This is a genomic window from Bradyrhizobium sp. BRP56 (assembly GCF_020194035.1).
Taxonomy (GTDB): domain Bacteria; phylum Pseudomonadota; class Alphaproteobacteria; order Rhizobiales; family Xanthobacteraceae; genus Bradyrhizobium; species Bradyrhizobium australafricanum.
Genome location: NZ_JADYVV010000057.1, coordinates 1 through 54,826, shown reverse-complemented (window position 1 = coordinate 54,826; position 54,826 = coordinate 1). Strand labels below are relative to the sequence as shown.

General features: G+C 65.6%; 60 protein-coding genes (1 of these 60 cut by a window edge). 30 read left to right on the top strand and 30 right to left on the bottom strand.

The features are described 5' to 3' along the window. A protein-coding gene (purL, locus tag I6F38_RS31855; protein ID WP_225163196.1) for a phosphoribosylformylglycinamidine synthase subunit PurL crosses the window boundary here: on the top strand, positions 1-1,615 show its 3' portion. The gene continues 617 nt to the left of window position 1, outside the view; the window shows 1,615 of its 2,232 coding nt (coding positions 618-2,232); its start codon lies beyond the left edge, outside the window; its stop codon occupies positions 1,613-1,615. 104 nt (positions 1,616-1,719) lie between these two features. Here the strand turns inward: purL and I6F38_RS31850 are convergent, their stop codons facing one another. After that, complete coding sequence (locus I6F38_RS31850; protein WP_016843463.1) at positions 1,720-1,980, bottom strand: GlsB/YeaQ/YmgE family stress response membrane protein; 261 nt, start codon at positions 1,978-1,980, stop codon at positions 1,720-1,722. A gap of 107 nt (positions 1,981-2,087) precedes the next feature. Beyond that, entirely contained in the window at positions 2,088-2,564 is a 477-nt protein-coding gene (soxR, locus tag I6F38_RS31845; RefSeq protein ID WP_057018397.1) for a redox-sensitive transcriptional activator SoxR, read from the bottom strand. Between the two features lie 164 nt (positions 2,565-2,728). Between soxR and I6F38_RS31840 the strand changes: the two genes are divergently transcribed. Continuing rightward, entirely contained in the window at positions 2,729-3,844 is a 1,116-nt protein-coding gene (locus I6F38_RS31840) for an efflux RND transporter periplasmic adaptor subunit (RefSeq protein ID WP_225163195.1), read from the top strand. 28 nt (positions 3,845-3,872) lie between these two features. After that, positions 3,873-6,953, top strand: coding sequence for an efflux RND transporter permease subunit (locus I6F38_RS31835; protein WP_225163194.1), 3,081 nt, complete (start codon positions 3,873-3,875; stop codon positions 6,951-6,953). 99 nt (positions 6,954-7,052) lie between these two features. On the opposite strand, the gene I6F38_RS31830 is transcribed toward I6F38_RS31835, so the two are convergent. After that, complete coding sequence (locus tag I6F38_RS31830) at positions 7,053-8,237, bottom strand: acyltransferase (protein ID WP_057018399.1); 1,185 nt, start codon at positions 8,235-8,237, stop codon at positions 7,053-7,055. Between the two features lie 187 nt (positions 8,238-8,424). Here I6F38_RS31830 and I6F38_RS31825 point away from each other — a divergent pair, with 187 nt between their 5' ends. Further along, positions 8,425-8,598, top strand: a complete 174-nt coding sequence (locus I6F38_RS31825) for a DUF1328 domain-containing protein (RefSeq protein WP_024582607.1) — start codon at positions 8,425-8,427, stop codon at positions 8,596-8,598. Positions 8,599-8,721: 123 nt separating this feature from the next. Here the strand turns inward: I6F38_RS31825 and I6F38_RS31820 are convergent, their stop codons facing one another. Further along, positions 8,722-9,081 (bottom strand): DUF427 domain-containing protein, encoded by a 360-nt coding sequence (locus tag I6F38_RS31820; RefSeq protein ID WP_225163193.1) that lies wholly within the window; start codon positions 9,079-9,081, stop codon positions 8,722-8,724. A 187-nt stretch (positions 9,082-9,268) separates the two neighbouring features. Between I6F38_RS31820 and I6F38_RS31815 the strand changes: the two genes are divergently transcribed. Together I6F38_RS31815 and I6F38_RS31810 are read left to right on the top strand one after the other, a co-directional pair. Then, complete coding sequence (locus I6F38_RS31815) at positions 9,269-9,505, top strand: BolA family transcriptional regulator (RefSeq protein ID WP_016843470.1); 237 nt, start codon at positions 9,269-9,271, stop codon at positions 9,503-9,505. 33 nt (positions 9,506-9,538) lie between these two features. Further along, positions 9,539-10,720 carry a low temperature requirement protein A gene (locus tag I6F38_RS31810; protein ID WP_225163192.1) on the top strand — a complete coding sequence of 394 codons (1,182 nt, stop codon included), beginning with the start codon at positions 9,539-9,541 and terminating at the stop codon, positions 10,718-10,720. Positions 10,721-10,729: 9 nt separating this feature from the next. On the opposite strand, the gene I6F38_RS31805 is transcribed toward I6F38_RS31810, so the two are convergent. From I6F38_RS31805 to egtB, 3 genes are read right to left on the bottom strand one after another with little or no spacing between them, the layout of a single operon-like run. Beyond that, positions 10,730-11,125, bottom strand: a complete 396-nt coding sequence (locus I6F38_RS31805; protein ID WP_225163191.1) for a DUF4345 domain-containing protein — start codon at positions 11,123-11,125, stop codon at positions 10,730-10,732. Between the two features lie 25 nt (positions 11,126-11,150). Further along, positions 11,151-12,119 (bottom strand): L-histidine N(alpha)-methyltransferase, encoded by a 969-nt coding sequence (gene egtD / locus I6F38_RS31800; RefSeq protein ID WP_225163190.1) that lies wholly within the window; start codon positions 12,117-12,119, stop codon positions 11,151-11,153. Between the two features lie 53 nt (positions 12,120-12,172). Next, positions 12,173-13,426, bottom strand: coding sequence for an ergothioneine biosynthesis protein EgtB (gene egtB, locus I6F38_RS31795; RefSeq protein ID WP_225163189.1), 1,254 nt, complete (start codon positions 13,424-13,426; stop codon positions 12,173-12,175). Positions 13,427-13,718: 292 nt separating this feature from the next. Here egtB and grxD point away from each other — a divergent pair, with 292 nt between their 5' ends. The 4 genes from grxD (at position 13,719) to I6F38_RS31775 (ending at position 17,298) form a co-directional block, all read left to right on the top strand. Beyond that, positions 13,719-14,051, top strand: coding sequence for a Grx4 family monothiol glutaredoxin (gene grxD / locus I6F38_RS31790; protein ID WP_016843475.1), 333 nt, complete (start codon positions 13,719-13,721; stop codon positions 14,049-14,051). Further along, a complete protein-coding gene (locus I6F38_RS31785; RefSeq protein WP_225163200.1) occupies positions 14,048-14,599 on the top strand; it encodes an O-acetyl-ADP-ribose deacetylase in 552 nt (183 codons plus the stop codon). The genes grxD and I6F38_RS31785 overlap by 4 nt, the downstream gene beginning before the upstream one ends. Positions 14,600-14,648: 49 nt before the next feature. Further along, a complete protein-coding gene (locus tag I6F38_RS31780; RefSeq protein ID WP_225163188.1) occupies positions 14,649-15,932 on the top strand; it encodes a serine hydrolase domain-containing protein in 1,284 nt (427 codons plus the stop codon). A gap of 103 nt (positions 15,933-16,035) precedes the next feature. Then, positions 16,036-17,298, top strand: coding sequence for a serine hydrolase domain-containing protein (locus I6F38_RS31775; protein ID WP_225163199.1), 1,263 nt, complete (start codon positions 16,036-16,038; stop codon positions 17,296-17,298). A gap of 136 nt (positions 17,299-17,434) precedes the next feature. Here I6F38_RS31775 and I6F38_RS31770 read toward each other — a convergent pair whose 3' ends face one another. From I6F38_RS31770 to murI, 8 genes are all read right to left on the bottom strand, one after another. Next, on the bottom strand, positions 17,435-18,502 hold the full coding sequence (locus I6F38_RS31770; protein WP_225163187.1) for a threonine aldolase family protein: 1,068 nt from the start codon (positions 18,500-18,502) through the stop codon (positions 17,435-17,437). Between the two features lie 39 nt (positions 18,503-18,541). Continuing rightward, complete coding sequence (locus tag I6F38_RS31765) at positions 18,542-18,820, bottom strand: type II toxin-antitoxin system RelE/ParE family toxin (RefSeq protein ID WP_346657148.1); 279 nt, start codon at positions 18,818-18,820, stop codon at positions 18,542-18,544. Beyond that, positions 18,817-19,044 (bottom strand): hypothetical protein, encoded by a 228-nt coding sequence (locus I6F38_RS31760; RefSeq protein ID WP_225163185.1) that lies wholly within the window; start codon positions 19,042-19,044, stop codon positions 18,817-18,819. The genes I6F38_RS31765 and I6F38_RS31760 overlap by 4 nt, the downstream gene beginning before the upstream one ends. A 119-nt stretch (positions 19,045-19,163) precedes the next feature. Next, positions 19,164-19,781, bottom strand: a complete 618-nt coding sequence (gene rpsD / locus I6F38_RS31755) for a 30S ribosomal protein S4 (protein WP_076828559.1) — start codon at positions 19,779-19,781, stop codon at positions 19,164-19,166. A gap of 270 nt (positions 19,782-20,051) precedes the next feature. Then, a complete protein-coding gene (locus I6F38_RS31750) occupies positions 20,052-20,837 on the bottom strand; it encodes an acyltransferase (protein ID WP_225163184.1) in 786 nt (261 codons plus the stop codon). A 119-nt stretch (positions 20,838-20,956) separates the two neighbouring features. After that, a complete protein-coding gene (locus tag I6F38_RS31745; protein ID WP_225163183.1) occupies positions 20,957-21,346 on the bottom strand; it encodes a cupin domain-containing protein in 390 nt (129 codons plus the stop codon). Between the two features lie 281 nt (positions 21,347-21,627). Continuing rightward, positions 21,628-22,404 (bottom strand): aldolase/citrate lyase family protein, encoded by a 777-nt coding sequence (locus tag I6F38_RS31740; protein ID WP_225163182.1) that lies wholly within the window; start codon positions 22,402-22,404, stop codon positions 21,628-21,630. Between the two features lie 59 nt (positions 22,405-22,463). Continuing rightward, complete coding sequence (gene murI, locus I6F38_RS31735) at positions 22,464-23,261, bottom strand: glutamate racemase (RefSeq protein ID WP_225163181.1); 798 nt, start codon at positions 23,259-23,261, stop codon at positions 22,464-22,466. A gap of 184 nt (positions 23,262-23,445) precedes the next feature. Between murI and I6F38_RS31730 the strand changes: the two genes are divergently transcribed. Continuing rightward, positions 23,446-24,003, top strand: coding sequence for a cytochrome b (locus tag I6F38_RS31730; RefSeq protein ID WP_225163180.1), 558 nt, complete (start codon positions 23,446-23,448; stop codon positions 24,001-24,003). Between the two features lie 20 nt (positions 24,004-24,023). Next, positions 24,024-25,058: an agmatine deiminase family protein gene (locus I6F38_RS31725; RefSeq protein ID WP_225163179.1), complete on the top strand. Its 1,035-nt coding sequence runs from the start codon at positions 24,024-24,026 to the stop codon at positions 25,056-25,058. Between the two features lie 53 nt (positions 25,059-25,111). On the opposite strand, the gene I6F38_RS31720 is transcribed toward I6F38_RS31725, so the two are convergent. From I6F38_RS31720 to I6F38_RS31710, 3 genes are all read right to left on the bottom strand, one after another. Further along, on the bottom strand, positions 25,112-26,284 hold the full coding sequence (locus tag I6F38_RS31720) for a M20 aminoacylase family protein (protein ID WP_076828489.1): 1,173 nt from the start codon (positions 26,282-26,284) through the stop codon (positions 25,112-25,114). 169 nt (positions 26,285-26,453) lie between these two features. Continuing rightward, positions 26,454-27,122: a response regulator transcription factor gene (locus tag I6F38_RS31715; RefSeq protein WP_225163178.1), complete on the bottom strand. Its 669-nt coding sequence runs from the start codon at positions 27,120-27,122 to the stop codon at positions 26,454-26,456. Between the two features lies 1 nt (position 27,123). Beyond that, positions 27,124-28,494 carry a histidine kinase gene (locus I6F38_RS31710; protein ID WP_028339907.1) on the bottom strand — a complete coding sequence of 457 codons (1,371 nt, stop codon included), beginning with the start codon at positions 28,492-28,494 and terminating at the stop codon, positions 27,124-27,126. Between the two features lie 244 nt (positions 28,495-28,738). On the opposite strand from I6F38_RS31710, the gene I6F38_RS31705 reads away from it, so the two are divergent. The 7 genes from I6F38_RS31705 to I6F38_RS31680 all read left to right on the top strand — a co-directional run bounded on the left by I6F38_RS31705 (position 28,739) and on the right by I6F38_RS31680 (position 34,471). After that, positions 28,739-29,521 carry a MotA/TolQ/ExbB proton channel family protein gene (locus I6F38_RS31705; protein ID WP_225163177.1) on the top strand — a complete coding sequence of 261 codons (783 nt, stop codon included), beginning with the start codon at positions 28,739-28,741 and terminating at the stop codon, positions 29,519-29,521. After that, a complete protein-coding gene (locus I6F38_RS31700) occupies positions 29,518-30,192 on the top strand; it encodes a hypothetical protein (RefSeq protein ID WP_026192978.1) in 675 nt (224 codons plus the stop codon). Before I6F38_RS31705 ends, I6F38_RS31700 begins: the two co-directional genes overlap by 4 nt. Continuing rightward, positions 30,185-30,793 (top strand): hypothetical protein, encoded by a 609-nt coding sequence (locus I6F38_RS31695; protein WP_168858972.1) that lies wholly within the window; start codon positions 30,185-30,187, stop codon positions 30,791-30,793. The genes I6F38_RS31700 and I6F38_RS31695 overlap by 8 nt, the downstream gene beginning before the upstream one ends. Before the next feature lie 621 nt (positions 30,794-31,414). Beyond that, the gene (locus I6F38_RS44095) at positions 31,415-31,549 is read left to right on the top strand and encodes a hypothetical protein (RefSeq protein WP_016843141.1); all 135 of its coding nucleotides are present in this window, start codon (positions 31,415-31,417) and stop codon (positions 31,547-31,549) included. Next, positions 31,546-32,139, top strand: a complete 594-nt coding sequence (locus tag I6F38_RS31690) for a TetR family transcriptional regulator (RefSeq protein WP_225163176.1) — start codon at positions 31,546-31,548, stop codon at positions 32,137-32,139. The genes I6F38_RS44095 and I6F38_RS31690 overlap by 4 nt, the downstream gene beginning before the upstream one ends. A gap of 107 nt (positions 32,140-32,246) precedes the next feature. After that, positions 32,247-32,987 carry a metallophosphoesterase family protein gene (locus tag I6F38_RS31685; RefSeq protein WP_225163175.1) on the top strand — a complete coding sequence of 247 codons (741 nt, stop codon included), beginning with the start codon at positions 32,247-32,249 and terminating at the stop codon, positions 32,985-32,987. Positions 32,988-32,992: 5 nt separating this feature from the next. After that, the gene (locus I6F38_RS31680; protein WP_225163174.1) at positions 32,993-34,471 is read left to right on the top strand and encodes a bifunctional serine/threonine-protein kinase/universal stress protein; all 1,479 of its coding nucleotides are present in this window, start codon (positions 32,993-32,995) and stop codon (positions 34,469-34,471) included. Positions 34,472-34,484: 13 nt separating this feature from the next. On the opposite strand, the gene rpe is transcribed toward I6F38_RS31680, so the two are convergent. Beyond that, the gene (gene rpe, locus I6F38_RS31675; protein ID WP_225163173.1) at positions 34,485-35,186 is read right to left on the bottom strand and encodes a ribulose-phosphate 3-epimerase; all 702 of its coding nucleotides are present in this window, start codon (positions 35,184-35,186) and stop codon (positions 34,485-34,487) included. Positions 35,187-35,438: 252 nt separating this feature from the next. Here rpe and I6F38_RS31670 point away from each other — a divergent pair, with 252 nt between their 5' ends. Then, positions 35,439-36,230, top strand: a complete 792-nt coding sequence (locus I6F38_RS31670) for an EF-hand domain-containing protein (RefSeq protein WP_225163172.1) — start codon at positions 35,439-35,441, stop codon at positions 36,228-36,230. A 136-nt stretch (positions 36,231-36,366) separates the two neighbouring features. On the opposite strand, the gene I6F38_RS31665 is transcribed toward I6F38_RS31670, so the two are convergent. From I6F38_RS31665 to I6F38_RS31640, 6 genes are all read right to left on the bottom strand, one after another. After that, entirely contained in the window at positions 36,367-37,362 is a 996-nt protein-coding gene (locus I6F38_RS31665; RefSeq protein ID WP_225163171.1) for a P1 family peptidase, read from the bottom strand. 177 nt (positions 37,363-37,539) lie between these two features. After that, positions 37,540-38,658, bottom strand: coding sequence for a branched-chain amino acid ABC transporter substrate-binding protein (locus I6F38_RS31660; protein WP_225163170.1), 1,119 nt, complete (start codon positions 38,656-38,658; stop codon positions 37,540-37,542). A gap of 166 nt (positions 38,659-38,824) precedes the next feature. Next, positions 38,825-39,574 (bottom strand): ABC transporter ATP-binding protein, encoded by a 750-nt coding sequence (locus I6F38_RS31655; RefSeq protein WP_018272406.1) that lies wholly within the window; start codon positions 39,572-39,574, stop codon positions 38,825-38,827. Further along, on the bottom strand, positions 39,571-40,404 hold the full coding sequence (locus I6F38_RS31650) for an ABC transporter ATP-binding protein (RefSeq protein WP_225163169.1): 834 nt from the start codon (positions 40,402-40,404) through the stop codon (positions 39,571-39,573). The genes I6F38_RS31655 and I6F38_RS31650 overlap by 4 nt, the downstream gene beginning before the upstream one ends. Continuing rightward, positions 40,401-41,726, bottom strand: a complete 1,326-nt coding sequence (gene livM / locus I6F38_RS31645) for a high-affinity branched-chain amino acid ABC transporter permease LivM (protein WP_092088592.1) — start codon at positions 41,724-41,726, stop codon at positions 40,401-40,403. Before livM ends, I6F38_RS31650 begins: the two co-directional genes overlap by 4 nt. A gap of 10 nt (positions 41,727-41,736) precedes the next feature. Next, positions 41,737-42,654: a branched-chain amino acid ABC transporter permease gene (locus tag I6F38_RS31640; RefSeq protein WP_028339921.1), complete on the bottom strand. Its 918-nt coding sequence runs from the start codon at positions 42,652-42,654 to the stop codon at positions 41,737-41,739. Between the two features lie 369 nt (positions 42,655-43,023). Here I6F38_RS31640 and I6F38_RS31635 point away from each other — a divergent pair, with 369 nt between their 5' ends. Beyond that, positions 43,024-43,170, top strand: coding sequence for a hypothetical protein (locus I6F38_RS31635; RefSeq protein ID WP_225163168.1), 147 nt, complete (start codon positions 43,024-43,026; stop codon positions 43,168-43,170). A gap of 93 nt (positions 43,171-43,263) precedes the next feature. On the opposite strand, the gene I6F38_RS31630 is transcribed toward I6F38_RS31635, so the two are convergent. Further along, complete coding sequence (locus tag I6F38_RS31630) at positions 43,264-44,022, bottom strand: hypothetical protein (protein ID WP_225163167.1); 759 nt, start codon at positions 44,020-44,022, stop codon at positions 43,264-43,266. Positions 44,023-44,032: 10 nt separating this feature from the next. Next, positions 44,033-44,212 carry a hypothetical protein gene (locus I6F38_RS31625; protein ID WP_225163166.1) on the bottom strand — a complete coding sequence of 60 codons (180 nt, stop codon included), beginning with the start codon at positions 44,210-44,212 and terminating at the stop codon, positions 44,033-44,035. Here I6F38_RS31625 and I6F38_RS31620 point away from each other — a divergent pair. Next, complete coding sequence (locus tag I6F38_RS31620) at positions 44,202-44,729, top strand: hypothetical protein (protein WP_225163165.1); 528 nt, start codon at positions 44,202-44,204, stop codon at positions 44,727-44,729. The two genes, I6F38_RS31625 and I6F38_RS31620, sit on opposite strands and share 11 nt — an antisense overlap. Here the strand turns inward: I6F38_RS31620 and I6F38_RS31615 are convergent. The 3 genes from I6F38_RS31615 to I6F38_RS31605 form a co-directional block, all read right to left on the bottom strand. Then, positions 44,709-45,101 (bottom strand): carboxymuconolactone decarboxylase family protein, encoded by a 393-nt coding sequence (locus I6F38_RS31615; RefSeq protein WP_016840410.1) that lies wholly within the window; start codon positions 45,099-45,101, stop codon positions 44,709-44,711. The two genes, I6F38_RS31620 and I6F38_RS31615, sit on opposite strands and share 21 nt — an antisense overlap. Before the next feature lie 203 nt (positions 45,102-45,304). Then, positions 45,305-46,087, bottom strand: coding sequence for a 3-oxoadipate enol-lactonase (gene pcaD / locus I6F38_RS31610; RefSeq protein WP_225163164.1), 783 nt, complete (start codon positions 46,085-46,087; stop codon positions 45,305-45,307). A gap of 83 nt (positions 46,088-46,170) precedes the next feature. Then, positions 46,171-47,526, bottom strand: coding sequence for a 3-carboxy-cis,cis-muconate cycloisomerase (locus I6F38_RS31605; RefSeq protein ID WP_225163163.1), 1,356 nt, complete (start codon positions 47,524-47,526; stop codon positions 46,171-46,173). 210 nt (positions 47,527-47,736) lie between these two features. Here I6F38_RS31605 and I6F38_RS31600 point away from each other — a divergent pair, with 210 nt between their 5' ends. From I6F38_RS31600 to I6F38_RS31565, 8 genes are all read left to right on the top strand, one after another. Next, positions 47,737-48,183, top strand: coding sequence for a carbon monoxide dehydrogenase subunit G (locus tag I6F38_RS31600; RefSeq protein ID WP_016840413.1), 447 nt, complete (start codon positions 47,737-47,739; stop codon positions 48,181-48,183). 155 nt (positions 48,184-48,338) lie between these two features. Next, positions 48,339-48,824: a (2Fe-2S)-binding protein gene (locus tag I6F38_RS31595; RefSeq protein ID WP_028336799.1), complete on the top strand. Its 486-nt coding sequence runs from the start codon at positions 48,339-48,341 to the stop codon at positions 48,822-48,824. Between the two features lie 36 nt (positions 48,825-48,860). Beyond that, positions 48,861-49,667, top strand: coding sequence for a xanthine dehydrogenase family protein subunit M (locus tag I6F38_RS31590; protein WP_050383296.1), 807 nt, complete (start codon positions 48,861-48,863; stop codon positions 49,665-49,667). Positions 49,668-49,715: 48 nt separating this feature from the next. Then, complete coding sequence (locus I6F38_RS31585; protein ID WP_092090104.1) at positions 49,716-50,621, top strand: MoxR family ATPase; 906 nt, start codon at positions 49,716-49,718, stop codon at positions 50,619-50,621. A 105-nt stretch (positions 50,622-50,726) separates the two neighbouring features. Next, the gene (locus tag I6F38_RS31580) at positions 50,727-51,929 is read left to right on the top strand and encodes a VWA domain-containing protein (RefSeq protein ID WP_225163162.1); all 1,203 of its coding nucleotides are present in this window, start codon (positions 50,727-50,729) and stop codon (positions 51,927-51,929) included. A 28-nt stretch (positions 51,930-51,957) separates the two neighbouring features. Further along, entirely contained in the window at positions 51,958-52,281 is a 324-nt protein-coding gene (locus I6F38_RS31575) for an XdhC family protein (protein ID WP_018272401.1), read from the top strand. A gap of 2 nt (positions 52,282-52,283) precedes the next feature. Further along, on the top strand, positions 52,284-52,985 hold the full coding sequence (locus tag I6F38_RS31570) for an XdhC family protein (protein ID WP_225163161.1): 702 nt from the start codon (positions 52,284-52,286) through the stop codon (positions 52,983-52,985). After that, entirely contained in the window at positions 52,982-54,586 is a 1,605-nt protein-coding gene (locus I6F38_RS31565; protein ID WP_225163160.1) for a molybdopterin-binding/glycosyltransferase family 2 protein, read from the top strand. The genes I6F38_RS31570 and I6F38_RS31565 overlap by 4 nt, the downstream gene beginning before the upstream one ends. Positions 54,587-54,826: the final 240 nt, after the last annotated feature.

The window sequence follows — 54,826 nt, the reverse complement described above, 5'->3', positions numbered from 1 at the left end:
CGGCGTGAACATGCCGATCGTCTATCTCGGCTCCAAGACCGGCCGCGACGGCATCCACGGCGCCTCGATGGCCTCGGCCGAATTCGACGACGCCTCCGAGGAGAAGCGCCCGACCGTGCAGGTCGGCGATCCCTTCGCCGAGAAGCTCTTGCTGGAAGCCTGCCTCGAGATCATGGAAAAGGGTTGCGTGATCGCGATCCAGGACATGGGCGCGGCGGGCCTGACCTGCTCGGCGGTCGAGATGGGCGCCAAGGGCGATCTCGGCGTCGAGCTCGACCTCTCCGCGGTGCCGACCCGCGAAACCGGCATGAGCGCCTACGAGATGATGCTCTCGGAGAGCCAGGAGCGCATGCTCATGGTGCTCAAGCCCGAGAAGGAGAAAGAGGCCGAGGCGATCTTCCGCAAATGGGGGCTCGATTTCGCCATCGTCGGCTACACCACGCCGACCAAGCGCTTCGTCGTCAAGCATGCTGGCGACGTGATGGCCGACCTGCCGATCAAGGAGCTCGGCGACGAAGCGCCGGTCTATGACCGTCCGCATGTCGCCTCGAATGCGCTGCCGGTGATCCGCGGGCAGGACGTCAAGCCGCCGCTCGGCATCGCGGATGCGCTGGAAAAGCTGATCGGCACGCCCGAGCTGTGCTCGAAGCGCTGGGTGTGGGAGCAGTACGACCACGTCATCCTCGGCAATACCATGCAGCGCCCCGGCGGCGATGCCGCGGTGGTTCGCGTCGAGGACGGACCGAAGGGCCTTGCGCTCACCGTCGACGTCACGCCGCGCTATTGCGAGGCCGATCCGTTCGAGGGCGGCAAGCAGGCGGTCGCGGAAGCCTGGCGCAACATCACCGCGGTCGGCGGCCGGCCGCTCGCGATCACCGACAATCTCAACTTCGGCAATCCTGAACGGCCTGAGATCATGGGTCAGTTCGTCGGCTGCCTGAAGGGCATTTCGGAGGCCTGCCGCACGCTGGATTTCCCGGTCGTGTCCGGCAACGTCTCGCTCTACAACGAGACCAACGGCCGCGGCATCCTGCCGACGCCCTCGATCGGCGGCGTCGGCCTGCTCGACGACTTCACCAAGTCCGCGACCCTGGCGTTCAAGGCGGCCGGCGAGGCGGTCCTTCTGGTTGGCGACACGCAGGGCTGGCTCGGCCAGTCGGTCTATCTGCGCGACGTCTGCGGCCGCGAGGAGGGCGCTCCGCCGCCGGTCGATCTCGCTGCCGAGAAGCGCAATGGCGACGTGGTGCGCGGCATGATCCACGCCGGCACCGCGACCGCGGTGCACGACGTCTCCGACGGCGGTCTTTTGATCGCGCTCGCCGAAATGGCGATCGCAAGCGGCATCGGCGCGCAACTCCTGGCCGCGCCGTCCTCGATCGTGCCGCATGCCTACTGGTACGGCGAGGATCAGGCCCGCTACATCGTCACCGTGCCGGCCGCCGACGCAGGCCTCGTGCTGGCCAAGATGAAGGGCGCCGGCGTGCCCTGCGCGCGCATCGGCACCACCGGCGGCGACGCGATTGCGGTGGCTGGGGAGTCGCCGGTTGCGGTCGAAAGCCTGTCGCGCGCCTTCGAGCACTGGCTGCCGAACTACATGCACGGCGCTGCCGCCTGATTCGAGCGAATCGGGCGCTGCGGCGCATAGCAAAGATCTCAATGGCGCGATGAACCCATCATCGCGCCATTTCTATTCCGAACGTGATCCCTTCGGATCATGTCTTATGTCGCGCCGCGGACCGCGCGCCAAGCAAAGATGATGATGCAGGCGCCGATGAAGCCGGCGACGAGATAGCTGAGCCAGCCTCCGCCGAGCGACACGCCGAGCAGACCCAACAGCCAGTTCGCCAGCGCGGCGCCGACAATGCCGAGGATGATATTCATGAAGATGCCGGTTCCGGACTTCATGAACATCTCGGCGAGCCAGCCCGCCAGTCCGCCGACGATGATGGCGGCGATCCATCCAACTTGAGGGTCGTTCATCTCAGGACTCCCTAGGGTCAAGCAGTCCGGCCAGCATACCTGAGAATCACCTGGCGGGATGTGACCAAAGGCAGGTTGTGCGCAACTTGTCGGCCGCGAAAATGCCGTCAGCCCCGCCGCTTGCGCCGCGCCCGGCGTTCGGCTGCGGTGATCAGGATGCGCGGGCCCGGTCCCTGGGCGCCGAGCTTGTCGTCGCAATTGCGCAGTGGGCAATCGGTCACCGACAGGCAGCCGCAACCGATACAGTTGAACAGCTTGTCGCGGAGGTCGGTGAGATCGTTGATGCGCTGCTCCAGCGTCTCGGTCCAGGCGCGCATCGCGCGCTCCCATTCGCGCACGGTCGGCGCGCGATCGAGCGGTATCGCGGCGAAGGTCTGCCTGATCTCTTCCAGCGGGATTCCGGCGCGCTGCGCGATCCTGATCACTGCGATCCGCCGCAGCACGCCGCGCATGTAGCGGCGCTGGTTGCCGCCGGTGCGCCGGCTCGCGATCAGTCCCTTGCTCTCGTAGAAGTGAAGGGTGGAGACGGCAAGTCCGCTGCGCCGCGCCACTTCGCCGACTGAAAGCTCCTGCGCAAGCGTCATTGACCAAGCAATCCCGGATCAGAGGTCCTGCATTGGAAGCTTTGCATTAGAAGCCTTGCAAGCTGCCAGCCTTGACCTCAACCATACTTGAGGTTCTATATCAGTTGCGGGCTTGCAGGGGCAAGCTTCCGGCCGACACGCCGGGGTTCGTTCTTGGAAGCGATATGCCGTCCGCATCATTGTCGTCGCGCCGCTGGCTCGGGCTTCGTGCCAAGCCGTTCGGCATCACCGTTCTGTTGCTCGTCTGTGCCGCGGCCGGCTTGTTTGCCTGGCGCGCAGGCGGATCCAGCGCCTCGGCCAAGGCCACCGCCGAAGCGCCGCCGACGCCGGTCGCGGCGATGGTGGTGCGGACGGAAACCTTGCCGCGGTCGATCGAGGCGATCGGCTCGCTGCAGGCGGTGCGGCAGGTGATTCTGGCGCCGGAGGTTGCCGGCCGCGTCACCGCGATCAATCTCGATGCCGGCACCGATGTCGCCGAGGGCGCGCCGCTGGTGCAGCTCTATGACGCCCCGCTGCGCGCGGCGCGCGCGGTCGCGGTCTCCAAGGGACGCTTTGCGCAGCTGCAGGAGAAGCGTTCGCAGGGCCTCGCGCCGTCCGGCTTCGTGACCCAGGAGACGCTGCAGCAGCGGCAGGAAGATCTGAAGCAGGCCGACGCCTCGCTCGACCAGCTCGATGCGCAGATCGCGCAGATGGCGATCCGGGCGCCGTTTGCAGGCCAGATCGGTCTGCGCAAGGTCAATCTCGGCCAATACGTCAATGCCGGCGATGCGCTCGCGACGCTGACCGCGCTCGACCAGCTCTATGCCAATTTCACCGTTCCGCAGCAGCGCCTGTCAAATCTGAAGGTGGGAGGCGCGGTGACGATCCGTACCGACGCTTTCCCCGATCGGGTGTTCGAGGCAAAGATCAACGCCATCGAGCCGCAGGTCGCCGAGGACACCCGCAATGTCCTCGTGCAAGCCCTGTTTTCCAATCCCGACCGGCTGCTGCGGCCGGGCCTCTTCGTGATGGTGAACGTCGTGCTGCCGCCGCAGCCGGACGCCATCGTGGTGCCGGTCACCGCGATCCAGACCAGCGCATCCGGCGAGAGCGTGCTGGTCGTGCGCGACAACAAGGCGGTCGGCGTCGCCGTGAAGACCGGGCAACGGATCGGCGAGCGTGTCGTGGTGGAGCAGGGGCTTGCGCCCGGCGATCACATCGTCACCGCGGGCCAGCTCCGCGTCATGCCCGGCGCGGCTGTCCAGACGACCATGGCGGAGACGCCGGAGAAGGGACGCTAGCTTCGCGAGCAGCGCCCGAGGAATCATCATGCATTTCACCGACATCTTCATCCGCCGGCCGATTCTGGCGACGGTCGTCAGCCTGCTGATCCTGTTGATCGGCACCGCGGCGATGGTCTCGCTGCCGGTGCGGCAATATCCCAGCATGGAGAGCGCGACGATCCAGGTCGACGTCTCGTTTCCCGGCGCGACCCAGGACGTCATGCAGGGCTTCGTGACGTCTGTCATCGCGCAATCGATCGCGACTGCCAACGGCATCGAGTACATGACCTCGAACTCGACGCTCGGCCTCAGCCAGATCAAGGCCAAGCTGGTGCTCAACGCCAATGCCGACCGCGCCATGACCGAGGTGCTCGCCAAGGTGCAGCAGGTCAAGTACCGGATGCCGGCCGGCGTGTTCGATCCTGTCATTACCAAGATTACCGACGGCGCGTCGGCGGTGCAGTACATCGCCTTCACCAGCGACACGCTGACGCCGGCGCAGATCACCGACTTCGCCACCCGCGTGGCGCAGCCGCTGCTCACCTCGGTGCCCGGCGTCGCGTCGGCCGACACCTCGGGCGGATCGTCGCTGGCGATGCGGGTGTGGATCGATCCGTTCAAGCTCGCGGCGCGCGGGCTGACCGCGGCCGATATCTCCGCCGCGCTGCGGTCCAACAACGTGCAGGCGGCGCCTGGGCGGCTGCGCGGCGAGATGACCGTCACCAACATCACCGCGGCGACCGATCTGCGCAATCTCGACGATTTCCGCAAGATGGTGATCAAGACCGGCGCCGGCGGCGGGGGCCTGGTGCGGCTCGGCGACGTCGCGACGCTCGAGATCGGCGGCGAGAACTACGATTCCAATGCGCGCGACAGCGGCAGGCCCACGGTCTATATCGCGGTGCAACCGACGCCCGACGGCAACCCCCTGGAGATCGTCGCCGCCACCGGCAAGGTGATCGAGGACCTCAACCGCGTGGCACCGCCCGGTTTGAAGGTCGCCGACGTCTTCAACATCGTGCACTTCGTCAAGGCCTCGATATCGGAGGTGCAGCATTCGCTGGCCGAGGCGATCGCGATCGTGGTGGTGGTGATCCTGCTGTTCCTGGGCTCGTTCCGCTCGGTGCTGATCCCCGTGGTCACCGTGCCGCTGTCGCTGGTCGGCACCGCCGCGATGATGCTGGCGCTCGGCTTCTCGATCAATCTGCTGACCCTGCTCGCGATGGTGCTGGCGATCGGGCTCGTGGTCGACGACGCCATCGTCGTCGTGGAGAACATCCATCGCCACATCGAGGAAGGACGGAGCCCCGGCGACGCCGCCCTGATCGGCGCGCGCGAGATCATCGGTCCCGTGATCGCGATGACGATCACGCTCGCCGCCGTCTATGCGCCGATCGGACTGATGGGTGGCTTGACCGGCAGCCTGTTCCGCGAATTCGCCTTCACGCTGGCCGGCTCGGTGGTGGTCTCGGGCGTCATCGCCCTGACCTTGTCGCCGATGATGAGCGCGCAACTGCTCGGCGGAGCCACCTCGCACGGCCGGTTTGCCCGCTTCGTCGAGCATCAGTTCTCAAGGCTGTCGCGCGGCTACGGCCGGCTGCTGGCCGCGACGCTCAAGATGCGCGCTGCAGTGCTGCTGGTGGCATTCAGCGTGCTGGCGGCGATCGTGGTGCTGTTCCTCGGCAGCCAGCGCGAGCTCGCGCCCTCCGAGGACCAGGGCTATGTGTTCACCGTGCTCCGCGCGCCGCAATATGCCAGCGTCGACTACACCACGCGCTCCTCTGACCAGATCGAGCAGCTGTTTCGCTCGTTTCCCGAATACCACGCGAGTTGGTTCATCAACGGTACCGACGGGCAGAACCATGCTTTCGGCGGCATCACCCTGACCGATTGGGACAAGCGCAAGCGCTCGGCCAACGACATCCAGAACCAGCTCTACGGCATGTCCTATGGCGTGCTCGGCGCCAGCGTGACGCCGTTCCAGCCGGCGGCGCTGCCGGCGGCGACCGGCGGCCTGCCGTTCCAGATGGTGGTGCGCTCGGCCGGCGATTTCGCCACCATCTATCAGGAGGTCGAGACGCTGAAGGGCGCCGCCTGGAAGAGCGGGCTGTTCGCCTTCGTCGACAGCGATCTCGCCTTCGACAGCCCGACCGCGCGAATCACCATCGATCACGCCAAGGCGGCCGAGGCCGGGGTCAGCATGCAGACCATCGCCGACACTCTCGCGGTGCTGGTCGGCGAGAATTATGTCAACCGCTTCAATTTCTTTGAACGCTCCTACGAAGTGATCCCGCAGGTGCGCCAGGCCGACCGGGTCACGCCGGAAGGGCTCGGAAACTTCAACGTCCGTTCGAGCTCGGGGCAGATGTTTCCGCTGTCGACGGTGATCAAGGTCAACGTCAAACCGGAGCCGAACCGGCTGCCGCAGTTCAATCAGATGAACGCCGCGACGATCTCGGCGGTGCTGAAACCCGGCGTCACCATGGGGCAGGCGGTGTCGTTCATGCAGGCGCAGAAGCTGTCGCCGGGCATGACCGTCGACTGGCTGTCGGACAGCCGGCAATATGTCCAGGAGGGCAACCGTCTCATCGTCACCTTCGGCATGGCGCTGATCGTGATCTTCCTGGTGCTAGCGGCGCAGTTCGAAAGTTTTCGCGATCCGCTGGTGATCATGGTCACGGTGCCGCTCGCGGTCTGCGGCGCGCTGCTGCCGCTATATTTCGGCTTCACCACGCTGAACATCTACACCCAGATCGGCCTCGTCACCCTGATCGGGCTGATCTCCAAGCACGGCATCCTGATGGTGAGCTTTGCCAACGAGATCCAGCACCGTGAAGGGCTCGACCGGGTCGCCGCGATCCAGAAGGCGGCCGCGGTGCGGATGCGGCCGGTGCTGATGACGACAGCCGCGATGGTCGCGGGCCTTGCCCCGCTGCTCTATGCCGACGGCGCCGGCGCCGCGAGCCGCTTCGCCATCGGCATCGTCGTGGTGATGGGCATGCTGATCGGCACGCTGTTCACGCTGTTCGTGCTGCCGACCTTCTACATCCTGATCGCCCGCGACCATCGCGCGGCGGCCGCCCCGCGGCTGGAAAGCGTGGCGGCGAGGGGCGAGATCGCTGCGTAGGCGTAGGGTGGGTAGAGCGCAGCGAAACCCACCATCTCGATGCACGGCACGAAAGTGATGGGTTTCGCTGCGCTCTACCCATCCTACGGCCTCATCGAACTAAAGCACGTATCTCGAGCCGGGAATCTTGCGCAACACGGCCGTGACCGCCCAGCTCAGCGCCACGGTGGCGAAGAACGCGATCGCGGCCTTGGCGAAGGCCGGCAGATCCATATCGAACAGCCAGTATTGCAGCCACAGCACGATCGGATAGTGCACCAGGAACATGCCGTAGGCGTCGCCCTGCATACGGTCGAGCAGCGTCGGGCCCGACGATTTCGATTGCAGGAAGTAGGCCAGGATCGCGAACAGGATCGAGGCGCTGAACAGCACGTAGAAGGTACCGTAGATCCCGAGATACCAGCCGGGCAGCGGATCGGGGTTACCGATGATCATTCGCTTGATGTAGATCATCACCCACATCAAACAGTACGGGATCAGCGTGATGCCGGTCCAGAACCAGCGGCGTTCGGTCAGCCGTCCGTGCGCGCTGAGCACGCCGCCCTCGAGGTTCGCCGCCCCGATTCCCGCGCCGATGAAGAAATAGGACGCGTACAGCAGCACGCGACTCGCCTGCACCGAAAACGGTCCGAACTCGAACCAGTAGTTCTGGCCGTAATGGACCAGCATCGGCAGGTAGGCGGCGACACTGACGATGACGAGGAACAGCCAGAACTTCGAGGGACGTTGAAATCCCTTGATCGACAGACGGTTGATCGGATCGAGCAGACGCGGCGACACCCGGTAGAGCAGGCTCGCCGTCAGGTCGAAGGCCATCAGGACATAGACGAACCAGATCGGGCCGCTCGGCCACGGCCCGACCGTCATGGTTTTCCACCAGAATTCGGAGAAGCTCAGCCCCGGCGTCGCGCGCAGCGCGATCGCGTAATAGGCGATCGGAATGACCGTGACAGCGCAGATCACGAACGGCAGGCCGAGCCGCAGCAGCCGGTCGCGCAGGAAGATCAGCCATGGCTTGTTGCCGAGCCCCGGCCAGACGAACAGCCCCGACAGGAAAAAGAACATCGCCATGAAGAAGCTGTCGGTGGCGAGCACCACGCAGTCGAAGCCGATCCACGATGTCGGGTCGGTGTGTCCGAAATAGGTGTAGGGGATCACCGCGTGGTGCAGCAGCACGACCAGGGTCAGGAAGGTGCGCGCGCGGTCCAGCGCGACATTGCGCTTGTGGAGCTTCGGTGCTGCCTGGATGTCGACGGCCGGAGCCGCGTGAGCAATCGATTTCATGGTGCCACCAGCCGGGTCTGCACCCTGATGTTGCAGTCGGGAACCTGATTCAGCAAGGCCCAATCGGCTGGACGGGGGAGTATCGAGGTCGGTCATCTCGGCGAAGCTGTTTCGTCTTTGGAACTGCGGTCGGGTGCGGGCGTTCTCGTCCGACCTGGCGGACACGCGCGGTTATGAGGAGCGGGTAATGACAATTCTGAAATGGGCGCTGATCTTCCTTGTCGTATCGATCATCGCGGGTTTGCTTGGCTTCACCGGCATTTCCGCCGCCTCCGCCGACATCGCGCGCTTTCTGTTCTATGTGTTCGTCGTGATCTTCCTGGTGCTCCTGATCCTCGGGCTCACGATATTCAGGGTATAGCTGGGATCGGGGCCAAGCGCTCCCGACGTCATGCCCGGGCCTCGCCCGGGCATTGCCGTTTTGCAGGCTCGGTCAGCGCGCGACCAAAGGCCGGGCGAGGCCCGGCGCTTGCGGCAGGCGACCCTAGGCGACTTCCTCGATCTTCACCTTGTCCGGATAGAAGGCGAGGTGGCCGGCGATCTCGGTCATCGCCGGGAAGGGCTCCTCATAGGTCCAGATCGCGTCGTCCAGCGTCTTGCCGTTGGCCTTGATGCTGAAGTAGTTCGCGTCCCCCTTGTACGGGCAATGCGTGGTCCGCTCGGTGCGGGTCAACAGCTCCATGTTGGCGTCCTGCCGGGGGACGTATTGCACGGCCGGATAGCTCGCTTCCTTCAAGGTCAGCGCATGGGTGGTCTCGGCGATCACGACGCCGTCGGCGATGACGCGGACGCGCTTGGCATTGGGCGTGATCGTGATGGGATGATCGGGGCCGGGGAGCTTCATGATTCTGCGCCTCTTCTGGTCATTTCGGTGTGATGGCTTGTGACCGATTGATGCAGGTTTAAATCGCTGGGAATGGGAATATAGTGTGCCCGGGATGACCTAGAAGACCCCAAGGGCTAGGTTTTATCCTTAGGTTTATCTGGCCGATCTGGCCCTGATTCGAACGACCTGACGGAGGTGGACTGGGATGCCGATGGACGCCCGTGATATCGAATCGATGATCAAGGCAGCGATTCCCGATGCCGAGGTGACGATCCGCGATCTGGCCGGCGACGGCGACCACTACGCCGCCACTGTTATTTCCGAGTCATTCCGCGGCAAGTCCCGCGTCCAGCAGCACCAGATCGTCTACCAGTCGCTGAAGGGCCAGATGGGCGGCGTGCTGCACGCGCTGGCCCTGCAGACCGGCGTGCCGGAAGGCTAGGGCCCGGCAAAGCTGCGGGCGGGGGCCTCAAGCATGGTGGACAATCCGCGTGGCGCGATGTTTCGCGTCATCGTGCCGAACCAGCACAGCCGCGTCACCAATGCCGAGCTGTTCTTCGACCTCGTCTTCGTCTTCGCCGTCACGCAGCTGTCGCATACGCTGCTGCACCACTTCACCCTGCTTGGGGCGGTGCAGGTCACGCTGCTGTTCCTCGCGGTGTGGTGGGTGTGGGTCTACACCACCTGGGTCACCAACTGGCTCAATCCCGAACTGACGCCGGTCCGACTGCTGCTGTTCGTGCTGATGCTGGGCGGGCTGTTGCTGTCGACCTCCATACCGACCGCCTTCGAGGGCCGCGGGCTGTGGTTTGCCGGGACCTATGCGGCAATGCAGGTCGGCCGCACCGCGTTCTGGCTGCTGGCGACGCCGCGGCGCCGGACGGCGGTGCGCCACAACGCCATCCGCATCTTGACCTGGCTGTCCTGCTCGGCCGTGCTGTGGATCCTCGGCGGATTCGCCGAGCACGAGACGCGGATGTGGCTCTGGATCGCGGCGCTGACCATCGAATATATCGCGCCGGCCGCGCGGTTCTGGACCCCTGGGCTCGGCTTTTCCTCGATCGAGGCGTGGTCGGTCGAGGGCGGCCACATGGCCGAGCGCTGCGCCGGCTTCATCATCATTGCGCTCGGCGAGGCCATCGTGGTCGATGGCGCGACCTTTGCCGAGCTGACCTGGACGCCGGAGAATGTCACCGCGTTCATCTCGGCGCTGGTCGGCAGCATCGCGATGTGGTGGATCTATTTCCACAAGGGCGCCGAGGCCGGCTCGGACATGATCTCCAAGTCAGAGGAATCCGGCCGCGTGGCACGGATCGCCTATACCTATCTGCACATGCCGATCGTCGGCGGCATCATCCTCACCGCAGTGGCTGACGAACTGGTGCTGAAGCACCCGTCCGGTCATTCCGATCTGAACACGATCGTCAGCTCGGTGGGCGGGCCCATGCTGTTCCTGGTCGGGACCATCCTGTTCAAATATGTGATCCGCAACTTCCTCCAGCTCTCGCACGGCGTCGGCATCGTCGCGCTGGCGATCACGGCCTATTTCGCCCGCGAGATGTCGCCGCTGGTGCTCTCGCTCGTCACCACCGCGATCATGATCGTGGTCGCGGCATGGGAGTCGATCTCGCTGCGATCGACGGGGGAAGAGGAATAGCGGCCGCCGTTACTTGCGGCCGGCCTTTGCTACCACATGCTGCCAATAGACGAACAGCGGTGCGCCGATCACTTCGAGCGCGGTGAAGCCCACGAAGGGCAGCGGCGGCAAGCCGACCATCAGCATCGACAGCAGCCTGCCGATGCCGCCGAGGAAGATGCCGCCCCAGACCACCCGAAACAGCACGCTCTCGCTTTCGATCCGCGGTACCAGCCAGAGCAGCGCGAGGCCGAGACCAAGCCAGACCCCGCCGAAGAAGCGCAGATTGCTGTCGAGCACCGGCAGCGCCGGGACGCCCGCGGAGGCGTAGAGCGGATCGCTGACGCCCAGCATGGTGATGATGCCGGTCAGGATCGGGACCAGGGCGAGCAACGCCGTCGCGATCTGCAGCGGACGCCTGCCCATGATTTGCCCCGTCTCTTGTTGGGCGCTAGTCCGCGACCAGTGCGTGCACCGAGAACATCGTGTTGGCGTCGGTCCAGCTTTCGCGCACCGTCCAGCCCGCGCTGCGGGCGAGCGCGGTGAAGCGCTCGAGCGAGTATTTGTAGCTGTTCTCGGTGTGGATGCTCTCGCCCGGACGGAACGCAAAGGTGTTGCCGAGGATGCGCACGGTCTGCGCCTTGCGACTGATCAGGTGCATCTCGATGCGATGGCGATCGCGGTTGTAGATCGAGCGGTGCGTGAATCCCGACAGATCGAAATTGCCGCCGAGCTCGCGGTTGATGCGAACCAGCACATTGAGGTTGAACCGCGCGGTGACGCCGGCCGCGTCGTTATAGGCGTCGTACAGCACGCGCTCGTCCTTCTCGAGGTCGACGCCGATGATCATCTGCGCGCCGTGGCCGAGGATTTTTCGCGCGCTGCGCAGGAAGGCCAAGGCCTCGCTCGGCTCGAAATTGCCGAGCGTCGAGCCGGGGAAGAAGCCGACCTTCGGCATCGTGGCGACGGCCTCGGGCAGCGTGAACGGCGTGGTGAAATCGGCAGCGACCGGGTAGATGCCGAGGCGAGGGAAATCCTTCCGCAGCCCGTCGGCCTGGGCTTTGAGGAAATCGCCTGAGATGTCGACCGGCACATAGGCTGCGAATTCGCAATGCTCGAGCAGCAGGCGCACCTTGGTGGTCGCGCCGGCACCGAACTCGACCAGCGCCGCGCCGCCGGGGATGATCGCGGCGATCTCGTCGCCGCGGTCGCGCAGGATGCCAAGCTCAGTGCGCGTCGGATAATATTCCGGCAGCACCGTGATCTGCTCGAACAGCTCGGAGCCGGTGGCGTCGTAGAAATATTTCGGCGACAGCCGTTTCGGGTGACGGGCGAGATCGCCAATCACGTCGCCGGCAAACACCGATGTCGCTTCGTCGAACGGATACGCTTTGGCCAAAGCGGCGGCATGCACATTCATGATACTCTCCCGAACGCGCTTACCGACGCGTTATTGATGTCGACAGGACTCAATCAGGCATAGTCTGCGAGGCGTAACCCCGTGAATTGCCAGCGATGGTGTGGATAGAAGAAGTTGCGATAGGTGACGCGGCTGTGACCTGAAGGCGTCGCCAGCGACGAGCCGCGCAGCACGAGCTGGTTGACCATGAACTTGCCGTTGTACTCACCGAGCGCGCCTTCGATCGCGCGGTAGCCCGGATAGGGCGAATAGGAGCTACGGGTCCATTGCCAGACGATGCCGTAGGCGTCGTTGAGCAGGCCGGCGCGCGCGGCGACCTCCCATTCCATCTCGGTCGGCAGGTGCCTGCCGGCCCATCGGGCGAAGGCGTCGGCCTCGTAATAGCTGACGTGGCAAACCGGCGCTGACGGATCGATCGGCTGCAGGCCGCCGAGCGTCATGAGCTTCCATTCGCCGTCGATCTCGCGCCAATGGCCGGGTGCCTGCCAGCCCTCGTTGCTCGCGGTGCCGAAGCCATCCATCAGCCACAGCGTGGCGGTGGAATAGCCGCCGTCCTTCATGAAGGCGAGCCAGTCGGCATTGGTGACGAGGTTCTTCGCGAGCTTGACCGGGCCGACCAAGGCGCGATGCGCGGGCTTCTCATTGTCGAAATGGAAGCTGTCGTCGCCATGGCCGACGGTGTGGATGCCTTCGTTGAGCGTCACCCATTCCTCAGGCCCGTGCTGCGACGCCGGGAAGCGCCACGTCGGATCGTAGGCCGGCGGGATCGGGTTCTGCGCGAAGGCATGCAGGATGTCGGTGTACATCAGCTCCTGATGCTGCTGCTCGTGATTGAGCCCGACCTCGACCAGCGGCACCAGCGCCTCGAGCGTGTCGGCTCCGGCAGTCTGGAAGAATTTCACCACCTCGGCGTCGACATGGCGGCGGTAGGCGGTGACTTCGTCGGCGGTCGGGCGGGTCAAATGGCCGCGCTGGTGGCGGGCGTGCCGCGGACCGGCGCTGACGTAATAAGAATTGAACAGATAAGCGTAGTCGGGATGGAATGGCGTGTAGCCCTTGACGTGCTCGCCGAGCAGGAACTGCTCGAAGAACCAGGTGGTATGGGCGCGGTGCCATTTGGCTGGGCTCGCGTCCGGCATCGACTGGATCAGCTGGTCTTCGGGCGACAGCGGTGCGGCCCGCCGTTCGGTCTCGTCGCGGACGGCGCGATAGGCGTCCACCAAGCGCTGGGCGAGCGGGCCGGATTCGGAGGATAGTGACGGGGGGACGGCGGGAAGGGCGGCCGCGGCAGAGGCTGGTTTCGTCACAGGGGTCTCCGATTCAATGGAGAGAACGTTGCTTCGGCAAACTGGTTCCCAACGGACAGTTCGTCCTAGATAGGGGCTCCGTTACGGGAAAAAAGCCTCCCCCCGCGATGATATTGGGGCCGTCAGATAATCCCGGCCCATTTTGGGCACCCGCAGCGCCCGGTGCATGCCAGATTTCCGCCATTTTGCTTTGGATGCACAATGGTTTGACCTACATATATAGTCAGTCACGGGTTAGAAGGGTGGGCCGGCCCGTCAAGGCCTGAGAGCGCCGCCCCCGAAGGAAGCGAAAATGAGCATCGAGCAATTCATCGACAACGAAGTGAAGTCGAACGACGTCGTGCTGTTCATGAAGGGCACGCCGCAATTCCCGCAGTGCGGGTTTTCCGGTCAGGTCGTGCAGATCCTCGACCACATCGGCGTCGGCTACAAAGGCCTCAACGTTCTCGAATCCGCCGAGCTGCGCAACGGCATCAAGGTCTATTCGAACTGGCCGACGATTCCGCAGCTCTATGTGAAGGGCGAGTTCGTCGGCGGTTGCGACATCATCCGCGAGATGTTCCAGGCCGGCGAATTGCAGCAGCTGTTTGCCGACAAGGGCATCCCGGTCGACGTGGCTGCCTGACCTTGACGGCGCGCCAGATCGGCAAGGCGCGGCTCGAAGTCATCGTTACCGACATCACGACCCTGCGCGTTGACGCCATCGTCAACGCGGCCAATTCATCGCTGCTCGGCGGCGGCGGTGTCGACGGAGCGATCCATCGCGCCGCGGGCCCCGAGCTGCTCGCCGAGTGCCGCATCCTGCACGGCTGCAAGACCGGCGATGCCAAGATCACCAAAGGCTATCGGCTCCCGGCCAAGCACGTGATCCACGCCGTCGGCCCGATCTGGCACGGCGGCACCCAAAACGAGGATGCGCTGCTCGCATCCTGCTATCGCCGCGGCATCGAGCTGTGCCACGCCAATCAGCTGGGCTCCATCGCATTTCCCGCCATCTCGACCGGCGTCTATCACTTCCCGCCGGATCGCGCCGCCGACATCGCGGTCAAGGCCGTCGTCGATGCCCTGGCCGCCGCACCCGGCCTCACGCAGGTGATCTTTTGCTGCTTTTCTGCCCAAAGCGGCGAGCTTCATCAGAAGGTCCTGGGGGCCTTTGGCAGCCCTTGTGCCTGATGATACCGCCGCTACACTTCCCCGTGATTTCCGGGGAGGGATAATCCAAATGCATTCATTTCGTTTGACGTGCGCGGCCGCGGCCGCCGCGGTGGTGCTGGCGGCGCCGGCGTACCCGCACACCGAGGGCACCTACGAGATTCCGGCGGGTGCGCATTTCAACCGCGACAAGCTCGCCAAGATCAGCGAGTTCTTCAAGAACGAGGTCGCGACCGGGAAGATTCCCGGCGCCATCGTCCTGATCCAGCAGCACGGCAAGCCGGTCTATCACGAGGCCTTCGGCGTGCAGGATGTGGTCAGCAAGGTGCCGATCACGGACAAGACCATCTTCCGACTGGCCTCGATGTCCAAGTCGATCACCGCCGTGGTGTCGATGCAGCTGCTGCAGGAGGGCAAATACAAGCTCGACGATCCGGTCTCGAAGTACATCCCGTCCTTTGCCAACGTGAAGGTCGGCGTCGAGAAGAAGGCCGAGGACGGCACCAAGACGCTCGAGCTGGTGCCGCCAAAGCGGCCGATCACGATCCTCGATCTGATGACGCATACGTCGGGTATCACTTACGGCTTCTATGGCGACAGCCTGGTCCGCAAGGCCTACAAGGAAGCCAATATCTACGGCGGAGATTTCGATCTCGCCGAATTCGCCGAGCGGATCGCCAAGCTGCCGCTGCACAACCAGCCCGGCGCGCTCTGGCAATACGGCCATTCCACCGACATTCTGGCGCGCGTGATGGAGGTGGCCACCGGCGAGAAGCTCTCGGCGATCGAGCACGAAAGGCTACTCGATCCGCTCGGCATGAAGGACACCGGCTTCTTCGTCACCGATCCCGAGAAGCAGAAGCTGATGGCCGAGCCGATGCCGAACGACAGCGACTTCCGGGTCGGCCGGGTCAACGATCCGACCAAGGTCAAGAAATGGGAGTCCGCCAGCGGCGGCATGGTCTCGACCATGGCGGATTATTCGCGCTTCGCGCAGATGCTGCTCTATGGCGGCACCCTCGACGGCAAGACCATCCTGAAGCCCGAGACGTTCAAGGAGCTGACGACCGACCGCGTCGGGCCGGGCTCCGGCGTCGAGCGCGACTTTTTCTATTTCCCCGGCGACGGCTTCGGCTTCGGGCTTGGGATCGCGGTGCGCACCGATCCCGGCACTGCGAAGCCGCCGCCGCCCGGCGATCTCGGCGAGCTGAAATGGGACGGCGCCAGCGGCTGCTATTATGTCATCGACCGCAAGCAGGACTTCTTCTTCGTCCTGCTGGAGCAGACGCCGACCGAGCGTCAGCGCATCCAGCGGACGCTGAAGCAGCTCGTCTATGAAGCCATGGAAAACTAGAGCGTTTTCGAGCGAAGTGGATACCGGTTCGCGTGAAGCAACGCGTTGAAAAGAAGGGAATGACGGCATGATCCGATTCAGGCGGATCGGCTCATGCGCTTGCATGCGGGAGGGCCGCGCGTTCGTCGCGGCACTCGCGTTCGCCTTGGTCGCAACGGTTGCGAAGGCCGGCTCCGCGGGGCCGGCCGCGCACAGCTTCTCGGCGGAAGGCCTCGCCAAAGTTTCCGACTATGTCAGGAACGAGGTCGCGACCGGAAAGATCCCGGGGGCGATCCTGCTGCTGCAGCAGCACGGCAAGCCGGTCTACTACGAGAAGTTCGGGGTTCGCGACGTCGCCACCGAATTCTCGATGAGCGCGGATACCATCTTCCGCCTCTATTCGATGTCGAAGCCGATCACCACGGTCATCGCGATGATGCTGGTCGAGGAAGGCAAGCTCGCGCTCGGCGATCCGGTGTCAAAATATATCCCGGCCTTTGCCGACATGAAGGTCGGGGTGGAAAAGCGCGGCGATGAGGGCAAGATGGCGATGACGCTGGAGCCGCTGAGGCGCCCCATCACCATCGAAGACCTGATGCGCCACACCGCCGGTCTGCCTTACGGTTATTACGGCGGTGGTATCGTGAACAAGACCTACGCCGATGCCGGCCTGTTCAACAACGATCCCGACAATGCCGAATTCGTGGCGCGGCTCACGTCGCTGCCGCTCGCCGAACAACCCGGCACGCAATGGGACTACGGCCATTCCACCGACGTGCTCGGCCGCATCATCGAGGTGATCACGGGGAAATCGCTGTTTCAGGTCGAGAAGGAGCGGCTGCTCGGCCCGCTCGGGATGAACGAGACCGCGTTCTGTGTCGCCGACCGGGCGAAATGGCCGCTGATCGCCGAGCCGATGCCGAAGGATCGCACCATCAGTCCGGTCGCCGACGTCCGCAATCCGCGCAAGCCGCTGCGATGGGAATCCGGCGGCGGCGGCATGGTCGGCACCATCGGCGACTATGCGCGCTTCTCGCAGATGCTGCTGAATGGCGGCAGCTATGAGGGTAGGCGCTATCTGAAGCCGGAGACCATCACGCTGATGGCGAGGGACCATATCGGTCCGGAGACCGGAGTCGTGCGCGACCAGAACTACTATCCCGGTCCGAACTCCGGCTTCGGTCTCGGCTTCGCGGTCCGCACTTCGGTGCCGGCGAACACAGACTGGCCGCTGGGCGAGTATCGCTGGGACGGCGTCGGCGGCACCTTCTTCTTCATCGATCCCGCGGATGACCTGTTCGGGATCTTCATGGTGCAGACGCCGTCGCAGCGCGGCCGGATCCAGCAGGAGCTGAAGACGCTGATCTACCAGGCGATGGGACGGTAGAATTCAGCTTCGTAGCCCGGATGAAGCGAAGCGCAATCCGGGGCTCTCCACCCGCGGACCTGCCGTCCCGGATTTCGCGCAGCCTGTCATCGGGCGCGCGTTCGCGCGACCCGTTGGCTCCATCAGAGCTACAAGACTACGCCGCGCGCACGATGTCCCTGACGTGTCCGATCGCTTCCTCGATCATCGCGGCGGTGACATCGAGATGCGTGCAGGCCCTGATCCGGCCGTCCATCGTCGCCAGCGTCACGCCGCGCTTGCGCAGCTCAGCGACCATCTTGTCGCCTGAGACGCCGGCGCCTTCCGGCTTAAAGAAGACGAGGTTGGTCTCCGGCGCCTGCACCGCGATGCCGTTGATCTGCGACAGGCCGCGCGCCAGCGCCCGCGCATTGGCGTGGTCGTCGGCGAGGCGGTCGACATGGTGATCGAGCGCATGGATGCAGGCCGCGGCGCAGACGCCGGACTGCCGCATCGAGCCGCCGAGCCGCTGCTTCCAGCGCCAGACATCGTCGATGAAGGCGCGGGTGCCGGCGATCACGCCGCCGATCGGCGCGCCGAGGCCCTTGGAGAAATCGATCCAGGCGGAATCCCAGCCCGCCGTCATGTCGCGCGGCGAGATGCCGGACGCCACGGTCGCATTGAGCAGCCGCGCGCCGTCCATGTGGGTGACAAGGCCGTGGGCCTTGGCGATACGCACGACCTCGTCGAGCGCCGCCTTCTTCCAGATCGTGCCGCCGCCGATATTGGCGGTCTGCTCGACGCTGACGAGCACCTGCGGCGGCTGGTAGCGGGTGCGCGGATGCAGCGCGGCCTGGAAGGTCTCAGGCGTGAACTGGCCGTCATCGCCCGGCAACTGCGTGATCTGGAAACCGCCGAGCGCGGCATGGGCGCCGCCCTCGCGCGCGATGATATGCGCGGTCGCATGCGCCAAAATCTCGTCGCCGGGGCGGCAATAGGCCAGCGTCGCCGCGACGTTGCACATCGTGCCCGACGGCATGAACACGGCGGCTTCCTTGCCGAGCAGATCGGCGACGCGGGCGCAGAGCTCATTGGTGGTCGGATCGTCGCCGACCTGCTCGTCGCCGACCTCCGCCTTCGCCATCGCCTCGCGCATCGCCGGCGTCGGCCTGGTCTGCGTATCGGACAGAAAGTTGATGCGAACGGGCGGGGCCTTGGGATCGGGCCGGGCAGGGGTGTAGTGCATGGGCTTTCCTCATCGCTCCGCTGGCGTGCGGAATCGCCGCTAGCGTATAGGCCTCCGGGCAGCGTGACGAAACCGCATAATGATGATCTCGGTGGGCGTCACGCGATAGTCGATCAGGTAGGGATAAGGTGTCGCCGAAAGCCGGCGGACGCCTGAGCGGCTTGTCGAGCGCCCTGCACGCGGCTGCTCTTGCAGCAGCGTGACAAGTGCCAAGATGCGGTCGCGCACGTGGACCGCCCCTTGGGGCGATCGTGTCTCGATATAGGAGAGTGCCTGATCAATCTGAACAAGAGCGCGTCGCGTGTAACGGACGTTCACAGCCCGTGCTTTGCCCACATCGCACGGACTTCCTCGGCCGTTGCCAACTCGCCGCGTGTAATCTCGGAGTCGGCTTCAGCCAGATCGGCGTCTTCCTCCGGCGTGAGCTGAAGCGGTGGTTGGTCGACGCCGGCAAGCTGCAGCATGATGCGCGCGAGCTCGTCCTGCTCTGTATCAGGCAAGTTTGAAACTGTGTCGAAAGCCTGTTCCAGTAACCGGGTCATCGGCAAGAAACCTCAACGGGCAGTCATCTGCCAAGTCCCGAATATCATAGTCGTCTTGTGGGCAAACAAAAAGGCCCCGGCAAAACCGGGGCCTTTCGGATCTCGCAACGCTGAAGTGATCAGCGCGAATAGAATTCGACGATCAGATGCGGCTCCATCTGCACCGGGAACGGCACGTCCGAGAGGCCGGGGGTGCGCGCGAACGTCGCGGTCATCTTGGAGTGATCGACCTCGATGAAGTCGGGCACGTCACGCTCGGGGAGCTGGGCCGCTTCCAGCACCGGGGTCAGCTGCTTGGAGGAGTCCTTGACCTCGATGAGGTCGCCGACCTTCAGCTTGTAGCTGCCGATGTTGACCTTGCGGCCGTTCACCTTGATGTGGCCGTGGTTGATGAACTGGCGCGCGGCGAACATCGTGGAGACGAACTTGGCGCGGTAGACCACGGTGTCGAGACGGCGCTCCAGGAGGCCGATCAGGTTCTCGCCGGTGTCGCCCTTCAGGCGGCTGGCTTCGACATAGATGCCGTGGAACTGGCGCTCGGAAATGTTGGCGTAGTAGCCCTTGAGCTTCTGCTTGGCGCGCAGCTGCACGCCGAAGTCGGAGAGCTTGCCCTTGCGGCGCTGGCCGTGCTGGCCGGGGCCGTATTCGCGGCGGTTCACGGGGCTCTTCGGGCGGCCCCAGATATTCTGGCCCATGCGGCGATCGATCTTGTACTTCGCCTCACTGCGCTTTGTCATCGCGTCCTCTTTGTACAGCCGTCGCACCCAGCGCCCGGCGTTTTGTCAGTCTAGGGTTTGAGGAGACGCGCCCTCCTGTGTACCGGCCAAAAGGCCTGTACCGACAGGTCCGCCTCGAAAGCTCGGGGAGGACCACGGGTCGCGAAACGCATCGCGGGCCGAAAACCGGCCCGCGAGCAAGGGTGGTCTTAAGGAGAAAGTCCGGTTCTGTCAAACAAAACGCAGGGCATTTTGGGCCGAATCGGCGTCAAAATTGGCCGATTTTGCTCCTCAGAGGCGGCTTCCGGCCGCCCGGACCAGCCGGGCATCGGCTTGCGGCCGGCCCGCGCCCAGTTCGGCGGCGATTTCGCCGCCCAGCACCTGCTCAAGGCGGATCAAGGTCTGCGCGATCAGGGCAGCGTCGCAGACCAGATGGTCCCAGCGCACCACCACGTCGACGGTGTGGTCCGGCCTGATCACGCCATAGCTCAACAGGAATGGCCCGGGGCTCAGCGCGTGCAATTCGCCGGGGCCATAGGCCGCGACCGAGGTCACGCCAAAGCTGCCGCAGAAATTGGCGCGCTGCCGGCCAAAATTCATCCCGATCGCCCACGCCAGGCGGCGCAGCGGAAGCGGCAGGCGGGTCACGCAGAGCATTTTGCGGAACGAGGGGATTTCGTGCAGCGGCGCGGTCTTGGCGCGGCGGATCAGCGCGTCGACCTCGGCGAGCGGCATCTCGTCGGCGGCACAGACGCGCTCGAACAGTACGCAGTCCTCGCCCTTCTCAACGCGCGCAATCGCCACCATGCCGACGCTGCGCGGCAGCTCGTAGAGGCAAGGCCAGGGCCATTTGACGTGCAGCGTGCGCAACGTCGGCTCGGTCCTGGCGACCAGCGCGAATGCCTTGACGAAGATGGCGGCCCAGCCCGGTGCCTGCGCCGCACGTGCACGAGCCTCGACGATTGACCGCACGTTCAGGGTGCGCTTCAGGGAGACCAGCGGCACGCCGGCCGATGCATGCATCAGATCGGCGACGAGACGGCGCGGCAATGAAATTTGACGAAATTTACCGCGCATCCGTTCGGTTCAGTTCCCTAGCAAACAGGCAAAAAATCAAAGGCCCGGCGAGCTCGAATGGTTGCTCGCCGCACCTGAAGCTCAGATGAACCAACTGGTCGGAGACCAAGGGGTTCTGCTCACGGCGCTGGTTTTGCCAACGGCTCGCCGGCCTTGACCACATAGACGCCGAGCACCTTGAGCGGCTGGTCGCCGGACGTCTTGGCGTCGTGCACCGCGCCTTCCGGGATCTGGTAGGAATCGCCCGCCTTCAGCTTCAGCGGCGGTTTGCCGTCGATCAGAAGCTCGAGCTCGCCTTCGAGCACATAGCCGGTTTCAGCGCCGGGATGGGTGTGACGCCCCGACGCACCCCCGGCCGGAACCTCGGCGATCGCGGTGACCGTGTTGAAGCCCGGCGGAAAATCGACCTTCTGCAGCGGCGTCCGCTTGATGCCGCTCTGCTGCGCAAAGGCAGCGCCGGCACCGGCAAGGGCAATCACGGTGAGACCAAGCAGTAATTTCCTGAACATGCATTTTCCTCCCAACCCGCAAAACTCTAGCAGCGCGGAATCGCGGCGGAAAGCGGGCGATGTGTTATGTGCACTTGCGACGTTGGGATTAGTCCGTTCATCCAACAGCGCGGGTTTGCGCCGCTTATTCATGAGCTACTCAGGCGAACAAGCTGTCTCGGCGACACGCATCGTTCACTCCGTCGCAGGCGAGATGCCGGAAGTTGCGCCGCGGTTCCTTCACGACGTGACTGGAACCTGCTCGCCGGCAGCTGAGAGCAAGCGGCGGCCGCGTTTGACGCCTACCGCTTGATCCCCGCGAACGCGGCCGCGATGCCGCGCTGGAACAGCGACCAGTCGAAGCCCAGTGCGAGCGCGAGGTAGCCGCGGTCGATCATCGCATTGGCCTGTTCGGCGGTGCGCGCGACGCCGCCGATCGGCACGCCGCTCTTCATGATGCCTTGTTCGGCGCGCTGCATCAGCGCGACCACTTCGGGATCGTCGGGCAGACCGCGCTTGTTGATCGAGGTGGCGAGATCGCCGGGGCCAATCACTGCGAGGTCGATGCCCGGTGTCGCCATGATCTCGTCGATGCGGTTCACGGCATCGACGTGCTCGATCGTGATCATGCAGATCATGTCGTCATCAGCGGTCGCCATGTAGTCGTTCATCGAGACGCCCCAGCGGAACGGCGCATGGAACGGTCCCCAGAGCCGGTCGCCTTGCGGCGGATAGCGCACGCTGCGCACCGCCTTCACCGCATCGCTTGCGTTGCAGATCATCGGAAAATTGATGCCGAGCGCGCCGATGTCCATCGGTGCCTTGGCGAGATGCGGCTCGTTGGCGGCGATCCGCACCATCGGCACGCAGGGCGTGCCCGAGGTCGCCACGATCATCGCATGGGCGGTGCCGAGATCGATCGGGCCGTGCTCGAGATCGACGATGATCCAGTCCAGCGACTGCGCCATGATCTGCACGGTCTGGATGCTCGGAATGGTCGCGATCGCGCCGAAGGTCGGGCGCTTGTCGCGCCACTGCTTGCGCAGGCGGTTGAGCGGCGTCAGCGGGGCTGCGGTCAAGTTCGGTCCTCCCTCGAAGGAGAGCAGAGGCTAGCAGCACGTTGGGACGGCGAAAAGGATCAGGCCGGGACGCGGCCGCCGAAGAATGGCGTCAAGGCTTCCGTCAGCGCGTGCGGGCGCTTCGAGGTGAAGATCATCTCGGCGCCGGCCTGGTCGCTCTCGTGGCCGGCAGGGCCGAGCAGGTCGGCGACGCGGCGTGCGATCGCCGGCGCCGGATCGATCCAGTCGACCGGCCAGGGCGCGAGCCTCCTGAGGCGTTCCAGCAGCAGCGGATAATGCGTGCAGGCGAGCACGATGGTGTCGGTGCGGGCGGGATCGTGGGCGCCATCGCCGACGAAGCAGGGCGCGAGCTCGGCCGCGATATCCTCGTCACGCACGCTCGCGCCGCTGAGGGCGGCCTCCGCCAGCGAGGCGAGCTCGCCGGAGCCGACCAGCGTCACCTCGCAGCCCTGCGCAAAGTCCGAGATCAGCTTGCGGGTATATTCACGCTTCACGGTGCCCCTTGTGCCGAGCACCGAGACGCGCCTCGTTTTCGAGGAGACGCAGGCCGGCTTGATCGCCGGCACGGTGCCGACGAACGGCAAAGGATAGGCGTCGCGCAAATGCGACATGACCAGGGTGGATGCCGTGTTGCAGGCAATCACGACGAGGTCGGGCGCGTGGGCCGCGATCAGCTCGCCGACCAGCGGCACCACGCGGGCGATGATCTCGTCCTCGCCGTGGTGGCCATAGGGGAAAAAGGCGTCGTCGGCGACATAGACGTAATGCGCGTCGGGCCGGGCGCGGACGATCTCGCGCAGCACGGTGAGGCCGCCGAGGCCGGAATCGAACACAAGGATGGTCGGGGGAGTGGACACGCGAAAACTCTATCCGAAGCAGGGTTACCATTCAGTTGTTTTTGGCTATCCGGCCGCTTCGGCCGACAAAAGGCGGTGAAGCCGGGAATTTCACATGGCCTTGACCGATAGCTGCAAGTATCACGGCAAACTATTGCTGCGACGTGTGAAATCCAAAAATGCGGCCGCAAGGGGGCCACGCGACATGATCCGCAATACCGCCGCGAGCTGGGGCTCGCTCGCCCGCGCGTTCCACTGGGTGCTCGGCATCGCCATCATTGGCATGCTGGCCTATGGTTGGTGGATGAACCACGTCCCGGCGCGGGCGGACAAGTTCTTCTACCGCTCGATCCACGCCGATATCGGCTACCTGGTGCTGCTGCTCACCGTGCTGCGGCTGGTCTGGCGCGGCGTCAACCCGACGCCGGCGCTGCCGGCCGAGATGCCCTCCTGGCAGCGGATCGCCGCCCGGGTCAGCCACGGCGCGCTCTACGCCGTCACCCTCCTGGTGGCGATGCTGGGCTGGGCGCATTCCGGCGCCCGCGCCCAGGATTATTCGAGCTTCTTCGGCCTGTTTCACGTTCCCCAGATCACCTCGCCCGACAAGGCGGCGGCGGATGCCTATGAGGATCGCCACATCTTCTTCGCCTATGTGCTGCTGGCGCTGATCGTGCTGCACCTCGCCGCGGTCGCCTTCCACCACTTCGTCAAGCGCGACCGTGTCGCCGCGCGGATGGTGGGGACGGCCGACCGGGCCGGTTAGGGCGGCGGGGCGGCGCTGCCATGGATCGTGCTGCAGAGGATGCTGGCGGCCGTTGGCGGATGCCGGACGAGAGCGCTCCGCATGCCGCCACCTGGATGGCTTTCGCCCACAACACGGACATCTGGGGCAAACGGCTGCTTCCAGTGGTCAGGGAAAACCTTGCCTTGGTGGCACAGGCGATCGCGGCCCATGACGAGCCCGTGAACATGCTGGTACGCAAGGAGGATTACGATATTGCCGCGCGGCTATGCGGCCCTCGGGTGAACCTCGTTGTTCAGCCGCTCGACGACATCTGGATCAGGGACACCGGACCGGTCTTTGTAACGAACCCATCAGGGCAACTCGGAGCCGTCGGCTTCAACTTCAACGGCTGGGGCGGGAAGCAACCGCATGCGCATGATGCCAAGATCGCGGAACGTGTGGCCGAGCTTGCGCAAGCTGAGTTCATCAAGGCCGGCCTGAAGCTGGAGGGCGGCGAAGTCGACGGCGAGGGGACAGCGATCATCACCAAAAGCTGTGTTCTCAACGACAATCGCAATCCTGGTTTGACGAAGGATGAATGCGAGGCTGAACTCTTCCGCCTGCTCGGACTGGACAAGATCATCTGGCTACCCGGCTGTCACAACAAAGACGACATTACCGACGGCCATACCGATTTCTACGCGCGCTTCACCAGCCCGGGCGTCGTTGTCGCGGGCCTGGAGATGGATACGTCGTTCGACGATTACGAGGTGACGAGAGAACACCTGGCAATCCTGCGCAAGTCGACAGACGCAAGAGGTCGACACCTGAAGGTCGTGGAGTTGCAGGGACCGTCGACGGTCCGTCCAAAGTACGGAAACGACGACGGCTTCGCCGCCGGCTACATCAATTTCTATGTCTGCAACGGTGCCGTGATCGCGCCGGAATTCGGTGATGCGGCAGCGGACCGCAACGCGCGCGACAAGCTGCGCGACCTGTACCCGGACCGGGAAATCATCCAGCTCGATATCGACGGCATCGCCGCCGGTGGCGGCGGCATCCACTGCGTGACGCAGCAGCAGCCGCGCACGTGACGCGTGCAGGCCGCGAAGCTATCGCGGCCTGACGGTCTGCAGCGGAGGGTGCCTTAGCCCGCCGGCATCTGCTTCTCGACCAGCCGCACCCAGTAGGAGGCGCCGTGGCCGAGGATGTTGTCGTTGAACTTGTAGGCGGGGTGGTGGCACATCGGACCGTCGCCCATGCCGAGGAAGACGAATGCGCCGGGGCGCGCTTCCAGCATGAACGCGAAATCCTCGGCGCCCATCACCGGCACCAGATTGTCGTTGACGCGGTCGGCGCCGACCACATCGCGGGCGACCTCGGCGGCGACGCCGGCCTCGCGCGCGTGGTTCAACGTCACCGGATACATCCGTCCATAATCCGTCTCGGCCGAGCCTCCATAAGCCTTGGCGATGCTGGAGGCGACCTCGCCGATCCGGCGCTCGACCAGGTCGCGCACACCGGGATCGAGCGTGCGCACGGTGCCGCCCAGCGTGACGGTCTCCGGGATCACGTTGAACGCGGTGCCGGCCTCGAACATGGTGATCGAGATGACCGCCGATTTCAGCGGGTCGACATTGCGCGATACGATCGACTGCAGCGCATTGATGATCTGGGCGCCGATCAGCACGCTGTCGACCGCCTCGTGCGGGGCGGCGCCGGCGTGGCCGCCCTTGCCGTGGACGACGATCTTCAACGTGTCCGACGAGGCCAGCATCGGGCCCGGCGTGGTCGCGAAGTAACCCTCGGGCAGGCCCGGCATGTTGTGCAGGCCGTAGACTTCCTGAATGCCCCAGCGGGTCATCAGCCCGTCGTCGACCATCGCCTTGCCGCCGGCGCCGCCTTCCTCGGCGGGCTGGAAGATCACGACCGCGGTGCCGTCGAAATTGCGGGTCTCGGTGAGATATTTGGCGGCGCCGAGCAGCATTGCGGTGTGGCCGTCATGGCCGCAGGCGTGCATCTTGCCGGGAATCTTCGAGGCGTAAGCGACGCCCGAGGCCTCCGCGATCGGCAGCGCGTCCATGTCGGCGCGCAGGCCGATGGTCTTTCCCGAAGTGGACTTGCGGCCGCGGATCACGCCGACCACGCCGGTGCGCCCGATCCCCGTCACCACCTCGTCGCAGCCGAACTCGCGCAGTCTGTCGGCGACGATGCCGGCGGTGCGGTGGACTTCGTAGAGCAGTTCAGGATTCTCATGGAAGTCATGGCGCCAGGCGGCCATTTCATCCGAGAGGGCGGCAACGCGATTGACGATGGGCATGGGGAGCGTCCGTTTCTTGTGAGCTTTGGTGGGCGGGTCAGCGTAGCGTAACCCGCCGACTTGTCACGCGGGAATGGCGTCAGTAGCCCGGATGAGCGCAAGCGATATCCGGGGATATGCACAACCCGCCCCGGGTGTCGCTGCGCTCACCCGGGCTACGGGAACGGGGCTACAAATTCGCCAGCCCGCATTCGACGGCGAGGCGGACCAGCTGGGCGTCGGTCCGCATGCCGGTCTTGGCCTTGATGAGGTAGTGATAGTTCTGCACGGTCTTGGTGCTGAGGTTGAGGTTGGCGGCGATCTGCTCCTTGGTGCTGCCGGCCGCCAGCTGCCGGAGGATTTCGATCTCGCGCTCGCCGAGCTGGTCGAGCGCCGATCGGGTTGGCACCAGGCTTTCCAGCGCCAGCACGCGGGCGACGTCGTCGCTCATCGCATGATCGCCGCGCGCCACCGAGCGGATCGCCGCGATCAGCTCGGCCGGTTCGCTGCCCTTGGTGACGAAGCCACTGGCGCCGGCGCCGAATGCCGCTTTCACCTGGGCCGCCTCGCTGTGCATGCTGAAGACGAGGATGCGCGCGTCGGCGTCGCGCGCGCGGATATTGCGGATCGCCTCCAGTCCGCTGGCACCCGGCATCGAAATGTCCATCACCACCACATCGGGCTGGTGCGACTTGAACGCGCGATAGGCACCGGCGGCGTTGTCGGCTTCGGCGACCACGCGGAAATCGTTCTGATGCTCGAGCACGCGCCGGTAGCCCTGGCGGACCACCGGATGATCGTCCACCAGCAGGATGGAGATGCCCCGAATCTTAGCCGTTGTCGCCGTCACGGTTGTCATCTCAGGCGGCCAGCGGGATCGTGGCGGCGACCGACAGGCCGCGGCTGGCGCGCGCGATCGACAGCGAGCCGCCGAGGGCTGTGACGCGCTCGCTGACGCCGGTGAGGCCGAAGCCGGCAGATTGCGCCACCTTGGCCGCATCGCCGCCGCCATCGTCCTCGACCCGCACCAGCAGAGCGTTCTCGCTTCCGGTGCGCCGCTCGATCCGCAGCACGATCTCGCGCGCCGAGCTGTGGCGCAGCGCATTGGTCAGACACTCCTGCGCGACGCGATAGGCGGTGGCGGCGACCGTGCCGCTGATGTCGGCAAGGTCGCCCTGCAGATCGAGCTGGATCATCGGCTGCGCCGTGCGCGACCGCCAGCTGTCGACGAGATCGACCAGGCTTGCCTCCAGCCCGAGCTCTTCGGCCGGCGGATGGCGCAGCCGGTTCAGCGTATCGCGCAGGCACGCCATGATGCGGCGCGTCGCCTGCGAGATCATCCGTGCATCCTGCGCAATTTCGGTGCCGGCGGCGTACTTGTCCCCGGCGCTTGCCTCGATCGTGTTGGCGAAGGCGAGGATCGCGGTGAGATTCTGGCCGAATTCATCGTGCAGCTCGCGCGCCAGCGTGCGGCGTTCGTCGTTGCGGATTTCGAGCAGTCGCCTGGTCAGCACCGTGCGTTCCTCCTCGGCAAGCGCGAGGCGGTCGCCGAGATCGCTGACGGCGCGCCCGATCATCGCGAGCTCCATCGAGCGGACGCGCGGCAGCGGCGTACGGTACTCGCCGTCGGCCATGCGCCGCAGCGCCGACACGATCGAGTGGGCGGGCGCCAGCGTGTGCGCGATCGCAAGCGAAGCGAGCAGCGCGATGGCGAGCGCCATCAACAGCGCGACATGGATGTTGTCGAGAATGTGCTGCCAGGCGAGCGCGATCGCGGCGTCCGGATCGGCGATGGCGCGGACGGTTCCCGCGGTCGCGGCGCGGGCGCTGATCGGCCGCTCCACGGTGGCGTGATCGCCGAGCACCATCTGCACGGTGGCCGCGAACCAGCGCGGCGGCGCCTTGCCGATCCCCTTGCTCTGGCCGCAGAGCGGCTTCTCGAAGGCGCCGGCCGGTTCGAACTGCACGCAGATCCCCGGCGCGATCAGGCCCATGGTTTCGATGGTGCGCCAGTCCGGTGCCGGCAGCAATTGCTCGCGCATCCGGTTGCTGCGCAGCAGCAATTCGCGCCAGTACAGCGCTTCGAGCGATTGCGAAACCCGCTCGGCGGACGCCTGCGTGGCGCGATCGACGCTGCGATAGGCGTCGATCGTGGCCCAGACGGTGGCTGCGCCGAGGCATAGCGCGACGATCACGAGCAGGCGGGCGACCAGTTGAAGCACGAGGCGCATGCGATCACTCCACGGCCAGAGCATGATCCGAAACGGAGAGAAGCGGCTGGTCATGCTCAAACGAGAGATGCGATGCTAACAGCACCGCTGTTCCCCGCCAATCGCAAGCATGCGAAGCTATGCAGGTCGGGAAATTTGCCCGACGAAATCTGGGCAGATGTCTTTGGACGGCGCAGGCCGGCTCTGCTCTAACGGAAAGTGAGGCCCGCGCGGAGCCTCACGGAACACAGGGAGCTCACGCAGCATGGATGCCAAGGTCGACGTCGCGGCCGCATCGGCCGGCACGGACGCGGCGGAGCGCAGCGCCCTGCTGCTCTGGATGATCTTCACCGGCCTTTCGGTGTTCGCCGCATTCCTGCTGTGGCGCTACGGGCTGATCCGCCTCATGATCAGTTCCGACCGCACCTACATTTCCAGCGTCATCGCCGTCCTCTACATCGTTACCTGCGTCCATTGCTTCTGGCGGACGCGGGCGATCGCGCGGGAAGGCGAGGTGGCGCGCTCCTGCCGCACCATCCTCGCCGCGCCCGATGGCGCCAAGATGCTTGCATCGGGGGCGCTTGCATCAGATGCGCGCGGCCTGCCCGGCGGGCTCGTCACCGATCACATCAAGAGCCTGGTGCAGAAGGCCGAGGCGCAGGCCAAGGGGCGCATCGACCAGACCCTGCTGCTGCGCACGCTGGCGGACCGGCTGCGCGGGTCCAACGGCTTTGGCGCCTTCGTCTCCGATACGCTGATGAAGCTCGGCCTGCTCGGCACCATCATCGGCTTCATCATCATGCTGGCGCCGATCGCTTCGCTGGATGCCGCCGACAAGGTCGCGATGAAATCGTCGATGGGCCTGATGAGCGACGGCATGGCGGTCGCGATGTACACGACGCTGGCCGGACTGATCGGATCGATCCTGGTCCGGATCCAGTATTACATGCTCGATTCCGCGACCCAGCGGGTGTTTTCCGACGCCGTCGTGCTGACCGAGACGCACGTCACGCCGGCCCTGGAACGTCGCCTTGGTACGCCGTCATGATGGATGAGTTCGGGCTCTATCCGCGCGAGGAGCCATTCGATCCGCTCGGCGTGATGTTGTTCAAAGCGCTGCAGGTCATCGCCTTCCTGTTCTTCCTGGCGCTGCTTGCGGTGTCGCCGGACTCCAAGGAAGGCAAGATCGAATCCAAGGCGGAGTTCATCATCACGATGGACTGGCCGGACAACCATCCTGACGATCTCGACCTGTTCGTGCAGGATCCGGCCGGCAACATTGCCTGGTACCGGCATCGCGAGGCCGGATTCCTGACGCTCGATCGCGACGACCGCGGCGGCGCCAACGACTTCATCATCGTCAACGGCAAGAAGATCGCCTCTCCGATCCGCGAGGAGATCGTCACGCTGCGCGGCATCGTCGCCGGCGAATACACCGTCAACGTCTCGCATTTCCAGGCCACGACCGGCGAGCCGGTGCAGGCCAATGTGAAGGTGCAGAAGCTCAATCCGACGGCGCAGGTGATCTTCGACGACAAGCTGACCGTCGATCACACCGGCGACGAGAAGACCGCGGTCAGGTTTCGTCTCGACGCCGAGGGCAAGGTGATCAACGTGGACCGGCGGCCGAAATCGCTGCTCGAGACCTTCCGCAGCAGCTGGCGCAACGGCGCCGACATGGATCCGAAAACCGGCGTCAGGGTGCTCCGCCGTGATTAGTCTGCAGTCGGTCATTCTCACGCTTGCGGTCGCATACGCGGTGGTCGGTGCGCTGCTCCTGATCGTGCTGGTCTATGCGCGGCTGCACTGGTCGCTGAAGGCTGTCGTCATCGTCGTGACCAGCGCGTTCTATTTCGTCAGCTTCGGCGGCATGCGCGGTCTGCTCGGCTGGGCGTCCGCGGAAAAATTGCCGGCGAATTTCAAGCTGCTGTCGACGCGGATCGTTGAGCCGCATTCGCTGGAGGGCGACCCGGGCTCGATCTATCTCTGGGTCGAGGAGCTTGACGAGGACAACCGGCCGAGCGCGATCCCGCGTGCTTTCCGCATTCCCTATAGCGAGGCGTTGGCGGAGCAGACCCACACCGCCGAAAACGAGATCAAGGCCGGGCATCCGCAAGGCGGGCGGGCGGCGGATTTCGGCGGTGGCGACGGCACCATCATGGACTTCGTCAGGGAGTACATCACGCCGAAGACGATCGTGGAGACGACAGGCGGCGATTCCACCACGGGGACGTTCGTGGCCCCGCCGGCCGGCGCGCAAGGGTCGGTGTTCACGCCGCTGCCGCCGCCCCGGATGCCGCCCAAGGACGAGCAGCGATAGCAGGATGCCTACCCAGGAGGGTGGCACAAAAATAGGGATCGGCAATAATCAGTCAGCGGGATGGACAGTAATCATCCGGAATTCCTCAATTCCCTGAAGTGTGTAGTCTTGGGGCTAACCGGGGCTAGATTTCATCCCGAAGCGATTTTCCCGGCAAAGGGGCCGCTGCGTGAAGCGGCCCCTTTCGATTCCGGCGGCAAGGTACGGCGAGGGGCCGGCGCGGCGAGGGGGGCTCACAGCACCGTCAGGAATGCGATCGCAAGAACCATCAGCCACCCGACAATGACGAGCGAGACCACCGCGCCCGCGGTGATCTTGGCGATCTCCTTCAAGGTCATTGGCCGGTCCATGCAAGTCTCTCCCAGGTAGCCCCGAGCGAGACATAGGCGCGGATTGGCAGATCGCCCCCGCTGCTCACGGAACGTTGTAGCGCCCATCAGCCGGGCGGCTTTCCCGGGAGGACCGCTGTTATTTCACAAAATATTGTCTGACAGATATTGAAATCTGTCAGCGGGATGGTGTATATGCTCATGAGCCCAAGGGAGGAGGGCGCCCAGTGGCTGTTCCGGCGTTTGGCCGGGGGAGCCGGACTTAATTTGACTACCTCGAAGGACTACCTCCATGACCATAGAAATCTTTCAATTGACCGCCCAGATTCAACAGTGGCTCAATCTTCGCGTCGCTCGCCACTTGGCCGCCCAAGCCGCCAAGTTCACCCGCGGGCAGGACAGCGATAACCAGACGGTAAACGCATGAACGAGGCGGTGGTTTTGACACCCGAGCGGATCCTTGAGGCAACTGAGGATGTCTTGAGGCGCTTCGGGTTGACCAAGGCCACCGTTGTCGACGTTGCCCGTGCGCTGGATGTCAGCCACGGCAGCGTCTACCGTCACTTCCCCAGCAAAGCCTCGCTGCGCGATGCCGTCGCCAAGCGCTGGCTCGACCGCGCCAACGAGCCGCTGTGCAAGATCGCAGCCGGCGAAGGCCCGGCGCCGGAGCGGCTGGAGCAATGGCTGCGTACCGCCTTCACGATCAAGCAGAAGAAGGTCTGCGACGATCCCGAGATGTTCGCGACCTACCTGGCGCTGGCGCAGGACGCGCGCGAGGTGGTGGAAGCCTACAAGGACAAGCAGGTCGATCTGATCGCGAAAATCCTGTCCGACGGTGTCGCTCAGGGCGTGTTCGAGATCGACAATGTGAAGGCGACCGCGCGTGCCGTGTTCGACGCCACCGTCCGCTACCATCACCCGGCGCATGCCGAGGAATGGGCCAAGCCGGAATGCCCGGGGCGGATCGATGCGCTGCTGGCCCTGCTGCTGAAGGGCCTGGGGGTCTGCAAGCCCTAGCCGAGCTTTCTGCCTACATCCTCTGACCACCTGATGCCTTTGGCCCGATTGCGAGCCCGCGGCCGCGTGTGCTTGATATCGGACAGGGATCAGCAGCGCGGACCACGATGCGGCTTGCACTGTTTGCCGATATTCACGCCAACCGGCAGGCCTTCGCCGCCTGCCTCGACGCTGCGCGTGCGCGCGGCGCCGAGCGGCTGATCTGCCTCGGCGATATCGTCGGCTACGGTGCCGATCCGGAATGGGCCGTCGACACGATGATGGACCTCGTCGCGAAGGGCGCGGTCGCGGTGCGCGGCAATCATGACAATGCGATCGGCGTGCCGAGCGACAGCATGAATGCCGAGGCGCAGGCCGCGATCGACTGGACCCGCGGCCGGCTCAGTGGCGAGCAGAAGGCGTTCCTTGCCGAGCTTCCGATGTCGCGGGAGGAGGACAATCGGCTCTACGTGCACTCCGAAGCTTCGGAGCCCGCGAAGTGGCGCTATGTGCGCGACACCGCCGACGCCGCGCGCAGCATGATGGCCACCGAGCTGCAGATCACGTTCTGCGGCCACCTCCATCGTCCCGGCCTCTATTCGATGTCCTCGACCGCCAAGATGACGAGCTTCGTTCCGACTTCGGGCATCGCCGTTCAGTTGCTGCCGGGGCGGCGCTGGCTTGCGGTGCTCGGCTCGGTCGGCCAGCCGCGCGACGGCGATCCCGCGTCGTCGTTTGCGATGTTCGATACCATAAGCCGCGAGATCACCTTTCATCGCGTGCCCTACGACGTCGCGACCGCGGCGGCGCGGATCAAGGCGAATGGCTTGCCGCACTGGCTCGCCGACCGCCTGCCGCTCGGCCGGTAACGCCGATGGCGGCGCTGGCGATGCAGGCGGGCGCCGAGATCGATGGCTTCACCATCGGCGAACGCGTGCACCGCGGCGGTATGGCGACGCTGTGGAGCGTCACCCATCCCGGCATCACCGTGCCGCTGCTGATGAAGGTGCCGCTCACCTCGGAGGGCGAGGATCCGGCCGCGATCGTCAGCTTCGAGATGGAGCAGATGATCTTGCCGCGGCTGTCGGGGCCGCACGTGCCGGCCTGTTTCGGCACCGGCGACTTCGAACGCCAGGCCTATGTGGTGATGGAGCGCATCCCCGGTCAGACGCTCTACAAGTGGCTCGGCGAGCTGCCGATGCCGTATGAGGAGGTGAGGGTGATCGGCGGCAAGATCGCGACCGCACTCGCCAGCCTGCATCGGCAGAACGTCATCCATCATGACATCAAGCCGAGCAGCATCATGTTCCGCGAGCGCGGCGAGGCGGTGCTGATCGATTTCGGCCTCTCGCATCACCGGCATCTGCCCGACCTGTTGCAGGAGGAGTTTCGCCTGCCTTACGGTACCGCGCCCTACATGGCGCCGGAGCGCCTGCTCGGCGTCCGCGACGATCCGCGCAGCGATCTGTTTTCGCTCGGCGTGCTGCTCTATTTCTTCACCACCGGCGTCCGCCCCTTCGGCGAGACCGAAAGCCTGCGCGGCATGCGCCGGCGGCTGTGGCGCGATCCCTATCCGCCGCGCGAGCTGAAGCCCGACTATCCGCCTTGGCTGCAGGAGATCGTGCTGCGTTGCCTGGAGATCGACCCCGCCGCGCGCTATCCGACCGCGGCGCAGCTTGCCTTCGATCTCGGCCATCCCGATCAGGTGAAGCTGACGGCGCGGGCGCAGCGGCTGCGCCGCGATCCGCTCAGCACGGTCTGGCGCCGCCGCTTCAATCTCGGCGCGGTGCCGCCGCGGCCGAAGTCTGATGTCGCGGCCCAGCTCGCCTCGAGCCCGATCGTTGCCGTCGCGCTCGATATCGGCGAGGGTGCCGAGGCGCTGAACGACACCATCCGCGTCACCGCCGAGCGGGTGCTGTCGACCTCGCCGTCGGCGCGGCTCGCCTGCGTCAATGTGCTGAAGCTCAATCGCCTGGCGATCGACCGCACCCATGACGAGCAGGGCCAGAACAAGCATGTCGACCGCCTGGTGGCGCTGCAGCACTGGGCGCGGCCGTTCGGGCTCGAGGAGGGGCGGCTGACCGTGCATGTGCTGGAGGCGATCGATCCCGCCGCCGCGATCCTGGAGTTCGCAGCGGTCAACCTGGTCGACCACATCATCATCGGCGCGCGGCAGAACTCGCTGCGGCGCGCGCTGCTCGGCAGCGTGTCCGCCAGGGTCACGGGGGAAGCGCCGTGCACGGTGACCGTGGTGCGGCCGTCGCGGCTGGCGTCGCAAGCGGACGGCGGCGAGGGCGATGAGGCGGCGGAGCAAGCGGCGAATGCCGCGGCCACGCCGCCCGCAGTGTTCTAGCTCCCCCGGATCATCAGATCGCTTCGCCGCGCGCCTCGGCCGCCGCATGGCGGATCGCGGCGATGTTGGTCTTGTAGGCCTCGAGGGTGCCGCCCTTGAACACGGCGGATCCCGCGACAAAGGCGTTGGCGCCGGCGGCCGCGAGCTGGCCCGCGACGTCGGGCGCAACGCCGCCGTCGACCTCGATGTCGATCGGGCGGCCCGCGACCATCGCCCTGACATCAGAGATCTTGCCGATCGCCGAGCGGATGAAGGCCTGGCCGCCGAAGCCGGGATTGACCGACATGACCAGCACGAGGTCGATCAGGTCGAGCACATATTCGATCGCGCTCGCCGGCGTTGCCGGATTGAGCGAGACGCCGGCCTTCTTGCCGAGCGCGCGGATCGCCTGCAGCGAGCGGTGCAAATGCGGGCCGGCCTCGGCATGCACCGTGATGTGGTCGCAGCCCGCCTTGGCGAAAGCTTCCAGATAGGGATCGCAGGGCGAGATCATCAGATGGGCGTCGAAGATCTTCCTGGTGTGCGGCCGTATCGCCTTGATGACGTCGGGGCCGTAGGAGATGTTCGGCACAAAGTGCCCGTCCATCACGTCGAGATGGATCCAGTCGGCGCCGGCCTGGTCGACGGCGCGGACCTCCTCGCCGAGCTTTGAGAAATCCGACGCCAGGATCGACGGAGCGATAACGAGGGGACGCGGGGTGAATGACTGAGTCATGTCAGCTGTTCCGGAAGACTTCAGGGGGCGACGGGTGAGTCCGCCTAACATGCGGACGCGTGGCGGGCAATGCGAGCGGACGGCGCTCTGCGGCCGGAAAATTCTTCCGCCGGCGGCAGCTCTTGCCGGGTGCGCGGAACCCGCTTCGACGCGGGAACGCCTGGTTTTACTGGGTTTTTGCCATGGCACGCCCTTTGCTCAGCCATTGACCAGCGTTTGAGCCGCCAGGCGCGGCCCTGTTGGAGTATTGCCATGCTGTTCGCCCTTGGCGCTGCGTCGTCGGCCATTGACCTCTTGAGCTCGCTGATGTCGTCGAAGTCGACGACCAAAACCGGCAGCTCTGGTCAGGGGAATCAGACCACCGGCCAGTTCGCCCCTTCGACCGGTACATCGACGTCGGCCGGCAGCAGCACCGGTACCGGCTCGGGCAGCGGCTCCGGGCAGATTTCGCCGCTGACGATGGGCGCGCTGATTTCCGCGCAAAGCCAGTCCCAGACCGCGGTTTCAAACAGCCCGACGGCGGCCAGCCGCTCGGATGCGCTCAAGGACCTGTTCTCGCAGATCGATGCCGACGGCAACGGCAAGATCACCCAGTCGGAATTCGAGAACGCGCTCGGCGCCGGCGGCACCAACACGGCGCAGGCCGACGACGTGTTCTCCAAGCTCGACGGCAATGGCGACGGTAACGTCAGCCTCGACGAGATGTCCCAGGCCTTGCAGGGCCACAAGGACGGTGGCCATCATCGCCATCACATGGCCAGCGGCTCGACCGATGGATCCGGCTCCGGCGCGGGCGGATCGAGCTCCGATCCCTTGATGCAGGCGCTGGACGGTGCGACCTCGACGTCGGTGACCAACAGCGACGGCTCGACCACGACGACGACGACCTATGCCGACGGCTCGAAGGTGGCGATGACGACGCCGGCCACATCCTCCGCGACCCTCAACGCGGCCTCGTCGTACAATATCGTCGAGCAGCTGATCCAGCGCCAGGCGAAGGCGATCTCGGCGCAGGACTTCGCTGCGGTTTCGGTCAGCGCGTAGCTCGACACACTGGGCATCGAATAGTGCAGGCTGCCTCTGCTTCGCCTCGCCCCGCGTGCGGGGAGAGGCCGGAACGCATCGTCAGATGCGATCCGGGTGAGGGGGAGTCTCCGCGAGCGCGTCGCTTCAACTTGAACTAACCGAACCTGTCCCGCCAGCTCGGCAGCGCGCCGGCGAATGGCAGCGCGGTCGCTGAATGGACGCCGCGGGCGATGGCGCGCGCCACGGTGTTGGCGGCGAGCGCACCGAGCTTGGTGAGGCCGAACAGCGGATCGATCGGCCTGGCGCCGGTCGCGGCGGCAAACACCACGTCGCCGTCGAGCGGGGCGTGCACGGGATAGATCGCGCGCGCCATGCCGGTCTGCGCGATCATCGCAAGCCGCCGCGCCTGCGGCTTCGTCAGCTGCGCGTCGGTCACCACGACGACGAGGGTGGTGTTCTCGGCGGCGCTGGCGTCGGCGCCGCCCTTCAGCCGCGGCTTCAGCATGTCCGGCGTGAACGCGGGCGGCAGGCCGCGTCCGCCGAACTCGCCGCCGACCTCGAACGGCGCCGCCCAGAACCAGGGGCCGCTGCCGACCGTGACGCTGCCGACCGCGTTGACCACCGCGAGCGCCGCGACCGTCACGCCATCGTCGGTCACGTCGGACGCCGAGCCCAGGCCGCCCTTCAGGTTGGCCGTGGTCGCGCCCATGCCGGCGCCGACGCTGCCGAGCTCAAAGTCGTCGGAGGCGGCATTGGCCGCCGCGTAGCCGAGGTCGCGATAGGGCGGGAAGCGTCCCCACGCCTTGTTGCCGCCGTTGAGCAGGTCGAAGCAGATCGCGCCCGGCACGATCGGGATCACCGCGTCGCGGATGCGGAAGCCGCGGCCGCGCTCGGCAAGCCAGGCCTGCACGCCGCCGGCGGCGTCGAGCCCGTGCGCCGAGCCGCCGGACAGCGCGATGGCGTCGATTGCCTCGACGACGTTGTGCGGCGAAAGCAGCGCTTCCTCGCGGGTGCCCGGACCGCCGCCGCGGACATCGATCGAGGCGACCGCCGGCCGCTCGAACAGGATGGCGGTGACGCCGGAGGCGACCGTTGGATCGTCGGCATGGCCGACGGCAACGCCGGCAATATCGGTGAGAAGGTTTTTCACGATGGTCCATCCGCCTGCTGTCCGATCGATCCGGTATAGCAGCCGCGACGGATGCATCAACCGTCGGGCGCGGGCGGGCGGAGACGTGCGGTAAGACTTGCGGGCGTCAGGTCAAAAAAACGCCCCGGCGGACCGGGGCGTTCTCGGATCTCTGATTGGATCAGACGCGCGAGAGGCTCAGGAGCCCTTCGGATTGATCTCGGTGTAGTTGCCCTTGGCGTCCCACTTGTAGACGACGTAATCGATCGCCTTGATGTCGCCCTTGGCGTCGAAGGCCATCTTGCCGAGCACGGTGTCCCACTCGCCGGCCTTGATGGCGTCCATCACCTTCTTGGCGTCGGTGGTGCCGGCCTTGGCGACGGCCTGGGTCCAGACCTGCATCGCGGCGTAGGTGTAGAGCGTGTAGCCCTCGGGGTCGATGTTCTTGGCCTTGAACTTCTCGACGATCGCCTTCGCGGTCGGCTTGTTGCGCGGGTCGGGGCCGAAGGTGAACAGCGTGCCTTCGGCGGCGGGGCCGGTGATCGAGGCGAACTCCTTGTCGTTCATGGCATCGCCCGCCATCAGCACGGTCTGCAGGCCCTGGTCGCGCATCTGGCGCAGGATCAGGCCGGCTTCCTGATGGTAGCCGCCGACATAGACCAGATCGATGTTGTCGCGCTTCAGGCGCGAGACGATCGAGTTGAAGTCCTTGTCGCCCTTGTTGTAGGACTCGAACATCTTCTCCTGGAAGCCGGCCTTGTTCAGCGCCTTCTTGGTCTCGTCGGCGAGGCCTTTGCCGTAGGTGGTCTTGTCGTTCAGGATCGCGACGTTCTTGCCCTTGTAGTTCTTCATGATGTAGTCGGCGGCGACCAGGCCCTGCTGGTCGTCACGGCCGCAGACGCGCGCCACGTTCCAAAGCTTGCGCTCGGTGAACAGCGGATTGGTCGAGGCCGGAGTGATCTGCAGCACATTGGCGTCGGCATAGGCCTCCGAGGCCGGGATCGAGGACGACGAGCAGAAATGGCCGGCCACGAACGGGATCTTCGAAGAGCCGATCTTTTCCGCGATCGAGCGCGCCTGCTTCGGATCGCAGGCATCGTCGTCGGCTTCCAGCGCGAGCTTCTTGCCGAGCACGCCGCCGGCGGCGTTGATGTCGGCGACCGCCTGCTCGGCGCCGTTCTTCATCTGCCGGCCGAAAGCGGATTCGGAGCCCGTCATCGGGCCCGCGACGGCGATGGTGATGTCTTGCGCGAACGCGCTCGCCGATAATGCGAACGAAGCGCCAAGTGCCAGGCCGATCAGCTTCAGTGATTTCATGAGACGTCCCTCGTGGTCGTTGCCTCTTGCGGAAGGGCCCGGCACGCCGGGCCCCAAAACCGCTGGCATTCTCAGCTGATTTCGCGGCGAAGTCACCGGCAATTTTCAGGCAAATCGACGCTGCATCCGCCGCGTCTTGCTTGCGGGGGCGGCACGGAACGTCAAGCTAGCCGCGGCGGCCGCCTTCCAGATAGGCGGCGCGGATTTCCGGGCGCTGCAGCAATTCGGCGCCGGTTCCGGCCAGCGTGATCAGCCCGTTGACCATGACATAGCCGCGATGGGCGAGCTTCAGCGCATGGTTGGCGTTCTGCTCCACGATCAGCACGGTGAGGCCGTCCTGCCGGTTCAGCGTGCGGATGGCGTCGAAGATCTGCCGCGCGATCAGCGGCGCGAGCCCGAGCGAGGGCTCGTCCAGCATCAACAGCCGCGGCCGGCTCATCAAGGCGCGGCCGATCGCCAGCATCTGCTGCTCGCCGCCTGACAGCGTGCCGCCGCGTTGTGCGACGCGTTCCTTCAGGCGCGGGAACAGCGCGAACACCCGCTCCAGCCCGGCTGCGCGTTCGGCCTCGCTGCATTCGGTGGCATCGGCGCCCATCTGCAGGTTTTCCGCGACGCTCATGCGCGGAAAGATCCGCCGGCCCTCCGGCGATTGTGCGATGCGCAGCCGCGCGATCTCGTGGGTCGGCACGCCGGTGATGTCACGGCCGTCGAATTCGATGGCGCCGGCGCGGGCGCGCGGCCTGCCGAAAATCGTCATCATCAGCGTCGACTTGCCGGCGCCGTTGGCGCCGATCAGGGCGACGATCTCCCCGCGATTGATCTCGATATCGACGCCCTTCAGCGCCTCGATCTTGCCATACGCCGCGCGCACGCCGCGCACCGCGAGCAGGGGTGTCGTTGCCTGTGCCGCGCTCACGTGCCGCTCTCCATCACGGCGATCGCCTCTTCCTCGTCGGCGCCGAGATAGGCGGCGATCACCTTGGGGTCGTCGCGCACCGTCTGCGGCGTGCCTTCGGCGATCTTGACGCCGTAATCCATGACCACGACGTGATCGGAGATCTCCATCACGACCGACATGTCGTGTTCGATCAGGAGGATCGAGGTGCCCTGTTCGTTGCGGATCGACAGCAGCAGCTCGTTGAGCCCGCCGCTCTCGCGCGCGTTCAGACCGGCCGCCGGCTCGTCGAGACAGAGCAGCACAGGTTCAGTGCACATCGCGCGCGCGATCTCGAGCCTGCGCTGGTCGCCATAGGGCAAATTGCCCGCGGCATCGTCGGCGCGCTCGAGCAGGCCGACGCGCGCAAGCCAGGTCCGCGCCAGATCGATGGCGCGCTGCTCGGCCTCGCGCCAGGACGGCAGGCCGAGCAGCCCGAGCAGGGTCAGGCCCGAGGCGCGCATCAGCGCGTTGTGCTGGGCGACCATCAGATTTTCCAGCGCGGTCATGCCGGGAAACAGCCGGATGTTCTGGAAGGTGCGCGCCACCTTGGCCTGCTTGGAGATGCGGAAATCGTTCAGCCGCTCGAGCTGGATGGTGCGGCCGTCGTCATGGGCGAGGCGGATCGCGCCTCCGCTCGGCCGGTAGAACCCGGTGATGCAGTTGAACACGGTGGTCTTGCCGGCGCCGTTCGGCCCGATCAGCGCGGTGATCTTGCGCCGCTCGGCGGCAAAGGACAGCTCGTTGACGGCGACGATGCCGCCGAAGCGCATCATCAGGCGGTCGACGGTGAGGATGGGGTCGCCGCTCATCCGTGGCCCTCCTTGACGAGGTCGGACGAGATCGCCTGGTTGCGTTCCAGGAACACGGTCGGCGCGCGATGGCCGATCAGCCCGCGCGGCCGCCAGATCATCAGCAGCACCATCGCCATGCCGAACACCAGCATGCGGTATTGATCGAGGCCGCGGAACAGCTCGAAGCCGCCGATCATGGTCAGCGCGGCGAGCGCCACGCCAAGCTGCGAGCCCATGCCGCCGAGCACCACGATCGCCAGCACCAGCGCCGATTCCTGGAAGGTGAAGGATTCCGGGCTGATGAAGCCCTGCCGGGTGGCGAAGAACGCGCCGGCGAGGCCGCCGAACATCGCGCCGGTCGCGAACGCCGTCAGCTTGGTGGTCGTGGTGTTGATGCCGAGCGCGCGGCAGGCGACCTCGTCCTCGCGCAGCGCCTCCCAGGCGCGGCCGATCGGCAGCCGCCGCAGCCGGATCGTCACCCAGTTGGTGATCAGCGCCATCGCCAGGATCAGATAGAACAGGAAGACGAGGCGGTGGGTCGGCGAGAATTCGATGCCGAGCTTGGCGGCGAGCCCGTCGTCACCCGCCGTCAGCGGAATGCCGAACATGGTCGGGCGGGGAATTCCCGAGACGCCGTTGGGGCCGCCGGTCAGGCTCTGCCAGTTGATGATGACGAGGCGGATGATCTCGCCGAAGGCGAGCGTCACGATCGCGAGATAGTCGCCGCGCAGCCGCAGCACCGGGAAGCCGAGCAGCACGCCCCAGAACGCCGCCAGGATGCCGGCAAGCGGCAGGCAGACCCAGAACGACAATCCGAAATTGGTCGCAAGCAACGCATAGGAATAGGCGCCGACCGCGTAGAATGCGACGTAGCCGAGGTCGAGCAGACCGGCGAGGCCGACCACGACGTTCAATCCCCATCCCAGCATCACATAGGTCAGGACCAGGATCGATAGGTCGAGAATGTAGCGCTGGTTGTAGAAGATCACAGGCACGAGGAAGGTGAACACCAGGAGCGCCGGCGCCAGCCAGCGGCCGGCGAACGACATCGCTGATTGCACCGGCTTCGGCACGATGCGGTCCTTGTCGACCGGCCCCCACCACTGCCGCAGCAACTCGACGACGATGCTGCCGCCGAACACCGCGCCGACAAGGGCTGCAAGGTCGCCGAACCGCGTCCAGTAGATCAGGCCGCCCTGCGGCCCGGCTTCGGTGCGAATGCCGATCATCAGCGAGAACAGCACCAGCGCAACAAGGGCGCTGATCAGGGCTTTCTTGAGAATGAAGGCGCTGCCCGAGGGCTGCGCGGCGTGCGAGGGGCGGGCTGAGGTCGCGCTCACGAAGTGCCTGTCAGACTTTTTCGACTTCGGGACGGCCAAGCAGGCCGGTCGGCATGAAGATCAGCACCACGATCAGGATCGAGAACGCGGCGACGTCCTTGTACTCCACCGAGAAATAGGCCGACCAGAACGTCTCGATCAGGCCGATCGCGAGCCCGCCGAGCATCGCGCCCGGCAGCGAGCCGATGCCGCCGAGCACGGCGGCGGTGAACGCCTTGATGCCGGCGACGAAGCCCATGAAGAAATCGACCAGGCCGTAATACAAGAGATACATCATGCCTGCGACCGCGGCGAGCGCGGCGCCGATCACGAAGGTCATCGAGATGGTGCGGTCGACGTCGACGCCGAGCAGCGCGGCCATGGTCTGGTCCTGCTCGCAGGCGCGCATGTCGCGTCCGAGCCGGGTGCGCGAGACCAGCCAGGTGAACAGCGCCAGCACCACGATGGTGGCCAGCACGACCATGATCTGGATGTTGGAGAGCTGCACGGCGAAGCCCGACGAGCCTTCATGCAGCGTGTAGCCGCCGGTGATGATCGGCGGCACCGGCTTCACCCGCGCGCCCTGCGACACCTGTGAGAAATTGGTCAGCACGAACGACATGCCGATCGCCGAGAGCATCGGCGCCAGGCGGAACGAATGCCTTAAGGGTCGGTAGGCGATGCGCTCGATGGTCCAGCCGTAGAGCGCCGTGATCGCCATCGAGACCAGCAGCACGATCAGCAGGATCAGGGGGATCGCGGTGAGGCCGAGCGACACCAGCACCAGGAACGAGATCAGCGCGATGAAGCCGCCGATCATGAAGATGTCGCCATGGGCGAAGTTGATCATGCCGACGATGCCGTAGACCATCGTGTAGCCGATGGCGATCAGGCCGTAGATCGAACCGAGCACGAGGCCGTTGATCAATTGCTGGGCGAAATAATCCATACGCTGCCGTCAGAGCCTGTTCGGTTGAGAACCGACCAGGCTCTCGTGTTGATCTGGACGCGCTTTCTTCACGCGAACCGGTTCCCACTTCGCTCGAAAACGCTACGTCGAGGGTGACGCGGCGAGGGCCCCGGCAGCCTGATCCGTCGCGTCGTGTCGTTTTCTAACAGTGGAACCCCGGGCGCGGCAACAGCGTGGCAGCAGCAGAAAGGGCTTGTACATAACTAGTTTGGCGGATGCGGTTCCGATGTCACAGGGCCGACATGGCCTTGCCTTGCAATGATCACGCCGGAACCCGTGTTCCCCGAGCAACCGCGCTTCCGACGCGCGCGTTGTCCCCAGCTTGATGAAAGCAAAGGGAGTAGCTGAATGAGCAACCCAAATCAGAATCCGGGACAGCCGAACCAGAACCCCAATCAGAAGCCCGGCCAGCAGCAGCAGGGCGGCGGCCAGAAGCCCGGCCAGCAACAGCAGGATCCGGGCCGGCACGGCCAGAAGCCCAATCCGGAGCGCTAATTCGGACAATTGAGCCGAACTAGCAGGGAGGCCTCGCCGATAGGCGAGGCCTCCCTTGTTCAGGCTTAGACCCTTTCGCTTGGGCTGTCTTGTTCAGGCCAACTGGTCGGCGAAGCGGCCGCGGAAGGCGTACGAACCGAAATGCGCAAGCTCGCTTCGAAGGTCGAGCCAGATTTCGCCGCCGAGATCGATCCAGCGCCGGCAGAACGCGTAATCTTCGGACAAATACTCGCCGGTCGTCTTGTCGGTCATGCATTCGAACAGCGACACGCGGTCGAGGTCGGCGCGCACGAGGTCGCCGGTGTTCAAGTCGTTGCTCTTGTGGTTCGCACGATATTTGAGTTCGGGATGGGCGTCGCACAGCCTGACGAGGGCGGATCGCTTCATCATGAGAAAGCCGGTTCCGGCATAGCGGACCTTGGCGAAGCCGTCGCCGCGAGATGTGATCTGGTCGCCCTCCCATGTGACGACATAGTCCAGCGAGGATGACGCGAGGTTCTTGCGCTTGGCGTCCGCAGCCCGCTGCACCTTTGCCCAATCGATGTGCTTGAGCGGATAGGCCGCGGCGGAAACGTCGGCGCCGCAATCCAGCAGCCGGAACACGGACTCGGGTTCGAACCCGATATCGGCATCGATGAACTGGAGATGGCTGGCGCCGGATGCAAGGAATTGGTGGGCCAGTTCGTTCCGGGCGCGCACGATCAGCGATTCGTTTCCGATCAGATGGAACTGGATGTCGATGCCCCGGGCGGTGGCCGCAGCCTGAAGCTTCAGGGCGGACAACACATAGGCCATCTTCAGATCGCCGCCGTAGCAGGGCGTTGCGACGAAAACGCGCGTTCTTTCGGTCATTTTACCCCCCTTATCCCCGGCCGGCGCCGATCTTGCGCAGATCCCGGCCTCGATCCGGAACCATCGCATCGCGCTTAACCTTAACAAAGGGTTTAAATTGCTGCCGGCAATTGATCGGCGTTAGCTCGCGCCCTGAACCGTCGCCGGTCTGAAAGGCGCGGGAAGCACGGGAAGCGGCAATGTCGAACAACTGGCGGATTAGCTCCTTCAACGGCGCGCTGCTTGCGGCCTATTTCATTCCGGTCTGGACCATCATCGCCTTCAGCATCATGGTGTCGCCGATCCACGGCCTCTATGACCGGCCGAGCGTGTCGATCGCGTTCTATGCCAGCGACTATCTGCACCTCGGCAAGATGGCGACGGTGCGCCTCGCATGGCTGCTCGCGCTGGCGCGGATCACCGTGGTGGCGTTCTTCACAGTCTTCCTCGCGATGGCCGCCTTCTCGCCGCTGCGCAAGAGCAGCAGCGGTGCCGACGAGGCGCTCGCGGTGGCGCTCTGCCTCGGCAACGTGCTGAGCTTCGCCAGCATGATGATGGCTTCCAAGGTCGGCGAGGTCGAAGCGATGCGCATGCACGCGTCCGAGCTTCTGATGCTGCTCGGGACCGCGATCGTGATGCTGTTCGAGACCTCGCCGAAGCGAGCCGTCGAAGCGCCTGTCGTCGAGGCGAGCGCGCCTGCGAGCGAGCTATCCCTTCAGCAGCCCTAATTCGGCAATGATCGCGCCGGCTTCCTTGACGGCGTGGTTGGCCGCTGGCACGCCGCAATAGATCGCCTGCTGCAGCAGGATCTCCTTGATGTCGTCGGGCGTGAAGCCGCCCTCGGCGAGCGCGGCGCGCACATGCAGACGGAATTCGTCCCACTGGCCGAGCGCGACCATGGTGCCGATCACAAGCACGCGGCGGGTGCGGTGATCGAAATGCGGCCGGGTCCAGATGTCGCCCCACGCATAGCGCGTGATCAGGTCCTGGAAGTCGGTGTTGAACGCGTTGCGGTTCTTGATCGACTTGTCGACCCATTCATTGCCGAGCACCTTGCGGCGCTGCGTCATGCCGTCGTCGCGGCGCTGATTGTCGTCCATGGATGTCTCCTCATGAAATCGTAGCCCGGATGGAGCGCAGCGCAATCCGGGGCTTCAGCGTTGGCCGAAAGACTTGTCCCGGATTTCGCTTCGCTGCATCCGGGCTACGCACTGGGTCATTCTGGGGCGATGCGAAGCATCGAACCCGGAATCTCGAGATTCCGGGTTCGGTCCTGCGGACCGCCCCGGAATGACGATGACTGTTACCGTTGCGTCAGGAAGCCGACTACGGCTTCGGTGAAGGCGTGCGACTGCTCGACATTGGAAATGTGCGCGGCGTCGAGCAGCGTCATGCTGGCGCCGGGAATGCCGCTGCGGATCATTTCGCCTGCCGACACCGGCGTTGCCATGTCCTGCTTTCCCGCGATCACCAGGGTCGGGCTCTTGATCTTCGGCAGCAGCGCGCGCTGGTCGAGTGTCGACAGCGCCTCGCAACAGGCGAGATAGCCTTCGACCGGCGAGGCAACCAGCATCGCCTTCATGCGCGCCGCGGTTTCCGGCTCGCGCTCGCGGAAATCGGCGGTCAGCCAGCCGGCGATCACGGCGTCGGCGACGGCGGCGATGCCGCCTTCCTTCACCGCCTTGATGCGGTTCAGCCAGTTGGTCGGATCGGGATAGTAGCAGGCGGTGTTGGCCAGGATGATCTTGCCGAATCTTTCCGGGGCATTCGCTCCCAGCCACTGTCCGACCATGCCGCCCATCGACAGGCCGCACCAGTGCACCTTCTCGATGTTGAGGTCGTCGAGGATCGCCAGCACGTCGCGGCCGAACCGCTCCATGGAGTAGGGGCCCGCCGGCACGCCGGATTTGCCGTGACCGCGGCGGTCGTAGCGGATGACGCGGAACAGCTGCGTTAGTGCCCGCATCTGCGGCTCCCACATCTGCAAGGTGCAGCCGAGCGAGTTCGACAGCATCAAGGTCGGCCCGCCGTCGCGGCCGTCCACCTGGACGTTGAGCAGGCACCCGTCGGCGTTGATCATCGGCATCGTCTTGTCCCTCCCGTTATGCGCTTGCCGGGTCACCTGCGCGAAGACGCGCTTCGCGCTTTTGCCCGGCAATGACATCGTCGCTATTTGTCATCCAGTGAAGCCAGCAGGCGGTCGATCAGCGCCTGCGAGGCGCCCTGATAGGCCATCGGCTTGAACAGCTTCGCGATTCGTTTCGCGTCGAGATGTGCGGTGACCTTGGCGTCCGCCGACAGCACGTCGCGCAGATGCTTCTTCTCCGCGACCGCGCGCTTGCTGGCGGCTTCGATCAGATGATGGGCGTCGCTCTTGCCGATCTTGTCGGCGAGCGCAAAGGTGATGGCTTCCGCCATGATCAACCCCTGAGTCGCATCGAGATTGACGCGCATCCGCGCCGCATCGACCTCGAGCCCTTCGGCGAGATCGACGATGGCGGCAAGCGCGCCCGAGGTCACCAGCATCAGGCCCGGCAAGGTCGGCCATTCCGCATGCCACGGACCGGCGCTGCGCTCATGGTCCTGCACCTGAGCGGCGAAGATCGTCGCGGCAAGATTCGGCGCCATGGTCGCAGCCCCTAGCGCGCTCGCGGCAGCGACCGGATTGCGCTTGTGCGGCATGGTGGAGGAGCCGCCGCGGCCGGCGCCGGCGGGCTCGAAGGCCTCGCCGACATCGGTCTGCATCATCAGCGAAACGTCGCGCGCGATCTTGCCGCAGCTGCCGGCGAGGATGGCGAACACCGACGCGGCCTCGGCGATGCGGTCGCGATGGGTATGCCAGGGCGCATCCGGCAGCGGCAGATCGAGCTCTTGCGCAAGGGCGGTGGCGACCGCGAGGCCCTTGTCGCCGAGCGCGGCGAGCGTCCCGGCGGCGCCGCCGAATTGCAGCGCCAGCGTCTCGCGGCGCAGGCGCAGCAAGCGCTTGCGGGAGCGATGCAGCGCCGCGGCATATTCGGCGAGCTTGAGGCCGAACGGCATCGGCAGCGCGTGCTGCAGCCAGGTCCGCGCCACCACGGCGGTGTCGCGATGGGCGCGCGCAAGCCCGGCGAAGCCGGCGACGGCGCGGTCGAGGTCGGTCAGCAGCGCGTCGATCCCCGCGCGCAGCGACAGCATGGTCGCGGTGTCGATGACGTCCTGGCTGGTCGCGCCCCAATGCACGTAGCGCGCCGCCTCGGCGTCCGCCTTGGCGACATTGGCGGTCAGGGCCTTCACCAGCGGGATCGCCAGATTGCCGGACCGCGTCGCGGCGTCGGCCAGCGCGGCCAGGTCGAATGATTCGGCCTTGCAGGCGGCGCCGATTGGTCCTGCGCCAGCTGCGGGAATTACCCCGCAGGCCACCTCGGCTCGGGCCAGCGCGGCCTCGAAATCCAGCATGTTCTGCAGCGTGGCGGCGTCGTCGCACACCGCGCGCATCGCGGCGCTCGACAGCATCGGCGCAAGCAGGGGAGAGAGGGCTGTGCTCATGGCCGGCGACCTAACCACTGTCGCGCGTCGATGCCAATGCCCCGGGGCTGCCTGCATTTTCAACAACGGGGATTGCGCGATTTCGTGAACGATAGGCTTGGCTTGCTGCGGTTGCGAATATGCATCGCTCATCCTCCGAAGGTGCCCTTTCCTTTGTGTCCCGGCTGCTTTACTTGGGGGAAAAGGTTCTAGCGATCGAGGAGGTCCCCTATGGCCATGACAATGACCGGCGAAGTCCAGCTTGCAGCGCCGCGCCAGGCTGTGTGGGACAAGCTCAACGATCCCGAAGTTTTGAAGGCCTGCATTCCCGGCTGCGAGGAGCTGGAGAAGACCGACGAGGGCGGCTTCCGCGCCACCGCCAAGATGAAGGTCGGCCCGGTCTCGGCCCGCTTCAAGGGCAAGGTCACATTGAGCGATCTCGACCCGCCGAACGGCTACAAGATCTCAGGCGAAGGCGAGGGCGGGGTCGCCGGCTTTGCCAAGGGCGGCGCCACCGTTGGCCTTGCCGACAAGGATGGCGGCACGCTTCTGAGCTACAATGTGGAGGCGCAGATCGGCGGCAAGCTCGCCCAGCTCGGCCAGCGCCTGATCAACGGCGCCGCCAAGAAGCTGGCCGATGAATTCTTTGCAAATTTCGCCAAGGCGGTGCAGGGTTAGCCCCGCCTTTCGGCTGGATTATTCAGGTCCGGCCATGTCCTGGATGGGTGGCTCGAAAGGTTGCCCATCGCGGGGCGCGCCCATATTATGCCGTCTGGAATGATTTAAAACCGCCTGCTTCGCCGATATGCGGTGGCGCAGATAAGAGAGTGCTGATGGCCAAGATTTCAATGATCGTGAACGGCAACCCCGTGAACGCGAATGTCGACCCCCGTACCCTTCTGGTCCAGTTTCTGCGCGAAAACCTGCGGCTGACCGGCACCCATGTCGGCTGCGACACCTCGCAGTGCGGCGCCTGCGTCGTGCATCTGGACGGCAGGGCGGTGAAGTCCTGCACGACGCTTGCGGTGATGGCCGACGGTCACGAGGTCAAGACCATCGAGGGGCTTGCGGCCGATGGCGCGCCGCTGCACCCGATGCAGGAGGCCTTCCGCGAGCATCACGGCCTGCAGTGCGGCTTCTGCACGCCGGGCATGATCATGACCGCGGTCGACCTGGTCCATCGCAAGGGCCACGAGCTCTCCGACGAGGTGATCCGCGAGGAGCTGGAAGGCAATCTGTGCCGCTGCACCGGCTACCAGAACATCGTCGCTTCGATCGCCGCCGGCGCCAAGGCGATGGCGAAGTCGGACCTCGCTTAATCCGCAATTCATCGCGAGCGCGATCAGGACATTCCAATGTACGAATTCAAATATCACCGTCCCGGCACCGTGCGGCAGGCCGCCAACCTGCTGGTGAAGAACGAGGACGCCAAGCTGATCGCCGGCGGCCACACGCTGGTGCCGGTCATGAAGCAGCGGCTCGCCAGCCCGCCGCATCTGGTCGACCTCTCCCACATCGAAGGTCTCGACACGATCGAGATGAAGGGCCGCTCGCTGGTGATCGGCGCCACCGCCAAGCACGCCGAGGTCGCGAACTCCGCGGTCGTGGGTGAGGCGATCCCGGCGCTGGCCGAGCTTGCCGGCCTGATCGGCGATCCCGCCGTGCGCCACCGCGGCACCATCGGCGGCTCGCTCGCCAACAACGACCCGACCGCCGACTATCCGGCCGCGGTGCTGGCGCTGGGCGCGACCATCGTCACCAACAAGCGCCGCCTCAAGGCCGAGGAGTATTTCCAGGGCCTGTTCTCGACCGCGCTGGAGGCCGACGAGATCATCACCAAGGTGATGTTCCCGGTGCCGAAGAAGGCGGCCTACGTCAAGTTCCGCAACCAGGCCTCGCGTTATGCGTTGGTCGGGGTGTTCGTGGCAAAGCGTCCGTCCGACGTGCGCGTCGCGGTCACCGGTGCGGGCTCCGACGGCGTCTTCCGCGTCACCGCGTTCGAGGACGCCCTGAAGAAGCGCTTCTCGCACAAGGTGCTCGACGGCATCGCGGTTTCGGCCGACGGGCTGAACAGCGACCTGCACGGCAGTGCGGAATACCGCGCCCATCTGATCGGCGTTTTGACGCGCAGGGCGGTGGAAGCCGCGAACGCCAAGGACTAAGTACCAAGGCGTGACTTTGCTGACCTCTGTTCGAAGACTGGCTGTTCCATGAGTGCATCGGCGTTACCCACTTCCGTCGATGCGCTCGAGGATCTCCTGACCTCGCGCGGCTATCTCGCCGAGCGGTCGCTCGCGACCGTGACCTATCTCGCGCTGCGGATGGGCCGGCCGCTGTTCCTCGAGGGCGAAGCCGGTGTCGGCAAGACCGAGATCGCAAAGGTGTTGTCGGCGGCGCTGGGGCGCAAGCTGATCCGCCTGCAATGCTATGAAGGCCTCGACGTCGCCTCTGCGGTCTATGAGTGGAGCAGCGCGGCGCAGATGATCGCGATCCGCCTTGCGGAGGCTTCCGGCGATACCGATCGCGACCAGCTCGCCAGCGACATTTTCGCCGAACGCTTCCTGATCAAGCGGCCGCTGCTGCAGGCGCTCGAGCCCGATGTCGCGGGCCCTCCGGTGCTGCTGATCGACGAGCTCGACCGCGCCGACGAGGCGTTCGAGGCGTATCTCCTGGAAATCCTAAGCGACTTCCAGGTCACCATCCCCGAGCTCGGCACCGTGAAGGCGCCGGCGCCGCCGATCGTGATCATCACCTCGAACCGCACCCGCGAAATTCACGACGCGCTGAAGCGGCGCTGCCTCTATCACTGGGTGGATTATCCCACAGCCGAGCGCGAGCTCGCGATCGTCAAGTCGCGGGTGCCGAACATCTCCGCCAAGCTGTCGCAGCAGGTCGTCCGTTTCGTGCAGGCGCTGCGCAGCCAGGACTTCTACAAGTCGCCGGGCGTTGCCGAGACCATCGACTGGGCGACTGCGCTGTCCGAGCTCGACGCCCGCTCGCTGACGCCGCAGGTTGTCGGCGACACGCTGGGCGCGCTCTTGAAGTATCAGGACGACATCGCGCGCATGCAGGGCGATGCGCTGCAGAAGACATTGAAGGAAGCGACGAGCGACTAGCCGTCATTCCGGGGCACGCGAAGCGTGAACCCGGAATCTCGCGCCGCAATCTCCAGATTCCGGATCCGCACTTCGTGCGGTCCGGAATGACGAGGCCAAACAACAATGGCGATCAACCACCTCGCGCCTCCGACCGGCCACATGGCCGACAACGTGATCGGCTTTGCCCGCGCGCTGCGGGCGGCCGGGCTTCCCGTCGGGCCGGGCTCGGTGATCGACGCGCTCGATGCGCTGCAGCTGATCGAGGTCGGGCATCGCGCCGATTTCTACGCCACGCTGGAAGCGATCTTCGTCAAGCGCCACGAGCACGCGCTGATCTTCCGCCAGGCCTTTATGCTGTTCTTCCGTGCCGCCGAGGAGTGGAAGAGCATGCTGGATTCGGTGCCGCTGCCGGATCACGCCAGGAAGAAGCCGCCGCCGGCCTCGCGCCGCGTCCAGGAGGCGATGGCGCAGCCGGCGCGGAGCGAGGAGCGGCCGCAGGCCCAGGAGCAGGAGCTGAAGCTCTCGGTCTCCGACAAGGAGATCCTGCAGAAGAAGGATTTTGCGCAGATGACCGCGGCGGAGATCGCCGAGGTGACGCGCGAGATCGCCAAGATGCGGCTGCCGCAGGCCGAGCTCGTGACCCGCCGCTACCAGCCGGATGCGCGGGGCCTCCGGCTCGACATGCGCCGCACCGTGCGCAACTCGCTGCGCACCGGCGGCGAGATCATCGACATCCGAAAGCTCGGCCGGATCGAGAAGCCGGCGCCGATCGTGGCGCTGCTCGATATCTCCGGCTCGATGAGCGAGTACACCCGCCTGTTCCTGCATTTCCTGCATGCCATCACCGACTACCGCAAGCGGGTCTCGGTATTCCTGTTCGGCACCCGCCTGACCAATGTGACGCGGGCGTTACGGGCCCGTGACCCCGACGAGGCGCTGGCGAGCTGCTCGTCCTCGGTCGAGGACTGGGCCGGCGGGACGCGGATCGCGACCTCGCTGCACAGCTTCAACCAGCTCTGGGCCCGCCGGGTGCTCGGGCAGGGCGCCATCGTCCTCCTTATATCCGATGGACTAGAACGGGAGGCTGATGCCAAACTGGCCTTCGAGATGGACCGATTGCACCGTTCCTGCCGCCGCCTGATCTGGCTCAATCCGCTGCTGCGCTACTCCGGCTTCGAGGCCAAGGCGCAGGGCATCAAAATGATGTTGCCCCACGTTGACGAATTTCGCCCGGTGCATAACTTGACGTCCATCAAGGGCTTGATCGGGGCGCTGTCATCCCCGCCGCCGGCGCACCACCGCAGCCTGATCCGCTCTGTAGCCTAAGAAGCATCCGATTTCACAGGAGGCCGCCATGCTGAACCGCGACGAAGACATCCTGCAGGCCGCCGAGACCTGGCAGAAAGAGGGCCATGGCGTGGCGCTTGCCACCGTGGTCGAGACCTGGGGCTCGGCGCCGCGCCCGGCCGGCTCGAGCCTCGTCATCAATGACGACGGCACGTTCCTCGGCTCGGTCTCCGGCGGTTGCGTCGAGGGCGCTGTGGTGACGGAAGCGCTCGACGTCATCGCCAGCGGCCAGCCAAAAATGCTCGAATTCGGCGTTGCCGACGAGACGGCCTGGAATGTCGGCCTGTCCTGCGGCGGCACTATCCGCGTGTTCGTCGAGAAGGTTGGTTAGCCGTGAAGCTCGAGATCCTGAAAGAGCTGAACGCCGAGCGCGCCGCGCGCCGCCCGGTCATCATCGTCACCGACACCGCCAATGGCGATCAGCGCCTGGTCAAGGCCGCAGACATCGCCGCCGATCCGCTGCGCGCCGAGCTCGCAAAGCAGCTCAGGATGGGCAAGAGCGGCAATGTCGAGGTATCAGGCAAAAAATTGTTCCTCAACGTCTACGCGCCGACCGCAAAGCTCGTGATCATCGGCGCGGTCCATATCAGCCAGGCGCTGGCGCCGCTGGCGCGCTCGCTCGACTATGACGTCACGGTGGTCGATCCGCGCACCGCGTTTGCGAGCCCGGAGCGCTTCCCCGACGTGCCGCTGGTCGCCGAATGGCCCGACGTCGCGCTGCCGCCGCTCAACGTCGATCACTACACCGCCTTCGTCGCGGTGACGCATGATCCGAAGATCGACGATCCGGCGCTGCTGCATGCCTTCGACCGCGACTGCTTCTATATCGGCGCGCTGGGCTCGCGGAAGACCCACGCCAAGCGCGCCGAGCGGCTGCGCGCGCAGGGCGCCAAAGACAGCGACATCGCGCGCATCCACGCGCCGATCGGTCTCGACATCGGCGCGGTGTCGCCGTCGGAGATCGCGGTCGCGATCATGGCCGAGATCACCGCGCAGCTGCGCCTGCCTCCCAAGCAAAAAGAAGAAGCGGCATGAAATTCGGTCCCGCCAGTCCGGCCGACGCGATTGGCGGCGTCACCGTGCATACCCTCCGCCAGGGTGCGCTGGTGCTCAAGAAGGGCACCACGATCGGCCCCGCCGAGGTCGAGGCGCTGACCAAGGCCGGCGTCGACGAGATCGTCGTGGTGCGGCTCGACGAGGGCGACGTCTCCGAGGACGCCGCGGCGGCCAGCATCGCGCAGGCGGTGGCCGGCGACGGCGTCAATGTCGAGCGCGCCTTCACCGGCCGCGCCAATCTGTTCGCGGCGCGCCCCGGCGTGCTGGTGATCGATCGCGCCGCGGTCGACCGCATCAACGACGTCGACGAGGCCATCACCTTCGCAACCCTCGCCGCGTTCAAGCCGGTGGTCGAAGGCGAGATGATCGCGACCGTCAAGCTGATCCCGTTCGGCGTCGAGGGGCGCTTGCGCGATGCCGCCGTCGCGGTGGCCGGCAAGGATACGCTGCGGATCGCGCCCTATGTGATCCGGAAGGTCGGGGTGGTCTCGACGCTGCTGCCGGGCCTCGCGCCGAAGGTGATCGACAAGACGCTGCGCGTCACCGCCGAACGGCTCGCGCCGGCCGGCGCCACCATCATCGCCGAGCGCCGCGTGCCGCATGACGAGACGGTGCTCGCCGCCTCGATCAAGGAATTGCTCGAGCTGGGCGCCGAACTCGTCATCGTGTTCGGGGCGTCCGCGATCGCCGACCGCCGCGATGTCATTCCCGCTGCGATCACCGAGATCGGCGGCGCCGTCGAGCATTTCGGCATGCCGGTCGATCCGGGCAATCTGCTGCTGATCGGCAGCGCCGGCGGCGTGCCGGTGCTGGGCGCGCCGGGCTGCGCGCGCTCGCCGGTCGAGAACGGCTTTGACTGGGTCTTGATGCGGCTGCTCGCCGGCATCAAGGTGACGCGGTCGGATCTCACCGGCATGGGCGTCGGCGGCCTGTTGATGGAGATCGTGACGCGGCCGCAGCCGCGCACGGTGCCGGACACCGAAGGCAATCGCAACGTCGCCGCGATCGTGCTTGCCGCCGGTCGCTCGACCCGGATGGGCGGCCCGAACAAGCTGCTCGCCGAGCTCGACGGCAAGAAGCTCGCGCGCATCGTCGCCGAGCAGGCGCTGGCCTCGAAGGCCTCTGAGGTGATCGTCGTCACCGGGCATCAGGCCGAGCTGGTCGAGCAGGCGCTCGATGGCCTCAAGGTCAAGTTCGTCCGCAACCCGGATTTCGCCGGCGGCCTCGCCAGCTCGGTGAAGGCGGGCATTGCGGCGGTCTCTGAGAGCGCCGACGGCGCGATCGTCTGTCTCGGTGACATGCCGCTGATCGACGCGAAGCTGATCGATCGCCTGATCGAGACCTTCGCGCCGGACCGCGGCCATCTGATCGCGGTCCCGGTCAGCGAGGGCCGCCGCGGCAATCCGGTGCTGTGGTCAAGGCGCTTCTTCAAGGAGCTGATGACGCTCGACGGCGACATCGGCGCGCGTCACTTGATCACCAAGCATGCCGAGGTGGTCGCCGAGGTCCCGGTCGACGGCGACAGCGCCTTCCTCGACATCGACACCCCGCAGGCGCTGGAAGCCGCAAGACAGGGCTGAACACTCTCCGCGTCGTCCCGGCGAAGGCCGGGACCCATAACCACAGGATGCAGTTGTTGTGCGACGCTGGGGCTCCAGCGAACTCCATCGCACAAGGCGGTGGTTATGGGTCCCCTGAGTTCACAAACGAAGTGCAACACTTCCTTGAGGAGGTGTTGCCATGGGGCGGACTTACAAGCAGCTCTCTCTGGACGACCGATGCGAGATTGCCTGCCTATCGGCCAATGGCAGCTCGGTCCG

Excerpts from the sequence above, each read along its gene's own strand:
- I6F38_RS31850 (WP_016843463.1), bottom strand. The coding sequence starts at position 1,980 with ATGAACGACCCTCAAGTTGGATGGATCGCCGCCATCATCGTCGGCGGA.
- soxR (WP_057018397.1), bottom strand. The coding sequence starts at position 2,564 with ATGACGCTTGCGCAGGAGCTTTCAGTCGGCGAAGTGGCGCGGCGCAGC.
- I6F38_RS31840 (WP_225163195.1), top strand. The coding sequence starts at position 2,729 with ATGCCGTCCGCATCATTGTCGTCGCGCCGCTGGCTCGGGCTTCGTGCC.
- I6F38_RS31835 (WP_225163194.1), top strand. The coding sequence starts at position 3,873 with ATGCATTTCACCGACATCTTCATCCGCCGGCCGATTCTGGCGACGGTC.
- I6F38_RS31830 (WP_057018399.1), bottom strand. The coding sequence starts at position 8,237 with ATGAAATCGATTGCTCACGCGGCTCCGGCCGTCGACATCCAGGCAGCA.
- I6F38_RS31825 (WP_024582607.1), top strand. The coding sequence starts at position 8,425 with ATGACAATTCTGAAATGGGCGCTGATCTTCCTTGTCGTATCGATCATC.
- I6F38_RS31820 (WP_225163193.1), bottom strand. The coding sequence starts at position 9,081 with ATGAAGCTCCCCGGCCCCGATCATCCCATCACGATCACGCCCAATGCC.
- I6F38_RS31815 (WP_016843470.1), top strand. The coding sequence starts at position 9,269 with ATGCCGATGGACGCCCGTGATATCGAATCGATGATCAAGGCAGCGATT.
- I6F38_RS31810 (WP_225163192.1), top strand. The coding sequence starts at position 9,539 with ATGGTGGACAATCCGCGTGGCGCGATGTTTCGCGTCATCGTGCCGAAC.
- I6F38_RS31805 (WP_225163191.1), bottom strand. The coding sequence starts at position 11,125 with ATGGGCAGGCGTCCGCTGCAGATCGCGACGGCGTTGCTCGCCCTGGTC.
- egtD (WP_225163190.1), bottom strand. The coding sequence starts at position 12,119 with ATGAATGTGCATGCCGCCGCTTTGGCCAAAGCGTATCCGTTCGACGAA.
- grxD (WP_016843475.1), top strand. The coding sequence starts at position 13,719 with ATGAGCATCGAGCAATTCATCGACAACGAAGTGAAGTCGAACGACGTC.
- I6F38_RS31780 (WP_225163188.1), top strand. The coding sequence starts at position 14,649 with ATGCATTCATTTCGTTTGACGTGCGCGGCCGCGGCCGCCGCGGTGGTG.
- I6F38_RS31775 (WP_225163199.1), top strand. The coding sequence starts at position 16,036 with ATGCGGGAGGGCCGCGCGTTCGTCGCGGCACTCGCGTTCGCCTTGGTC.
- I6F38_RS31770 (WP_225163187.1), bottom strand. The coding sequence starts at position 18,502 with ATGCACTACACCCCTGCCCGGCCCGATCCCAAGGCCCCGCCCGTTCGC.
- I6F38_RS31760 (WP_225163185.1), bottom strand. The coding sequence starts at position 19,044 with ATGACCCGGTTACTGGAACAGGCTTTCGACACAGTTTCAAACTTGCCT.
- rpsD (WP_076828559.1), bottom strand. The coding sequence starts at position 19,781 with ATGACAAAGCGCAGTGAGGCGAAGTACAAGATCGATCGCCGCATGGGC.
- I6F38_RS31750 (WP_225163184.1), bottom strand. The coding sequence starts at position 20,837 with ATGCGCGGTAAATTTCGTCAAATTTCATTGCCGCGCCGTCTCGTCGCC.
- I6F38_RS31745 (WP_225163183.1), bottom strand. The coding sequence starts at position 21,346 with ATGTTCAGGAAATTACTGCTTGGTCTCACCGTGATTGCCCTTGCCGGT.
- I6F38_RS31730 (WP_225163180.1), top strand. The coding sequence starts at position 23,446 with ATGATCCGCAATACCGCCGCGAGCTGGGGCTCGCTCGCCCGCGCGTTC.
- I6F38_RS31725 (WP_225163179.1), top strand. The coding sequence starts at position 24,024 with ATGGATCGTGCTGCAGAGGATGCTGGCGGCCGTTGGCGGATGCCGGAC.
- I6F38_RS31720 (WP_076828489.1), bottom strand. The coding sequence starts at position 26,284 with ATGCCCATCGTCAATCGCGTTGCCGCCCTCTCGGATGAAATGGCCGCC.
- I6F38_RS31715 (WP_225163178.1), bottom strand. The coding sequence starts at position 27,122 with ATGACAACCGTGACGGCGACAACGGCTAAGATTCGGGGCATCTCCATC.
- I6F38_RS31710 (WP_028339907.1), bottom strand. The coding sequence starts at position 28,494 with ATGCGCCTCGTGCTTCAACTGGTCGCCCGCCTGCTCGTGATCGTCGCG.
- I6F38_RS31705 (WP_225163177.1), top strand. The coding sequence starts at position 28,739 with ATGGATGCCAAGGTCGACGTCGCGGCCGCATCGGCCGGCACGGACGCG.
- I6F38_RS31700 (WP_026192978.1), top strand. The coding sequence starts at position 29,518 with ATGATGGATGAGTTCGGGCTCTATCCGCGCGAGGAGCCATTCGATCCG.
- I6F38_RS44095 (WP_016843141.1), top strand. The coding sequence starts at position 31,415 with ATGACCATAGAAATCTTTCAATTGACCGCCCAGATTCAACAGTGGCTC.
- I6F38_RS31690 (WP_225163176.1), top strand. The coding sequence starts at position 31,546 with ATGAACGAGGCGGTGGTTTTGACACCCGAGCGGATCCTTGAGGCAACT.
- I6F38_RS31685 (WP_225163175.1), top strand. The coding sequence starts at position 32,247 with ATGCGGCTTGCACTGTTTGCCGATATTCACGCCAACCGGCAGGCCTTC.
- I6F38_RS31680 (WP_225163174.1), top strand. The coding sequence starts at position 32,993 with ATGGCGGCGCTGGCGATGCAGGCGGGCGCCGAGATCGATGGCTTCACC.
- rpe (WP_225163173.1), bottom strand. The coding sequence starts at position 35,186 with ATGACTCAGTCATTCACCCCGCGTCCCCTCGTTATCGCTCCGTCGATC.
- I6F38_RS31670 (WP_225163172.1), top strand. The coding sequence starts at position 35,439 with ATGCTGTTCGCCCTTGGCGCTGCGTCGTCGGCCATTGACCTCTTGAGC.
- I6F38_RS31660 (WP_225163170.1), bottom strand. The coding sequence starts at position 38,658 with ATGAAATCACTGAAGCTGATCGGCCTGGCACTTGGCGCTTCGTTCGCA.
- I6F38_RS31650 (WP_225163169.1), bottom strand. The coding sequence starts at position 40,404 with ATGAGCGGCGACCCCATCCTCACCGTCGACCGCCTGATGATGCGCTTC.
- I6F38_RS31640 (WP_028339921.1), bottom strand. The coding sequence starts at position 42,654 with ATGGATTATTTCGCCCAGCAATTGATCAACGGCCTCGTGCTCGGTTCG.
- I6F38_RS31635 (WP_225163168.1), top strand. The coding sequence starts at position 43,024 with ATGAGCAACCCAAATCAGAATCCGGGACAGCCGAACCAGAACCCCAAT.
- I6F38_RS31630 (WP_225163167.1), bottom strand. The coding sequence starts at position 44,022 with ATGACCGAAAGAACGCGCGTTTTCGTCGCAACGCCCTGCTACGGCGGC.
- I6F38_RS31620 (WP_225163165.1), top strand. The coding sequence starts at position 44,202 with ATGTCGAACAACTGGCGGATTAGCTCCTTCAACGGCGCGCTGCTTGCG.
- I6F38_RS31615 (WP_016840410.1), bottom strand. The coding sequence starts at position 45,101 with ATGGACGACAATCAGCGCCGCGACGACGGCATGACGCAGCGCCGCAAG.
- pcaD (WP_225163164.1), bottom strand. The coding sequence starts at position 46,087 with ATGCCGATGATCAACGCCGACGGGTGCCTGCTCAACGTCCAGGTGGAC.
- I6F38_RS31605 (WP_225163163.1), bottom strand. The coding sequence starts at position 47,526 with ATGAGCACAGCCCTCTCTCCCCTGCTTGCGCCGATGCTGTCGAGCGCC.
- I6F38_RS31600 (WP_016840413.1), top strand. The coding sequence starts at position 47,737 with ATGGCCATGACAATGACCGGCGAAGTCCAGCTTGCAGCGCCGCGCCAG.
- I6F38_RS31595 (WP_028336799.1), top strand. The coding sequence starts at position 48,339 with ATGGCCAAGATTTCAATGATCGTGAACGGCAACCCCGTGAACGCGAAT.
- I6F38_RS31590 (WP_050383296.1), top strand. The coding sequence starts at position 48,861 with ATGTACGAATTCAAATATCACCGTCCCGGCACCGTGCGGCAGGCCGCC.
- I6F38_RS31585 (WP_092090104.1), top strand. The coding sequence starts at position 49,716 with ATGAGTGCATCGGCGTTACCCACTTCCGTCGATGCGCTCGAGGATCTC.
- I6F38_RS31580 (WP_225163162.1), top strand. The coding sequence starts at position 50,727 with ATGGCGATCAACCACCTCGCGCCTCCGACCGGCCACATGGCCGACAAC.
- I6F38_RS31575 (WP_018272401.1), top strand. The coding sequence starts at position 51,958 with ATGCTGAACCGCGACGAAGACATCCTGCAGGCCGCCGAGACCTGGCAG.
- I6F38_RS31565 (WP_225163160.1), top strand. The coding sequence starts at position 52,982 with ATGAAATTCGGTCCCGCCAGTCCGGCCGACGCGATTGGCGGCGTCACC.